55 protein-coding genes, 1 tRNA gene and 2 pseudogenes (1 of these 58 running past the window's edge) are annotated in these 57,671 nt (G+C 34.7%); 20 read left to right on the plus strand and 38 right to left on the minus strand.

The genetic code is table 11. From position 1 onward, the window contains the following. Window positions 1–134 (plus strand): annotated as a pseudogene (locus ACIDC4_RS19030) (IS110 family transposase); the annotation flags it as partial. A gap of 273 nt (window positions 135–407) precedes the next feature. On the opposite strand, the gene ACIDC4_RS19035 reads toward ACIDC4_RS19030, so the two are convergent. The 12 genes from ACIDC4_RS19035 to ACIDC4_RS19090 form a co-directional block, all read right to left on the minus strand. After that, a complete protein-coding gene (locus ACIDC4_RS19035; RefSeq protein WP_412043945.1) occupies window positions 408–1,631 on the minus strand; it encodes a sterol desaturase family protein in 1,224 nt (407 codons plus the stop codon). Window positions 1,632–1,777: 146 nt separating this feature from the next. After that, window positions 1,778–3,064 (minus strand): Glu/Leu/Phe/Val family dehydrogenase, encoded by a 1,287-nt coding sequence (locus ACIDC4_RS19040; RefSeq protein WP_412043946.1) that lies wholly within the window; start codon window positions 3,062–3,064, stop codon window positions 1,778–1,780. A 468-nt stretch (window positions 3,065–3,532) separates the two neighbouring features. After that, window positions 3,533–4,387: an EamA family transporter gene (locus ACIDC4_RS19045; RefSeq protein ID WP_412043947.1), complete on the minus strand. Its 855-nt coding sequence runs from the start codon at window positions 4,385–4,387 to the stop codon at window positions 3,533–3,535. 30 nt (window positions 4,388–4,417) lie between these two features. Then, on the minus strand, window positions 4,418–5,737 hold the full coding sequence (locus ACIDC4_RS19050) for a serine hydrolase (RefSeq protein ID WP_412043948.1): 1,320 nt from the start codon (window positions 5,735–5,737) through the stop codon (window positions 4,418–4,420). Between the two features lies 1 nt (window position 5,738). Continuing rightward, a complete protein-coding gene (locus ACIDC4_RS19055; RefSeq protein WP_412043949.1) occupies window positions 5,739–6,179 on the minus strand; it encodes a MarR family winged helix-turn-helix transcriptional regulator in 441 nt (146 codons plus the stop codon). Between the two features lie 440 nt (window positions 6,180–6,619). Then, on the minus strand, window positions 6,620–7,213 hold the full coding sequence (locus tag ACIDC4_RS19060) for a 2OG-Fe(II) oxygenase (protein WP_412043950.1): 594 nt from the start codon (window positions 7,211–7,213) through the stop codon (window positions 6,620–6,622). A 635-nt stretch (window positions 7,214–7,848) separates the two neighbouring features. Next, window positions 7,849–9,312 (minus strand): AAA family ATPase, encoded by a 1,464-nt coding sequence (locus ACIDC4_RS19065; protein ID WP_412043951.1) that lies wholly within the window; start codon window positions 9,310–9,312, stop codon window positions 7,849–7,851. A 164-nt stretch (window positions 9,313–9,476) separates the two neighbouring features. Continuing rightward, complete coding sequence (locus ACIDC4_RS19070; RefSeq protein ID WP_230039497.1) at window positions 9,477–10,595, minus strand: vWA domain-containing protein; 1,119 nt, start codon at window positions 10,593–10,595, stop codon at window positions 9,477–9,479. A 106-nt stretch (window positions 10,596–10,701) separates the two neighbouring features. Beyond that, window positions 10,702–11,079: a YchJ family protein gene (locus tag ACIDC4_RS19075; RefSeq protein WP_412043952.1), complete on the minus strand. Its 378-nt coding sequence runs from the start codon at window positions 11,077–11,079 to the stop codon at window positions 10,702–10,704. Then, window positions 11,069–11,296, minus strand: coding sequence for a hypothetical protein (locus tag ACIDC4_RS19080; protein ID WP_412043953.1), 228 nt, complete (start codon window positions 11,294–11,296; stop codon window positions 11,069–11,071). Before ACIDC4_RS19080 ends, ACIDC4_RS19075 begins: the two co-directional genes overlap by 11 nt. 92 nt (window positions 11,297–11,388) lie before the next feature. Next, window positions 11,389–11,535: a hypothetical protein gene (locus tag ACIDC4_RS19085; RefSeq protein ID WP_089069566.1), complete on the minus strand. Its 147-nt coding sequence runs from the start codon at window positions 11,533–11,535 to the stop codon at window positions 11,389–11,391. Beyond that, a complete protein-coding gene (locus ACIDC4_RS19090; RefSeq protein ID WP_412043954.1) occupies window positions 11,535–12,077 on the minus strand; it encodes a hypothetical protein in 543 nt (180 codons plus the stop codon). The genes ACIDC4_RS19085 and ACIDC4_RS19090 overlap by 1 nt, the downstream gene beginning before the upstream one ends. 87 nt (window positions 12,078–12,164) lie before the next feature. Here ACIDC4_RS19090 and ACIDC4_RS19095 point away from each other — a divergent pair, with 87 nt between their 5' ends. The 6 genes and pseudogenes from ACIDC4_RS19095 (at window position 12,165) to ACIDC4_RS19120 (ending at window position 16,920) form a co-directional block, all read left to right on the plus strand. Then, the gene (locus ACIDC4_RS19095; RefSeq protein WP_089480432.1) at window positions 12,165–12,416 is read left to right on the plus strand and encodes a hypothetical protein; all 252 of its coding nucleotides are present in this window, start codon (window positions 12,165–12,167) and stop codon (window positions 12,414–12,416) included. A 393-nt stretch (window positions 12,417–12,809) separates the two neighbouring features. After that, entirely contained in the window at window positions 12,810–13,250 is a 441-nt protein-coding gene (locus ACIDC4_RS19100) for a KTSC domain-containing protein (protein ID WP_412043955.1), read from the plus strand. 259 nt (window positions 13,251–13,509) lie between these two features. After that, window positions 13,510–14,271 (plus strand): DUF4369 domain-containing protein, encoded by a 762-nt coding sequence (locus ACIDC4_RS19105; RefSeq protein ID WP_194618277.1) that lies wholly within the window; start codon window positions 13,510–13,512, stop codon window positions 14,269–14,271. An 18-nt stretch (window positions 14,272–14,289) separates the two neighbouring features. After that, window positions 14,290–14,676: pseudogene (locus tag ACIDC4_RS19110) on the plus strand (peroxiredoxin family protein); the annotation flags it as partial. Between the two features lie 559 nt (window positions 14,677–15,235). Further along, a tRNA-Tyr gene (locus ACIDC4_RS19115) sits at window positions 15,236–15,316 on the plus strand. A 293-nt stretch (window positions 15,317–15,609) separates the two neighbouring features. Beyond that, window positions 15,610–16,920, plus strand: coding sequence for a site-specific integrase (locus tag ACIDC4_RS19120; protein ID WP_412043956.1), 1,311 nt, complete (start codon window positions 15,610–15,612; stop codon window positions 16,918–16,920). A 349-nt stretch (window positions 16,921–17,269) separates the two neighbouring features. Here ACIDC4_RS19120 and ACIDC4_RS19125 read toward each other — a convergent pair whose 3' ends face one another. From ACIDC4_RS19125 to ACIDC4_RS19215, 19 genes are all read right to left on the minus strand, one after another. Beyond that, window positions 17,270–17,548 (minus strand): DNA-binding protein, encoded by a 279-nt coding sequence (locus ACIDC4_RS19125; RefSeq protein WP_412043957.1) that lies wholly within the window; start codon window positions 17,546–17,548, stop codon window positions 17,270–17,272. Between the two features lie 10 nt (window positions 17,549–17,558). Then, entirely contained in the window at window positions 17,559–17,852 is a 294-nt protein-coding gene (locus ACIDC4_RS19130; RefSeq protein ID WP_412043958.1) for a hypothetical protein, read from the minus strand. Between the two features lie 176 nt (window positions 17,853–18,028). Beyond that, window positions 18,029–19,165 (minus strand): hypothetical protein, encoded by a 1,137-nt coding sequence (locus tag ACIDC4_RS19135; RefSeq protein ID WP_412043959.1) that lies wholly within the window; start codon window positions 19,163–19,165, stop codon window positions 18,029–18,031. A 25-nt stretch (window positions 19,166–19,190) separates the two neighbouring features. Beyond that, entirely contained in the window at window positions 19,191–20,045 is an 855-nt protein-coding gene (gene traN / locus ACIDC4_RS19140; protein ID WP_412043960.1) for a conjugative transposon protein TraN, read from the minus strand. A gap of 11 nt (window positions 20,046–20,056) precedes the next feature. Continuing rightward, window positions 20,057–21,352 (minus strand): conjugative transposon protein TraM, encoded by a 1,296-nt coding sequence (gene traM / locus ACIDC4_RS19145; RefSeq protein WP_412043961.1) that lies wholly within the window; start codon window positions 21,350–21,352, stop codon window positions 20,057–20,059. Window positions 21,353–21,356: 4 nt separating this feature from the next. Continuing rightward, window positions 21,357–21,812, minus strand: a complete 456-nt coding sequence (locus ACIDC4_RS19150) for a hypothetical protein (RefSeq protein ID WP_412043962.1) — start codon at window positions 21,810–21,812, stop codon at window positions 21,357–21,359. Window positions 21,813–21,818: 6 nt separating this feature from the next. Next, on the minus strand, window positions 21,819–22,427 hold the full coding sequence (gene traK / locus ACIDC4_RS19155; protein ID WP_412043963.1) for a conjugative transposon protein TraK: 609 nt from the start codon (window positions 22,425–22,427) through the stop codon (window positions 21,819–21,821). Between the two features lie 30 nt (window positions 22,428–22,457). Continuing rightward, window positions 22,458–23,660: a conjugative transposon protein TraJ gene (traJ, locus tag ACIDC4_RS19160; protein ID WP_412043964.1), complete on the minus strand. Its 1,203-nt coding sequence runs from the start codon at window positions 23,658–23,660 to the stop codon at window positions 22,458–22,460. 2 nt (window positions 23,661–23,662) lie between these two features. Beyond that, window positions 23,663–24,301, minus strand: a complete 639-nt coding sequence (locus ACIDC4_RS19165; protein ID WP_488381159.1) for a TerB family tellurite resistance protein — start codon at window positions 24,299–24,301, stop codon at window positions 23,663–23,665. Between the two features lie 12 nt (window positions 24,302–24,313). Further along, window positions 24,314–24,928: a hypothetical protein gene (locus ACIDC4_RS19170; protein WP_412043966.1), complete on the minus strand. Its 615-nt coding sequence runs from the start codon at window positions 24,926–24,928 to the stop codon at window positions 24,314–24,316. A gap of 14 nt (window positions 24,929–24,942) precedes the next feature. Beyond that, window positions 24,943–25,632, minus strand: coding sequence for a conjugal transfer protein TraI (locus ACIDC4_RS19175; RefSeq protein WP_412043967.1), 690 nt, complete (start codon window positions 25,630–25,632; stop codon window positions 24,943–24,945). A gap of 7 nt (window positions 25,633–25,639) precedes the next feature. After that, entirely contained in the window at window positions 25,640–28,111 is a 2,472-nt protein-coding gene (locus ACIDC4_RS19180; protein WP_412043968.1) for a TraG family conjugative transposon ATPase, read from the minus strand. Between the two features lie 36 nt (window positions 28,112–28,147). Further along, window positions 28,148–28,459, minus strand: a complete 312-nt coding sequence (locus ACIDC4_RS19185; protein WP_412043969.1) for a DUF4133 domain-containing protein — start codon at window positions 28,457–28,459, stop codon at window positions 28,148–28,150. Between the two features lie 27 nt (window positions 28,460–28,486). Next, a complete protein-coding gene (locus tag ACIDC4_RS19190; RefSeq protein ID WP_412043970.1) occupies window positions 28,487–28,825 on the minus strand; it encodes a DUF4134 domain-containing protein in 339 nt (112 codons plus the stop codon). A 131-nt stretch (window positions 28,826–28,956) separates the two neighbouring features. Beyond that, a complete protein-coding gene (locus ACIDC4_RS19195; RefSeq protein WP_412043971.1) occupies window positions 28,957–29,412 on the minus strand; it encodes a hypothetical protein in 456 nt (151 codons plus the stop codon). A gap of 218 nt (window positions 29,413–29,630) precedes the next feature. Next, on the minus strand, window positions 29,631–29,891 hold the full coding sequence (locus ACIDC4_RS19200; RefSeq protein WP_412043972.1) for a YqaE/Pmp3 family membrane protein: 261 nt from the start codon (window positions 29,889–29,891) through the stop codon (window positions 29,631–29,633). A 24-nt stretch (window positions 29,892–29,915) separates the two neighbouring features. After that, window positions 29,916–31,109, minus strand: coding sequence for a hypothetical protein (locus tag ACIDC4_RS19205; RefSeq protein ID WP_412043973.1), 1,194 nt, complete (start codon window positions 31,107–31,109; stop codon window positions 29,916–29,918). Window positions 31,110–31,142: 33 nt separating this feature from the next. Further along, window positions 31,143–32,033: a helix-turn-helix domain-containing protein gene (locus ACIDC4_RS19210; RefSeq protein WP_412043974.1), complete on the minus strand. Its 891-nt coding sequence runs from the start codon at window positions 32,031–32,033 to the stop codon at window positions 31,143–31,145. Between the two features lie 285 nt (window positions 32,034–32,318). Beyond that, window positions 32,319–33,005, minus strand: coding sequence for a hypothetical protein (locus ACIDC4_RS19215; protein ID WP_412043975.1), 687 nt, complete (start codon window positions 33,003–33,005; stop codon window positions 32,319–32,321). A 334-nt stretch (window positions 33,006–33,339) separates the two neighbouring features. Here ACIDC4_RS19215 and ACIDC4_RS19220 point away from each other — a divergent pair, with 334 nt between their 5' ends. Next, window positions 33,340–35,025 (plus strand): tetratricopeptide repeat protein, encoded by a 1,686-nt coding sequence (locus ACIDC4_RS19220; RefSeq protein ID WP_412043976.1) that lies wholly within the window; start codon window positions 33,340–33,342, stop codon window positions 35,023–35,025. A 113-nt stretch (window positions 35,026–35,138) separates the two neighbouring features. On the opposite strand, the gene ACIDC4_RS19225 is transcribed toward ACIDC4_RS19220, so the two are convergent. Continuing rightward, window positions 35,139–35,360 (minus strand): helix-turn-helix domain-containing protein, encoded by a 222-nt coding sequence (locus ACIDC4_RS19225; protein WP_412043977.1) that lies wholly within the window; start codon window positions 35,358–35,360, stop codon window positions 35,139–35,141. A gap of 490 nt (window positions 35,361–35,850) precedes the next feature. On the opposite strand from ACIDC4_RS19225, the gene ACIDC4_RS19230 reads away from it, so the two are divergent. The 3 genes from ACIDC4_RS19230 to ACIDC4_RS19240 are packed head-to-tail and all read left to right on the plus strand — an operon-like array spanning window position 35,851 to window position 42,932. Continuing rightward, complete coding sequence (locus tag ACIDC4_RS19230) at window positions 35,851–38,868, plus strand: SusC/RagA family TonB-linked outer membrane protein (RefSeq protein WP_412043978.1); 3,018 nt, start codon at window positions 35,851–35,853, stop codon at window positions 38,866–38,868. Window positions 38,869–38,880: 12 nt separating this feature from the next. Continuing rightward, complete coding sequence (locus ACIDC4_RS19235) at window positions 38,881–40,311, plus strand: RagB/SusD family nutrient uptake outer membrane protein (protein ID WP_412043979.1); 1,431 nt, start codon at window positions 38,881–38,883, stop codon at window positions 40,309–40,311. Beyond that, entirely contained in the window at window positions 40,311–42,932 is a 2,622-nt protein-coding gene (locus tag ACIDC4_RS19240) for an alpha/beta hydrolase family protein (protein ID WP_412043980.1), read from the plus strand. Before ACIDC4_RS19235 ends, ACIDC4_RS19240 begins: the two co-directional genes overlap by 1 nt. Window positions 42,933–42,986: 54 nt before the next feature. Here ACIDC4_RS19240 and ACIDC4_RS19245 read toward each other — a convergent pair whose 3' ends face one another. The 3 genes from ACIDC4_RS19245 to ACIDC4_RS19255 form a co-directional block, all read right to left on the minus strand. After that, on the minus strand, window positions 42,987–43,268 hold the full coding sequence (locus ACIDC4_RS19245) for a hypothetical protein (protein WP_412043981.1): 282 nt from the start codon (window positions 43,266–43,268) through the stop codon (window positions 42,987–42,989). Window positions 43,269–43,350: 82 nt separating this feature from the next. Beyond that, entirely contained in the window at window positions 43,351–44,883 is a 1,533-nt protein-coding gene (locus ACIDC4_RS19250; RefSeq protein ID WP_412043982.1) for a MauE/DoxX family redox-associated membrane protein, read from the minus strand. Between the two features lie 203 nt (window positions 44,884–45,086). Continuing rightward, window positions 45,087–45,377, minus strand: coding sequence for a hypothetical protein (locus ACIDC4_RS19255; protein WP_412043983.1), 291 nt, complete (start codon window positions 45,375–45,377; stop codon window positions 45,087–45,089). A gap of 290 nt (window positions 45,378–45,667) precedes the next feature. Between ACIDC4_RS19255 and ACIDC4_RS19260 the strand changes: the two genes are divergently transcribed. From ACIDC4_RS19260 to mobC, 3 genes are read left to right on the plus strand one after another with little or no spacing between them, the layout of a single operon-like run. Beyond that, entirely contained in the window at window positions 45,668–46,063 is a 396-nt protein-coding gene (locus ACIDC4_RS19260; protein WP_412044058.1) for a plasmid mobilization protein, read from the plus strand. Continuing rightward, complete coding sequence (locus ACIDC4_RS19265) at window positions 46,048–47,313, plus strand: relaxase/mobilization nuclease domain-containing protein (protein ID WP_412043984.1); 1,266 nt, start codon at window positions 46,048–46,050, stop codon at window positions 47,311–47,313. The genes ACIDC4_RS19260 and ACIDC4_RS19265 overlap by 16 nt, the downstream gene beginning before the upstream one ends. Window positions 47,314–47,326: 13 nt before the next feature. Then, window positions 47,327–49,315: a conjugal transfer protein MobC gene (mobC, locus tag ACIDC4_RS19270; RefSeq protein WP_412043985.1), complete on the plus strand. Its 1,989-nt coding sequence runs from the start codon at window positions 47,327–47,329 to the stop codon at window positions 49,313–49,315. Between the two features lie 49 nt (window positions 49,316–49,364). On the opposite strand, the gene ACIDC4_RS19275 is transcribed toward mobC, so the two are convergent. Continuing rightward, window positions 49,365–49,799: a DUF1810 domain-containing protein gene (locus ACIDC4_RS19275; RefSeq protein WP_412043986.1), complete on the minus strand. Its 435-nt coding sequence runs from the start codon at window positions 49,797–49,799 to the stop codon at window positions 49,365–49,367. A gap of 169 nt (window positions 49,800–49,968) precedes the next feature. Beyond that, entirely contained in the window at window positions 49,969–50,925 is a 957-nt protein-coding gene (locus ACIDC4_RS19280; protein ID WP_412043987.1) for a hypothetical protein, read from the minus strand. A 333-nt stretch (window positions 50,926–51,258) separates the two neighbouring features. Between ACIDC4_RS19280 and ACIDC4_RS19285 the strand changes: the two genes are divergently transcribed. The 6 genes from ACIDC4_RS19285 to ACIDC4_RS19310 all read left to right on the plus strand — a co-directional run bounded on the left by ACIDC4_RS19285 (window position 51,259) and on the right by ACIDC4_RS19310 (window position 56,668). After that, window positions 51,259–51,648, plus strand: coding sequence for a single-stranded DNA-binding protein (locus ACIDC4_RS19285; RefSeq protein ID WP_412043988.1), 390 nt, complete (start codon window positions 51,259–51,261; stop codon window positions 51,646–51,648). 37 nt (window positions 51,649–51,685) lie between these two features. Beyond that, a complete protein-coding gene (locus tag ACIDC4_RS19290) occupies window positions 51,686–52,045 on the plus strand; it encodes a DUF7222 domain-containing protein (protein ID WP_412043989.1) in 360 nt (119 codons plus the stop codon). Between the two features lie 27 nt (window positions 52,046–52,072). Beyond that, complete coding sequence (locus ACIDC4_RS19295; protein ID WP_412043990.1) at window positions 52,073–52,453, plus strand: Cas9 inhibitor AcrIIA9 family protein; 381 nt, start codon at window positions 52,073–52,075, stop codon at window positions 52,451–52,453. Then, window positions 52,450–53,766, plus strand: coding sequence for a PcfJ domain-containing protein (locus ACIDC4_RS19300; protein WP_412043991.1), 1,317 nt, complete (start codon window positions 52,450–52,452; stop codon window positions 53,764–53,766). Before ACIDC4_RS19295 ends, ACIDC4_RS19300 begins: the two co-directional genes overlap by 4 nt. A gap of 270 nt (window positions 53,767–54,036) precedes the next feature. After that, on the plus strand, window positions 54,037–54,507 hold the full coding sequence (locus tag ACIDC4_RS19305; RefSeq protein ID WP_412043992.1) for a JAB domain-containing protein: 471 nt from the start codon (window positions 54,037–54,039) through the stop codon (window positions 54,505–54,507). A 322-nt stretch (window positions 54,508–54,829) separates the two neighbouring features. Beyond that, complete coding sequence (locus tag ACIDC4_RS19310) at window positions 54,830–56,668, plus strand: DUF4365 domain-containing protein (protein ID WP_412043993.1); 1,839 nt, start codon at window positions 54,830–54,832, stop codon at window positions 56,666–56,668. 139 nt (window positions 56,669–56,807) lie between these two features. Here ACIDC4_RS19310 and ACIDC4_RS19315 read toward each other — a convergent pair whose 3' ends face one another. Further along, window positions 56,808–57,671: the 3' portion of a GAP1-N1 domain-containing protein gene (locus ACIDC4_RS19315; protein WP_412043994.1), read on the minus strand. The gene runs 1,215 nt beyond the window's last position; 864 of the gene's 2,079 nt are visible here — the last part of the coding sequence; its start codon lies off the right edge, out of view — the gene reads right to left on this strand; its stop codon occupies window positions 56,808–56,810.

A 57,671-nucleotide genomic window follows, 5' to 3' on the forward strand; every position in this document is an offset into this window, starting at 1 on the left:
GCAAAGAATTATATGATAGGTTAGTCGAAAAAGGAAAGGCTAAGAAAATAGCTTTAATCGCTGTAGCAAACAAACTGCTCAAACAAGCATTTGCCTTAGCATCAAAAAATGAATACTATTTACAAAATAATTAAAAATAAATTTGCTTTTAAACACAGTTCATTTCGACGAAGGAGAAATCTCCGCAAGTAACTCCGTAAAAATTGTCAAAATTTGTCGAGCTTCTAGCGGAGATTTCTCCTTCGTCGAAATTGATAAACTTATCCTAAAAAAAAAACGACATTAAAATGTCGCTCTTTTCTATTTTCTATTTTCTATATTCTTTATTCTATTTTCTTTACTCTATACTCTTTACTCTATACTCTTTACTCTATATTCTTTACTCTATATTCTTTACTCTATATTCTTTACTCTGATGTCTCCAATTGCAAAACAACATTCTGATATCGTGTACTTAACGAAAACAACTGCTCTGCAAAAATCATAATGGCAAGCGGAATAAAGAAAAACGAAATTAAATTTTCTACATATAAAAAGTACGTAGTAAACATAAAAATACGGGCATATTCAAGATAATACATCCATTTTCGCTGTTCTAGTAATGCTCCACAATTGACTAAAGTGATAAGGATAATCGAAAGCACAAAAACCTTATCAACGACATTCAAATATTCAAAATAATACGTAAAAACCGTTAGAAACAAAGTACACACCCCTAATTGAATATAAAGATAATTCTTAAATCGAAGCCTTTGATGCGGATTGGTTTTATCCTGCAGAAATCTCTTTTCTAATATAGGTCGAATATCCTGATCCATATGAGCCGGACTTCCAAAAACAGCTTTCCATTTGGCTTTAAAACCTTCAGAACGTTTCCATAATTCGTAGATTTCAAAGTAGTAATGAAAGTGCTGCCAAAGGAAACTATAACTTTTTAGCGGATGCGTTAAACCGTATTTTGGTTTTTCTTCTTCTTCCTGAAAAGTGCCAAAAAGACGGTCCCAAAAGGTAAACATATCGCCATAATTTTTATCTAAATATTTTTCATCAGATGCATGGTGAACTCCGTGAACCGATGGTGTTACAAAAACATATTCCAGCCATTTTATTCGGCCTATAAGCTGTGTGTGCGTGAAGAAAGAATAAGCGCCGTGAACAATAAGCATTGTAATTACCATTGACGGATGAAAACCAACCAACGGAAGTACGCACCAAAATCCGGTTCTTACTATGGCCTGAAAAGTGGTAATTCTGGCTGCTGCGGTAAAATTAAATTCTTCGCTATGATGATGCACAATATGCGCTGCCCAGAAAAAATTGACTTCATGACCTAATCTGTGGTACCAATACCAAACAAAATCGGTAGCAAGAATCAAGGCAAACCAAACGAAAACATTGCTTGGGATATCAAAAATCCTGTAATTGTCATATATCAAATAATACAACTGATAAAAGCTTGCGGCTATAAATAAATTAATCAGTCGCTCTGCAATACCAATGCTAATATTAGACACTGAACTTTCGTAATTAAAAATTTCCGGTCTCTTTTTGCGTTGCGCTAATTTATATTCTAAAAATAAGAACAGAAAAAAAGCAGGCATTGCAAAAGCTAGAAAATTAATATGTTTCATTTTAAAAATTCCTTTTTTGATTTAAAAAAAACTCAAATACATTTTACTAAAAACTTAAAACAAAGATATTTTCATCGATTAATACCTTCTCTTTTGAAAATAATAGTAATCAATGAAAACAGTCTTTATATGCTCAAACCTACTTTTTAGTTCTGCTTAAATTTTGGCTCAGCCAAAGCAACTTCTTTTACAGATTGTGTATCGGCTACTTTTTGCAAAGCAATAATATAAGCGGCAATACGAGGCGTTACATTGTGTTTGGCAGCGATTCTAAAAACAGTTTCAAAACCTTTTTCTAAAATATCCTCTAAGCGTGTATTAATCTGATGGATTCTCCAAGATTCTAAAAGCGAATTCTGAAGCCATTCAAAATAAGAAACAGTAACTCCGCCGGCATTTGCTAAAATATCCGGAACTACCAATACATTATTATGATGTAAAATTTGATCCGCATCAGACGAAACGGGTCCGTTTGCACCTTCTACAATAATTTTAGCGCGAATATCGTTGGCATTTTTTTGCGTGATTACATCTTCTTTAGCAGCTGGAATCAACACATCTACATCTAACAATAATAGATCTTCATGCTTTATGGCTACTGAATTTGGATATCCTTTGATGCTTTTATTATTGAGATTATAATACAAGATTAATTCCGGAATATTCAATCCTTCAGGATTATAAAAAGCCTCAGAAACATCACTAACAGCGACTACTTTAAGTCCTTTTTCGAACAAAAATAAAGCCGAATGCAAACCAACATTACCAAAACCCTGAATCGCCACAGTAGATCTTGCAGGTCTTAATTTTAGTTTTTGAAGTGCCAATAAGGTGATAATACTTACACCTCTTCCCGTTGCTTCTACCCTACCCAAAGATCCTCCTGAATGCAAATGTTTTCCGGTTACAACAGCATGAATTGTTTTGCCGTGAACCAATGAAAATTCATCCATCAACCAACCCATTTCGTCAGGACCCGTGCCCATGTCTGGTGCAGGAACATCTTTTTCCGGACCAAAAATATCCGCTAAAGCTTTCGTATACGCTCTTGTAATTTTCTCTAATTCACTTTTAGAAAGTGTTCTTGGGTCACAAATGATTCCGCCTTTTGCTCCTCCAAACGGAATTCCGGTTACAGCAGATTTCCAGGTCATCCAGGCAGCAAGTGCTTTTACTTCGTCAAGATTTACGGCATTATCATATCGAATCCCTCCTTTTGATGGCCCTAAAGCCGTATTATGGATTACACGATATCCTTCAAAATTTTGCTCTTTCCCGTTATCTAACGTAATCGAAAAATTAACAACAATTTGTTTTTCCGGTCGTTGCAGTTTCTGCCTGATTGATTCATCCAGATTTAAGATATCCGCAGCGATATTAAAGCGATCAATCATCGATTGAAAGGGATTCTGTTTTATTAATTGTGTACTCATGATATATATTTTTTTAATTTGGGTTTATTGGGTTTAGAAATTGATCCATTAAAAAAGTCCTTTTGATAGTTACAAAGAGCTTTTTATTATTTTAATAATTACTACAACTGCAACATGGAATTTTCATCAGACAACATTCCATCATACTATTTGTATTTCTATTTGATCTCATTTTATTCATTTTTTAATGGTTCTAAAAAAAAAGCCTTTCATGGTGCATGAAAGGCTAAAAAAAAAATAACTAACAAGTTTTTCTCTATTAACGCCATTTCATCGCATCGTTTGACATGCAACACATCGTGAAGCTGCACATAAACGGGATGATATATAGACTAAAGTTTTTCATTGTCATTGCAAATCTATAAATTATATTTATAAATTCTATAGAATTAGTCGAGTTTATTTTAACAATTATTAAAATCAGCCTAAAACAAGCTGTAAACTAACCAATTAAGAGTGAAAAATAAATTATTTAAATTGAGAAATAACGATAAAAACAATCGAAATCAGGGCTAAAAAGATCCCTATAAAATTAATTTTAGACAATTTTTCTTTGAAAAAAAGCAAGCCAACAAGACTTCCTAAAACAATAACTCCCATGTTCATTCCCGCAAAAACTGTCGAAGGATTTTCGGCGAAAGCCTTATGAGCTTTTAAATAAAATAGAATATTTCCGAAATTAAAGATTCCCACCAAAGCCCCAAAAAGGATGTTTTTAGGTTCTAATTTTACCTTTTTAATCCCTATTTCATAAATAGAAATTACTATCGCTACCGATAAAGCAACACAAAAAACAACAAATAAAGAGGTTGGATAAGGCAAACTCGTATAAAGCGCTACTTGTTTGAAAAGGATATCAATCACTCCAAACCCCAGTAAAACTGCAGCCGGGAAAAACCATTTGTTTTCTGTGTTTGAAGATTGTTTTCTTAGAATAAACAAAAGAGCCATAAAACCTATAATGATCCCGATGACTTTATAAGAATTAAATTCTTCCTTAAAAATAAGCCATGCTGCCAATATGGGTATAAATAGAGATAAACGTTGCGCCGCATCTGTTTTTACGATCCCCATATGTTTTATAGAAGCCACCAGAGAAAGCAATACAAAAGGCAATAAAACCCCAATAGCAATGTAAATATTCCACGGTGCACTTGCATCTACTTCGGCCAGATTTGGACTAAAAGTAAAGTAACAAAGCGCTAAAGCAATCGTATAATTGAAAGTCACAATTTGCGTTGGATTGCCTTTGTATTTTCGGGTTATTTTAAAAATCACGCCAACAATTACACTACACAAAATACTTAAAACAAGAAACAACATAGGATTATATTTTGAGCACAAAAATAGTGTTTAAACTCCTTTGGTTTTATTTTTTATTTCTTTTATTCCTGCCTTTTTTATTTCTAACTGTGTAATTTTTCTTTTTTTATTTGTAATAAATTCCACGGTAGTATTGTTATTGTCTGAGCGGAAAAATTTGGTTGCAGATTCCGGCAGCAATTCGATATTATAATCATTGTAATATAACTTGTTATCTTTCTTTAGAATTTTAATATCTCCATAATCACCAATATACTGATCATAAACTTTAGTGTCTATTGCTGTTTGAATATGTTTGTATGGATTTTCTACTTGCTTCCCAAAACATATTCCGGCAAGACCATAAGCAATGTAATATGACTTTGATTGGTTGTTGGATAACACCGTAATAAAAACTTTATCTTCAGTGTATTTATTAAACGAAGTCATCGCTCCAAAAAAACCTCCATCATGCGCAATTAACTCATGATTTTGATTATAAAACGGATTAATTACAACGCCAAAACCAAAATTCTGCTCATTATACGACGTAAACATTTTCTTTTTTGATTCCTCTGTCAATAAAGTTTGGCTATCAAAAAGTGCTTTATTCCATAAATTCAAATCTTCAACAGTAGAATAAATGCCATCGTGCCCCAGATTAAAGTTCCAGTTGATGTACGGATTTTTTACTAATTTATTATTGTTAAAATAATAGCGCTGAGTCATTTTATCTACTATTTCATCGTTATTCGAAACTCCTGAATTATACATTTTTGCTTTATCGAATATATTTTGTTTTAAATACGCTGCATACGATTGTCCGGATACCTTCTCTATAATTTGTGCCAATAAATAATAACCAATATTACTGTAAGCTGTGCTCGTTCCAGGCTCAAACAACAAAGGCTTTTTTGCCAGATACGTGTAAACCGAATCTTTATTAAGATCTGTTTTAGACAAATACAACTCATCATAATCCATATCCAGACCAGAATTGTGGCTTAACATCATCTTTAAAGTTATTTTGTCTCCTTTAGGAAAACCAGTAAAATATCTATTTAAAGGATCCTCTAACGAAAGTTTTTTATGTTCTGCCAACTGCAAAATAGCAACAGCTGTAAATTGCTTCGAAACCGAAGCTAAACTAAATTTTGAATCTTTCGTATTTTTCACTTTCCATTCGTAATCAGCAAAACCATAGGCTTTTTCTAACAATATCGAATCGTTTTTAGAAATCAGAACTGTACCGCTAAAATCATTAACAGCAAATTGCGCATCCATATATTGTTCTAGTTTAGTACTAAGTTCTTTTTGTGAATATCCAAAAGTAAATACCAACAATGCGATAAGAGTTAATCTTGATTTCATGCTACTTATTTTTACAATTAATGATTATTTTATTGAGAGTCTTATCCAGCTGTGCGATTTCTTCTAACGATAAACCGTCAAGTGCCGTTTCTCTGTTAGACTTAATAACAGGTTGTATCAGTTCAAGCGTTTTTAGTCCTTTATTGGTGATTTCGAGATTAAATTTTCTTCGATCATCCCGATGAATGGTTCGGTTTAAATATTCATTTTTAACCATCAGTTCGATCATTCTCGTAATTGATGCGTTATCCTTAAAAACAAGATTGGCCAATTCGTTCTGAGAAATATTCTGATTTTCATTTAGTATAATCAATACCAAACATTGGTCTACAGTAATGTCTTTTACTACTTTGCTAATGTTTTTCTGCGCCAGCTTTCGATATTCCTTTATTGCTTTTTCTATTGAATACAAAGCAGTTCCGGTTGGGTTTTCAAGTTTCATGTTTTTTTGTTTGATGCAAATATAATTGATATATCAATATAAATTAAAATAAATAGTCATTTTGTAAAAAAAATTTTTGCTGTAAGTTAAAAATGAGATTTTAACCGCAAAGAATTTTAACGCAATCCCGATAGCTATCGGGAGCAAAGTTTTTTATAAAGTAACTTTTAATAAAAGTAAAGTCCGCAAAGCTTTGTGCTGAACCTGCCTTGCTAACTTTGCTGTAAAATTCTCATTTCGTTTTAGAGTTACTTAATTTACCGCACATAAAGTTTAATCATGCAGCTTTTAATAAAACACAAAGTTCGCAAAGCTTTGTACTGAACTAGCTTTGCGAACTTTGCGTTTTCTAAACGAATATTAGGTAAAAATCTTAGCGCGCTTTGCGATAAAACTCTCATTTTTCTATTCTCTATTTTCTTTTTTCTTTTTTCTAAAAACTAATCACTTTTCAACCAGCCTGTAATACTCATTCTTGTATTTTGAGTCACCAAAACTTCATGAACCAGTTCGTTGCTTTTAAAGAAAACCGTTTTGCCCTGAGTAGGCGAAATTTTCTGATTGTTATTTTCCTGATGAATCAATAATTCTCCGCCGTCGCTTTCCTGCCAATTGCTGTTCAGGTAACTGATCATAGAATATTTACGGCTTGGATTATTCTTAAACTGATCTAAATGTTTCAGATAAAAATCTCCGGTTTCGTACAAAGAATAATGAAATTCGTAGCCCGTAATTCCGGCATAACAGCTTTCATTCAAATAAATAATAAAGGCATCGATTTGAGCAAAGAACTCGTTTTCGAACACGTTATTATGTTTTTTATCCAGCCAATAAATCGAATCACTTCTAATCGCGCCGTCATAAGACACTTTCTCCGAATTGCCAATTCCGGCAGCCATCAACAAACTTTTCTCGTTTAAGTCGAGTAAATTTTGTTTTAAATGATTCGCCAGTTCAGGACTTAAAAAATGTTCTGATATCCCCACTTTGTTTTCAATATAACTCGCAATCAGATCTTCGAAACCATTTTCCATTTTGTTTTTGGGAAAACTGCAAATACAGCTAACGGAGCAAGGTAGAGTAATTAAAAATGGTAACGGGTTTATTTTCAACAAATAAAAGAAGAGAAATACTTTGGGCGAGCCACCATCCCGATAAGAGGGCTAAATTTACCATGCGCGTATTCGCCCTCTTATCGGGATGCTGTCGGGCTATCCGCGCTACAAGGTAGCTAGCTTCTATCCCTCTCGCGAGCGAACGGGCGTAGTATCCAGTCTCAGTTTTCAGTCTCAGTTTTCAGTCTCAGTTTTCAGTCTCAGTTTTCAGTCTCAGTCTCAGTCTTTGTCGTTGTTTTTAGCCAGTATTATCATCCTTACCAAGAAAGGATCATACTAGAAACTCTGTAATAAAAATCGTCGTTTTTTATAGAATTATGTTTGTGAGTCACTTCTCGATAAAACTATGGCAATTTTTTTACGGATTGTTTTGTCAGGCTGAGCGAAGTCGAAGCCCATTTCAATTGGAGCGCCCTTCGACTCCGCTCAGGGTGACAAACTTAAAAATTAGCCAAAAAAACTAAAATAAAAAACCCGACAGGTTTTAAAACCTGTCGGGTTTGACTTGTAATACGCAATCTTAAATTAATAATTTATAACTTATAATTTATAACTTATAATTTACTAATATAACTTCCGTACATATCTTTAAACTGATGTCCTTGTGCAAAGCGATCTTTGCTTAATTTTTTATATTCTACCAATCCCCATAAAATAAATTCTTTAAAGAAATATTCGTCTTTTTTATCCAATTGTGGCTGATATTTTTTCAATAAAGTTTCTAACGGAGTAACTTCATCTAAAATAGCCTGATATTCCTTATCCGAAGCATCATCTAATAATTCGAAACCACTTTCGGCAAAAAACCATTCGATTAAGTCTGAATATGGTGTTTTTGCGTCTGGTTTTTCAAGCTTTTCTATCTTAGGTAAAAGTGTTGGAAATAACGTTCTGATAGCTGAACCTATTAAATTGTGCGCAACAAATGCCGCTCCCTCCTGCTCTCCTTCATAAACCAATTCGACTTTTCCGGTAATCGCAGGAATAATCCCGATGAAATCAGACAAACGTAAAGTCGTTTTATCTACTCCGGCTTTCAAGGCGCGACGTTCTGCCGTGCTCATTAAATTCTCGAAAGCAGTAATACTCATTCTAGCGCTTACTCCGCTTTTATTGTCGATGTATTCGCTGTCACGAGCTTCAAAACTTATTTGTTCTAAGATATCTTTGGCTAAACTTGGCACATAAACCAATTTATGTTGTGTTTCGTCCAGTTTTGCCTCCTGTTCAGTAATTGTTCTCGCAATAGCTACACTTTCAGGATAATGTGTCAGAATTTGAGATCCAATTCTATCTTTTAATGGTGTTACAATACTTCCACGGTTCGTGTAATCTTCGGGATTTGCTGTAAAAATAAATTGCATATCAAGTGGCATTCTCAGTTTAAATCCTCTAATCTGAATATCGCCTTCCTGCAAAATATTAAACAATGCAACCTGAATTCTGGCTTGTAAATCAGGTAACTCGTTGATTACAAAAATACAACGATTCGCTCTCGGGATCATACCGAAGTGAATTACGCGATCATCAGCATAAGATAATTTAAGATTTGCTGCTTTTATTGGGTCAACATCTCCAATTAAATCGGCTACGGTAACATCTGGAGTAGCTAATTTCTCGAAGAAACGTTCGTTTCTGTGCAACCACGAAATTGGAGCTTCATCGCCTTTTTCGTCAATTAAATCTTTTGCAAAACGAGAAATCGGATTCAACGGATCGTCATTGATTTCAGAACCTGCAACAAACGGAATGTATTCGTCTAATAATTCGACCATTTTACGCGCCAAACGCGTTTTTGCCTGACCGCGAAGTCCTAATAAATTGATGTTGTGACGAGATAAAATTGCACGCTCCAATTCTGGAATTACGGTATTTTCGAAACCGTGAACGCCTTCGAAAACCGGTTTCCCGGATTTGATTTTCTCACGAAGATTATTTCGCAATTCGTCTTTGATACTTATACTTTTATATCCTGAGGCTTTTAATTGTCCTAACGTGTTTATATTTTTTATTTCCATTTTTATTGAAATATGTTTTTGTTATTATTTTTTTTGAATGACAAATATTATGTCATTTCTTTGCGGGAGACGCACTGCTGTGCGCCTCTACGATATGCGTTGTGTGCAAAAGCGCTTCGGCTTCGCTCAGCGTGACAGCTGTAGACTGAGACTCAGACTGAAAACTACCTAACTCTCTTCTTCCTGTTCGTCTCATAATCTTCAAAAATCATTTCGCCCAAACCTTTAAGTCCGGTGTAAAATGCTTTTCCCTGATTGGCTTCTGTAAAATGATTGACAAAACGCTGCAAATAAGGGTCGTTTGCAATCATAAATGTTGTAATCGGAATATGTAATTTTCTGGCTTGTTGCGCCTGAGTGTAACATTTATCTACAATATATTCGTCGAGTCCGTTACTGTTCATATAATACGAACCGTCACGCTCGCGCACGCAGCTTGGTTTCCCATCGGTAATCATGAAAATTTGCTTGTTGGTATTTCGTTTTCTGCGCAAAATATCCATTGCCAACTGAAGTCCTGCAACCGTGTTTGTGTGATATGGACCTACTTGCAAATAAGGCAAATCTTTAATTGGGATTGTCCAGGCATCATTACCAAAAACCAAAATATCCAGCGTATCTTTTGGATAACGTGTCGTAATTAATTCGGCCAAGGCCATAGCCACTTTTTTGGCCGGCGTGATTCGGTCTTCACCGTATAAAATCATACTGTGGCTGATGTCGATCATCAAAACCGTACTCATTTGGGCTTTGTACTGGGTTTCTTCGACAACCAAATCATTTTCGGTCAGCATGAAACTTTCTACACCATTATTGATTTGGGCATTTCGAAGACTTTCGGTCAACGAAATACGTTCTAAACCATCTCCAAAATTAAATTCTCGGAATTCTCCGGTATGTTCATCGCCATTTCCGGCATGTTTGGTTTTGTGATTTCCTGTTCCGGAACGTTTTAAATTCCCGAAAATCTGATCTAAAGCTTGTTGACGAATGGCGCGTTCTGTTTTAGCAGTGATTCCAAAACCGCCCGTTCCATCTTCTTTGACCTCGTCTTTTATGTAACCTTTCTTTTTTAAATCTTCGATAAAATCATCGATTGTGTAGTTTTCGTCGGTCAGTTTATATTCTTTGTCCAACTCCCGAAGCCAGTCTATAGCTTCATCAAAATCCCCCGAAGTATGGGTTATTAGCTCTTTGAAAATGCCAAAAAGTTTTTCAAACGGAGACTGAAATGGGGCTTCGTACGTCTTAAAATAAAAACCTTTTTTAAATTCGTTTTTCATAATTCTAAAATTACGCTATTTTAGAATTATGAAAAAAGAAACGTTTATTAATTTTTAGTTAAAGTATTTCAATAAAATTAGCCCAAATTGGCAAGAAGTCTACTAATTATTCAAACTTTCCGTCAACATAATACCAGGCATTATTTTCGAATCTGAAGGTCGAAAATTCGTAATGCACCTGAGGCTGATGGTTTGAATCGAAGAAATATGCTTTAAATTCTACTGTGTTTTCAGTAGAACTTAAAATCTCCAGTTTCTGCCATTTATTGCTTGTTGCCCATTTTAGGATTTCTTCTTTCGAATAATATTTTCGTTCAGAAACATAGGTAGTTTCCATAAGATAATCGGCATTATGAGTGGCATACGCCGAATATCTTGAACGCATCAAAGCCAAAGCTGTTGGTGCTTTTTGATTGTTTTCGAGATACAATCCGCAGCAATCTGTAAACAATAATCCGGTATCACAAAAGCATTTATTCTCCATCAACCTGCTCTTCGCCGTTAATTTTTACGTGTAACTGATTCAGCAAAACCTGATATCTGCTGATTTCTCTTAGATCTTCATCTTCTTCTGCATGATCCAGCATTTCGTCTAAAGTTTCGTTTACTTCAAGCAATTTGTTATTGGCGTCTCTATTGTTTTTTGCAGCAATTAAATCTATAATTTCCTGTACGCTTACTTTTAAATCTTCGAATTTCATATCTATTATTTTGTTATTTTTTGTTTCAGGTTTCAGGTTTCAAGTTGCTGAGCATAACTTGAAACCTGAAACAAAGAAAACTTGAAACCTTTTTATTCCTGCGCTTTGTCTTCGTTGAACTTTTTGATAATTTCTTTTAGTTTTTCTTTACGTGCAATTTCAGCCTGTTTTACTTTGTTTTGGGCTTTGTGCAATTTGTCGTTGTGCTTTTTGATATTCCTTTCGTTGTTGCGTCCCATTATATTTCTCTTTTAATTTCTTCTAAAGTTTTCTCGGTGTAAATCAATTCAGTGATAATTTGCTTTCGTAAATCATCGATATCATCATAATCAAAATGTTTTGCCCATGATGTTAGTTGCTGCAAATTCCGGATTTGTTTGATTCTTTTTGTGGTTTCAAAACTGGTTCTTAAAATTGGTTTTCCATCATATTCAGGATTCTTCTTGTGCTGATAAGTTACCGTATTTTTATCAAAGTCGGCTTCAATATAATAGAGTTTCTCTTCGGCATTATCAGGATAAAACTCATTCCAGTTGGCAAAACCTATTTTTGTTTTCGATTCGGTTTCCGGTTCACGTGCCACCAAACGCCATTTACTGTTGGCAAGTCTTCCCCAATGATTCGAAACGCGATACATTCCGGCTTCGGTATAATAATAGGTGCTTCCGGCTTTGCTTTCAAACTGTTTCTTTAAACCTTCAATTTCAGTTGAAAGTACTTCATGAAAAACACAAAATGTATTTTTGAACGAATTAGGATGTGGCTTGAAGTTTTTTTGCATGTGCAAATATACTGAGATTGTAAAGAACTCCCTAAAACAAACATAAATTGATTAACTTTGTACCTTTAATTTTAAAATAAAAAAGTCATGTCTAAAGATTCACAAGAAAAAATGTTGCAAAAAGGGGTTTATACAGGCATCATGGAGAAAGATGAAAACAACAATTATTTTTGTGGTGAATATCTTTTAGATTATAAAATCGCTCATGCTAATCATACTTTAGGGGAATTGATTACTATAAAATCTGTTATCGAAAATCCGAGCGATATTAGCTATGATAAGTATCCTAAGAAATCGAAAAATTTTCATAAAGCGAATCAGAAACCTGAGGATAAATAAGGTTTTGTTTCAGGTTTGAAATGAGAGTTTAACCGCTAAGAGCGCTAAGAATTTTCGCAAAGTTCGCAAAGCTTATTAACACAAAGCTTTGCGAATTTTGCGTTTTATATCAACTACTTAATTAAAAAACTTTGCGCGCTTTGCGGTTAAGAAACTTTTAGCAACTAAATATCTCACGAAAACTAAAGCCCTAGTCACGATAGAAGCTCCCTATTACTATTAATCAAACAAGAAACCTTCGTCTGGATATTCAGAATCAATATTTTAGATATTTTTCGAATATTTTTTGGTTCAAAAGTAAAAAGTTAAAAAAAAGTGTACCTTTGCAAAAAATTTGTCTTTTTGAACAATTAATTTCAATTTCAAACTAATAGACAAGTAGTTACCTTATTTATGAAAAAAATAGTTGAATACCGCAAGTTACTAAACGTAGACAAAACTGCAGAGTTAAAAGATTTAAAAACAATCTATCGTAATGCGATGAAAGAAGCTCATCCTGATAAATTTCAAGGTGATGATGCAGGTTTGAAAGATGCTGAAGAAAAAAGTAAGGCTATTATTGAGGCTTATCACTTTTTGGTAAGTATTAATCCTGAGACGATTAAAGCAAATTTACCTGAATACACAGAGACTATCGCAACTTCATCAATTACTGATTATAAATTTGTTGATGGTCGTTTGATTATCGATTTTTCTAACGGAAGTGTTTATGAATACATTAGTGTTCCTAAAGCAACTTACGTGAAAATGGTAAATGCTGATTCTCCTGGAAGATTCGCAAAAAGACACATTTTGAACTCTTTTACCTGGAGAAAGAAAACAAATCAAGAATAGATTTATACTTAAATATTTACAAAAGCACTCCCTTATAAGAGTGCTTTTTTTATGTCTAAAAATTAAAAAATTATCTATTTAGATTCATAATAATAATATAATTAAGAGTTTTGAATCAAATCAAGCCAACAAACACGCTGATTACATGAGAATTACGCTAAAAAAAACTATAACAAAATTTTAGGTTACAAAATTCTTTAAGTTTTAGATTTTTAGATACTTTTGTTGCACAAATCAATTAACTAATTAATTTTTTATAATGAAAAAAATACTTTTTTTACTAACCGCTTCTGTAGCGATTATTTCATGCAGTAAAGTTAAAGACGGAGAATACCTAATTACAGGAACTGCAACAGGTATTGAAAACGGAAAAACAATCATTCTTCAAGGTCAGGACCCAACTACTAAAATGGCAGTGGCTCTTGATACAGTAAAAGTTGAAAACGGAAAATTCGAAATAAAAGGAAAAGTAACTGAACCAGCTTTTCATACTTTAATTCTTCAAGGTGCTAATGGTCCAATTCCATTTATATTAGAAACAGGAGAAATTACTATTGCAATTGATAAAGATAGTATTCATAAATCTAAAATTTCAGGAACTTATAACAATGATGAGTATGTGAAATTTAATGAGGATTTAACTAAAACTCAAAAAAGTTTAATTGATTTTCAGAAAAAGAATACTCAAAAAATGCAACAAGCTCAACAAGCTCAGGATACAGCAACTATCAACGGTTTGATGAAACAATACATGACTTTACAAACTGAAGTTCAGGCTAACTCTAAAAAGAAATATTTAGCTTACGCTGAAAGCCACCCAAAAGCTTACATCTCGGCTTTGATTATTCAAAGTATGGTGTCTGACCCAAGTGCTGATATTAAAAAGACAGAAAGCTTATTTAATGCTTTGGATGAGTCTTTGAAAAACAGTACTACAGGAAAAGAAATTAAAACAAAACTAGGTCAAGCGCAATTACCTGCAGTTGGTGCATCAGCAGCTCCTGTTGGTAGCCCTAACTGAAGAGCAGATTTTTCAGCTCCTAATCCGGAAGGAAAAGTTGTTTCGCTTAAAGAAAGTTTAGGCAAAGTAACAATTGTAGATTTCTGGGCTTCATGGTGTGGACCATGCAGAAAGGAAAACCCTAATGTTGTAGCGATCTATAAAGAACTACACTCAAAAGGATTAAATATTATTGGTGTATCATTAGATAAAGAAAAAAGCAAGTGGACAGAAGCTATCGCAAAAGATGGTTTAACCTGGACGCATGTTTCTAACCTTAAATTTTGGGAAGAGCCAATTGCTAAACAATACGGAGTAGAATCTATCCCGGCGACTTTTATTCTTGATGCATCAGGAAAAGTGGTTGCTCAAGACTTAAGAGGTCCTGAATTGAAAGCAAAAATATTAGAGCTTTTAGCTAAATAAGACCAATTTCAGAATAAAACAAAAAATCTCCCTAGTGGAGATTTTTTTTGCTTTGTACTATAATTGAAAATAACCCGGAATTGAATGTAATTCTGACTCCGTACATATTTAGAGGTTTTATAGTAACAATAAAGATTTTTACAACAAATTGTGGTATGTGCTAAAAATAATGTGTTAGACGGCTTAAAAAATATTCATCAAGAAGCAATGACAATTAAAGTTTGTATCTTATTTTTTGAAAAACTAATTGTACGTCATAACATGAAGAATCTATTTTTAATTTTTATTCTTGATTTTATCAGGAAAATTAGTTGTTTGGGAATTAAGTTTCCTAAAATTAAAAGCAAAAAAGAATAATTAACACTTAAGAATAATCTTATATTTTAAAATAAACTAAAAAAATACACTTATTCGAGGTTTTTTATTTTATTCAATTCCAACGAATTAAAAAATAACTTTAAAATAACTTAAAATTAAGTTCATTTTTTGTTTGTAAACATGAAAAACGTTCCTATATTTGCAACCGCTTAGAACAACAAAGCGCACTAACGCTGAGATCGGGGAGATACTCAAGCGGCCAACGAGGGCAGACTGTAAATCTGCTGTGAAAACTTCGCAGGTTCGAATCCTGCTCTCCCCACAAAAAGGGTAAAAGAAGTAAAAAGGTCACTTTTTCAATCTTTTCAAAAACCCATAAAAAACGTGGTAAAACCTGCAAATCCTAGGATTCGCAGGTTTTTTGCATTTAAGGCAGTTTTCAAACTTTATAAAAATGCCCGAAATTTCTATGGCAGAATCGTGGCACTTTTGTCTGTCAAGAAAAACTGCCACAGAATTTGAATTAAACCCTTATATACACAGGGGTTAAGGAGGTTAACGACTTGTTTTTTTGATGCTATAATTCTACATTTATTAATCTAAAAAAGTTGAATTATGTTAGAGAACAGCTTTGGGTTAGTTTTCTTTATGAAAATTACCAGCAATGACAGAAAAATTAGAACCGTCTACTTTAGAATTACCGTAGACGGAATTACAAAGGAAGCATCCACCAAACGCAAATGGGAATATTTAAGGTGGGATCAAAAAACAGAAAGAGCAGTCGGATCCAAAGAAGATGCAAAATCTTTAAACTTCTTCTTTGATGCACTGACTTTAAAAATCAATGAAATCAAAACAAAAATGATGTACAGCGGTAAACCCATAACCGCTGAAAAAATCATGGATCATGTTTTAGGCAAAGTACAACCAAGAGTTAAAGTAATGGAAGAATTTCAAAAGCACAATGATGAAATGAAAGCCCTACTTGGAAAAGGATATGCTAAAGGAACTCTCGACAGATTTACTATTACTAAAAACCATTTAACCGCCTTTATTAAATTCAAATTTAATAAGACAGACCTTGAATTTACAGATTTGAATCTCGAATTCATAAAGGACTTTGAGTTTTACCTTAGAACAGTTCGAAATTGCAGTAACAATACAACCCTAAAATACATTGCCAATTTCAAAAAGATTGTCATTCGAGCAATCGATAAGGAGATAATTCTAAAAGATCCTTTTAAAAACTTTAAAGGAAGAAAAACTAAGTTGGCAAAAAAGCCTCTTTCAACTCAGGAATTATATGAATTAGAAAAGCATTATTTTACCACAGACAGGCTCAATGTAGTGAGAGATGTATTTGTGTTCCAATGTTACACCGGACTGGCTTACATTGACGCTTATCAGTTGAGAAGGGTAGATATTAAAGACGGGATAGACGGTAACTTATGGATCATGTCTGAGAGACAAAAAACAAATTCTACCACAAATGTCCCGCTGCTTCCTCAGGCACTTAAAATAATTGAGAAGTATAAAGATCACCCGCTTTGTTTGCAGCGCGGTACAGTGTTACCTGTTTCTTCCAACCAGAAAATGAACGAGTATCTTAAAGAGATTGCAATTCTTTGCGGTTTTCCATTTACACTTAACACTCATATGGCACGCCGTACTTTTGGAAGTACAGTTACATTAAACAACAATGTCCCTATCAATGTTGTTAAAGAAATGCTTGGCCATTCGTCTGTCAAACAGACCGAAGCATATGCTATAACTGAACAAGCAACAATAGGACGCGAGATGTCTCTTCTGAACAAAAAACTAAATAAAGTCATACCGAAAATCTCAAAATCAGATTTAGCGGTTCTCAGCAGATTAGAGAAAGAAATTGAAGCAATTAAAAAGAAATATAATGTAACTTCATCTTAAAGTTGAATTCAACTTATAATTAAGTGTAAAAAAAAATAGGTTATCTCATAATTCTTGAGATAACCTATTTTCATGTAGTTCAATTTCACTTTTATAACCTGGATGATAGGAAGGTCGGTAAACAATATATCCAAATATTTGAAGTTGTTTAAAATATTTATGATATGTAGGTATTGTGTTTATATGGGCCAATGCCATAATTTTACTGCGACTAACTTTGATGGACTTCTCCTCCCCTTGCCTATACCCTAAACTTAGAATTGCCATTAAAATGGCCAGATGCCAGACGCTTAATCGTGAGTCATCCATATAAATCGATAAGTAATTCATAATTTGACCTTCACTGGGCTCATGGGTTCGATTCATCACTAAAAAGTTTTTTAAGGTCTTCCCTATTATAATAATACGAGCCCAGGACTTTTTTATATCGTACTTTTTGTGTCACTCTGAGGTTCTGTATTGAACCTGCCGATATATCCAGCATCTTTCTGACTACCTTAGTTTTGATCCATTCAGGATGCGTAGATTCTGCATGAGTAAAATTGATCTCTTGAATTATTATCTTTATTTTATCAAATAAAAGAAGGCCGAACTGCCTTAAATCATCTTTTGTTACAATTTCTTCCATAGCACTTTTTTTACTGATGATCCAAATGAAAATATATACTGCTTCGTTTATTCTTGTTTTTTGTAGGCACATAAATAAGATAACCGTAATTGTCCAATTCACGCATACATTTATGATAGGTCTTCGGCGATACTATTTTAGCGATCTTTTGAATTTCGATGCTGTAAGCCTGAATTGGATTTATCATTCCTCTTTGCTTCCAAAACTCAACAAGTGCTGCAAACACTGCAATATGGGTGCTGCCAATTCTAAAATCCTTTTCGATTGACTTAAAAAAAACCGATAAAAGTTTTAAGTTTTCCATTACTTACCTATTAAAGACTTTTAGTTTTAACCTGACGTTTGGAGATTTTTATCGTTTGCGGTTCAACTTTTTTTGTTTGCATTTTCACAGTTTCATTCTTTCTGCTATTTTGCACATTACTCAGACGGCGTATGAGGTATTAAGAGTACCTATCTCATCTGGGTATCTAACCATAACTAAATAGACTTACTGATCTTTTTTTTTCGGTTATTCGAATTCTTCTCACTTTGGGAAGGTTCATCATCACTGTCTTGTTTTTGGCTTTTATCTTTCTCTTTTGCAACACCTTGCTTCTCCTCTTTGCTTTCTCGATGATTAATCCTTTGCAAGTTGGCATCATAGACGTTCACAGTTTTAAATTGCGGATTTGCCTCTATATACATTTTACTTTCCACGCCGGCGACAACAAAAGTTACCGATTGTAGATTTCCTTTTTTCAGCGAACTTAAAAGATCATCTTTATATTTAGGAGTTTCCAGTTCTTTAATGGAATATTTGGCAAGGCTTGCTTCCAAATCATAACCATAATTTTGATGGTAATGATTGAGCTTAAAATTTCCATTGTTGTCATCGACTTCCTTGAAGTCCATTTTAATCCAAGAATTATAAACTTCTCCTTCTTTTGTCTTAAGATCTTTATTTATGGAACGCCCTTCCATTAGATTATAAGCTTCTTTAAGTGTAATACTGCTGCTGTTGCTATTAATGTAAAAGGTCTGTTCCAGTGCTTCTTCGGAATCTTCTTTTTTAAGATTCACGTGATAGGAATTAAAAAAGTATAAATCACTCTGATCTGATTTTTTAAAATTCAACACTGCACTCATGGAATCTGTTCCATAAACTCCTTCTTTCATAAGTTTAAATTCTGTTTCACCTTTAAGCATTTTCTCCTTCAAGTCCTGATCGAACGTTTCGCCAAATCCAGTATATTTTAACTGGTCTTTCAGGTATTCTAAATTTTTCTGATTCATAATATTTATATTTAAGTTATTTTCTAAAAATTCCCTTTTTTCTCTTTCCAATCTCCCAAATGCAGTAAGATCAAACGCCTCATTGTCGGAAGTACATATTCCGCTCTCCCTCAACATATTTAAATCTCTTATAATTGAGTTAGTCGGCAGATATTTAAAATAATCCATATCATTAGATTTCTCGAAGCAACACTCTTTTGCTTCCCATGCAGTTTTAAAGAACTCGAGGGTAGCAGAATCTGATATTTGATCCACTGGAACAACTGCATAATGATAACCAAGAGACTGAATTTGCTCTGTTAATTCTGATAAAATTTCTATATCACTAATATTTATGATCATGTTGTATTTTTAAAATTAAAAAGTCCTAATAGCTGATCTCCCCTATATGAATTACCTTTTCAATCAAATAATTTTTAATACTAACCTCCAATTGCCGACCTCTGTTCTTTTCGATGAGTTGAAGTGTAAGAAACTTATTCTCAGGAATAGTAAATTTCTCTAATGCATAGACTTTTACCACTTCGGACTTATAAGGAATTACCACAGACGACGATGTGGTATACAGCGGTAGAATTTCTATTTCCTGTGATGCAGTTCGTTTTGATTTTCTCTGATCTCTTATAAAAAAACGCAGCTGGTCGATATCATAATTAATTTTGGAATTGTTTTCAAATACGACTCTTAAATACAAAATATCCTCATGGACAAAAATGCCGTTTACCTCAAGAGTAATCTGAAACTTTGACTTTTTCAAACCGCGGGTCTTTTTCTTTTTCGATAAGGCAAGTGAAGCAAACTGTTCTATTTTCTTTTGATTATCGTTCTCCATTGAAAACAAAATATTTCCATTTACCGCAGCTGAATTATCAGCTTTAATATTCAAATCTGGACACCCTTCGTCATAGCTAAGAATAAATACATACAGCCTGTTGTCAGCTGTCACAACAGTGAGGTTGGTCTGATTGAAATTCTCCTTTGCCGCTTTGACAAGTAAAATATTCTCAACCCCTTTTGCTTTCTGCATTAAAACATCCGGACTTCCTTTATCGATACTTTTAATAGCATATGGAAAAACAATACTGGTAGTTTTTGAATATCCTATGTGAAGATTTTTAAACTCTTGTTGATTCAAATCAATTTTTTCATTAATAAATTGCGCATAGCCTGATAGCATTGTCATCAAACAGCATAAGATTAAAGTCCAATTTCTAATTTTCATATTTTATTTTTTTAATTATTCAAATTCTTTTGTTTCTCACCATACAGCAATACCTGATAGCCAGCTTTAACAACCACCTTAATTAACTTTACCTTTTTACTCATAAGGCTCTTTGCTGCTTCAATTCCCATTCCTGCAGCCTGCGAGCCCCACGAATCCTGAAGTCCCGTAAGTCCTAAAGTTTGAATGGAGCGGTCTGCAGACGCCTTTGCTACATCTCTGTTAATTGCATCGGGAATATAAATTCCATCTATACCATCCATATCATAAACCGCTAACTCGACAGGAAAAATCGAATTCCGATATTGGATATTATCAATCTTAACTTCCAGCCTTTCTCCTTTTAAAGCAGCAATGCCGAACAAAAAAGTGTTTTTCGGAATTTGGATTCCCTGGATCAGAATTTCATTGCTTAATCTGAGTTTTATCGTTGAGCCGTTTACAATGGTCTGGGTTTCGTGAATTACGGCTTCAATAGCATTTTGCTGCTCATCTGAAGCATCGACCTCGTCCAGGGTATAAAAAGAATTGGATTTTGATACAATTTCCTGATTGCTTAAAGAAGCATTCAAAGAGGTGACATTATTTTCTTTTTTCTTTCGGACAACTTGTAATGACTTTCCTTTTTTACTTTCTGTAGATTGCCTTAACTTTTCCTGCATTCGGGCAGGATGCTGAATGTCTAGTATATTTTCTAGCATTCCTCCTAACTGTTTGAGTTCTGGATCCGGTTCCTGCGGTTCATTCATAACAGACATCATCTGCTCCAGTTTTTTCATATCTGCGGATTGGGGATCTGAATAACCATAATTTTCAAACTCGCGCATGTCATGATCTTGGTAATTTCCTACACTCGGTTGACTTATAGCTTTTTGAAGTGCTTGTAATTTTTGATATACCTTTTGCTCATTCTGATCTTTATAGGATGTCGTATTTAACCCGACCTTATTCTTCCTAAAACCGCTAGGTACAAATTCTTCTTCCCAACTGTTTATCGAGTCATCAACAAGAAGAGTATTTGAATAATTAGGATCCTTTTTAATTTGTTCCTGCAGTTTTATTGAATCCATGGCTGCCTGATTATAATAACTCAGTTTGTCCAAAGAGATATCTTCCTTAAATTTTGGATTGGGTAGAATACTATTAAATCCTTTTTTTTCTCCTATATCAGCACTTGCATTTGTTGTGCCTTTCCCTCCGCCTAAACTCCAAAATAACATTGTTATAAATGGCAAAACCAGAACTGGTAACATTATAAGCATTTTTCGTTTTTTTAGTTCTTTAAGTGAAATTGTTTTTTTCTCCATGACATTATTCTTTTACATTAGACTTATAATAATTTTCAATAAAAACAAGGCTATCCATAAGATTTGGATGGCATAACATAATACTATCATATGTTTTTTTATCTAAAGGACTTCCCGTAAGCCCATCCAGATAAGATCTCCAGTGTATAATCTTCTTATATTCCTGAGGTAAAATTGAAAAGGGTTTTGGATTGTCTTTCAGTTTCGCATTTACTTGAACTGGTTTGGTAGCAGGTTCAATGTTAATGACAGAAGAACTGTCTAAGACTAGTGCCTTATAGACAATAGAAAAACTTATACTGCCAGTAAAAACAATAAATACAATCAGAAGTAAAACCAAACTTTTTTTTGATAAACCTGAAGTGATACTGCTCATTTTCTTTGCCCAGGTATCTTTTACCGTCTCGTAGTACTTATTACTTACGTGTAGGTCTTTCTGTTTTTTAAACCAAAATCTCATCACTTTTTATTTTCGATTTTCAATACTTAAATCTTTATTCTCCAGAGTATTCCAGCGCTCTATCAAAAAACCATGTGGATTATTATCACTTCTGGAAACATTTCTCAAGTTACCCTGGGTAGTAAGACTTCTATTTACAATACTGGTGCTGCGAATAATCTTCTGCTTGGCAAAACATTTAAAACGGTATGGATACTCACTCACATCAATTTGAATACTGTCAATACTGATATTCTGACTTATGTTCCCGGAAATAATTCCTGAGTAATAGCCGTTTTCTTTTAAGTCATTATAAATGCGTTTTGCACTATCATCTGCCAGGTACAGTGCCTTGGTAACATTTGCTTTGATTACTTTATCATCCGGATCGAGTGTAAAGAAATAACTGTGAAATGTTTTTACATGATCCTTGGCTTCTACCGGAACATTATCTTTTCTATCTGAAGAGTAAGCTTCCAGGGCCTTATCGTTTGCTAAGATGTACACCCTGTCCTGCATGAGCGTTACAGTTGTAAAGCTTTTATATAATGTATAACAGCAAATCATAATACAGCCCACAATTACCAGCATTGTAAAACCACGTACATACCGAAAAGCGGTATCTATATTTTTCATTTTAGTAAACATCAGTGCTATGTTTTAAATTTATTTAGAATTCCCTTTTAGCCTGTCGTTTATATGGCTATCTTTTCCCCAAGAATATGGAGAAGGCCCCGCCGTCCTAGCCAATAGCCTATTCACATCATCCGAAGCTTTTCCCATTGCATTCATTACTGTTCCGCTACCTTGTGACGCTCTGCTTACCAACGAATTGGTTGAATTTCCTAAAATACTGGTTACTTTCTGACCGAGTGCTCCACCTCCACCGGCATGAACAATATAATTAGCAACGGAAGGAACTGTGAAGTAACCTATTATGCCTATGATCATAAATATTAAATACGCCATATCAGTCCTGCTGAAAAAAGTATCTCCACTCTGGTTTACATTTGCTATATCGAGCTTTAGCATTTGCTCCTGAATCTTGCCAATAATACTTCCGAAAATATTGGCAACGGGAAGCCATAAATAAATGTTGATATACCTGGACATCCAAACTGTAAGTGTATGCTGAAAGCCATCAAACACTGCAATTCCAAACACAAGAGGGCCTAATATCGATAATACGACTAACTGAAAGGTTCTTAATGTATCGATACAGAGCGCTGCAGCTTCAAAAAGAACTCTTAGCACCTCGCTCATCCATTCCTTTACTGAATTTCTAAAGTTATAGGAGGCTTTTTCCATGGCAAATTTGACATCGTTCCCAATCCCTGCTATCACTCCTTCATCAGCGGGGTCTTGACCATGGGTATACTTGTACCACTCATCCCGATTTCCCGTGCCTGTCTCTCCCACATACATTTTCCAGGGATTAGTTTCCTTGATGGCTTTCTCTTTTTCTTTAAGCAGAACTTCAATGGCTTTATTAGAACCTTCAACCATCGCAGCTGTGGCTATTACTGTCGGCTTCATCACACCGTTAATAAGGGACAGTACAGAGGGAAAAATCATAATAGAAAAACCAATAACAAACGGACGGAAAAGTGGATAAAAATCTATGGGCTCTGCATTGGCTATATGCCTCCAAACACGCGATGCTATATACCATATCGCCGCAAAACCAGCTATCCCCTGCCCTGTTGCTATTAGATTACTACATAAAGGCATCATCTCTTCATAGAGCTGTTCCAATATTTGATGAAGTCCTTTTGAATCTGTACCTGAAGCCTGCGCTTGTAAGGTAAAAGGCAAAAGCACCGCTCCGAGCATAAAGCAAGCTGTTTTATTAAATTTTAAAATGCTCATGATTACTTATTTTTTAAGCCGCGCATTCCCTTCGCGGTATTTACATCATTGGATTCCCTGGCTCTTTGCAGCGCCAGAACATTTGAAGAAGTATTAAAATTTCTTAGAAACAAAAGTTTATCCTCCATGTCTACATAAATTTTATCGATTGCCTGCAATCTCTCATCATCTGACATTCTGAGTTTATTGGCTGTTACAATTGTCAAAAGTTCATCAAGATTTCTAAGACTTTGATTCAATAGATTACCGTACACTTTTTCAAAATAAGTAATCTCCTGCAGAGTAAAATTTTGGCTTTTTGAAAAACGGTTCAAAGCGGTTTTACTCTCCTTAGCCAGCAGGATCTGATAATTGATGATATCTCCTACCCGCTTATAATTCTTTACCACCGGACTTACTTGCAAGAGCGCATCTAAAAAAGTCTTATGCAATGTAAAATTACCCTGAGACATATCCTTAACAGCACTATATCCGCCAGATAAAACCTCATAGCCCTTTTTCATATCCTTAAGAATTTGTTTGAACTGGGAGAGTTTTTCAATATTGAGGATCAGTTGCTGGATTTCCTGTGATTGGGCTTTACTTTTGATTGGTAATAACAGCACTAAGGCCATACTAATTAGTATAATTATTCTTTTCATCATACATCTGTTTTATAATCCATTTAAAGTTCTGATCAGCTCAACATTATTCTTTTCGCTCACTTTTGAAAGGGAAAGTATCTTAGCTTCATTGCTAAAAGTCAGACAGAATTCATAATCACTGATCATTGTTTTGTATAAATTATCAATGCGCTCTATTCTTTCATCATCTTTCATTTCAAGCTTCGCATCCATTGCAACCATTAAGAGATCATCCAATGTTCTGTTGCAGTTCTCAAAAAGGCGGTCAAATGATCTTTCGATATAATCTAGTTCATCCCCATGAAAAAGATCATCTTGTTTTAACTGCCTGAAAGTATTATTTGAGATCCTGATAATTTTAAGCTGAAGTAAAACGATCTCTCCAACTCTTGAGTACTTTTTTATCTTAGGGTTTATTTTCTTTAGGGCCCCCAGGTAATCACTATGTAGATTCACTTCCCCTTTTTTAACATCACCTATAAAATTGAGTCCTTTTTTCACAAGATTATATCCTTTTTTTGCATAATCAATGTAGACCTGAAGAGCGGCAATTTGTAAAAGTAGCTCCTTACGCCACTTTGCCTGAGCTTGCAAATTTTGGATAGACAAGCCTGATAGTACCAATAGTAAAATAACTTTTTTCATAATTTTTTCTCCGATTATGGAATTCCGTAAAATTGCTTCACTTTATTTACATCATTAGCCGTTTTGGCTCTTTGAAGGCTCAGTAGTACATTCTGCTTATTGAAAAGAATCAGGTCATCATAATTGGCATCAATTTGATCTGCTGCATTATTTATAATTTCCAGTCTTTTAAGATCGCTCATCTGGGTGGCAAAAGAATCCAATACCAAAAAAATCTGATCAATATTTTTAATGCTTTGCTCTAAAATACCCGAATACACCTTTTCCATATAATCCAGTTCAGAACTATTGAAATGATCATCCTGTTTAAACAGGTTCCAGGCTCTCTCATATTCAGAAATCAACCTTGCTTGTTTACTCGTAATCTCTTTTATACGCTTATAGTATGTAATTATTGACTTTACTTTCATGAGTTCTTCATAATAATCTTTATAGAGATCACGCTGTTTTTTGGTCCATTCTGATATCTCATCGAGTTTTAATTTCGACAGGACATTTTCGATTTGTTTTTGCGCATTCTGAAGCCAGATGGTTTTGTTCTGTAATCGCTGTATCCTCAAATCGATTGCCTTAATTACTTTTTTGGTAACGGCTTTTACTATTTCCAAAATGGGCAGAGCCACCATAGTGTTTGCAGGTCTTGCCGGAGTGCTAATTAGAAGCAGACACAACAGACAAATAATCATTCTTGACTTTGCTTTCATACTCTTTTCATTTGTTTTCATTTCTCATGTCAAATGCCAGTGCCGCAATTCCTTTTTTGATATCCCCGCCAAACCTTTTAGCATACTGCTGAACTTTAACTTTTTCAGGTTCTTCAGTGGTATAGGCTAAATATTCTTCGAGTGAAACTTCTGTTCTAAATACCTTTGATACAATTCCGGCCAGTGATATAAATACTTCCTTATACTTTTTATCGGGATCATTGGATTTGTTTACAGACAGTGCCAATGCCTTCGCTTTTTCAGTAAGCCCTAGTAGTTCCTGAATCTGTTCAAATTTGTTTTGATACTTACTTTGATCCAGCAGAATAATGCAGTCACTGCTGTTGATAATGGCCTGCTTTACTATCGGAGAAGAAATAATATCTTCCACTTCCTGGGTCACTACAATTGCTTCTCCAAAGAATTTACGCACAGTCTTAAAAAGGTACCGTATATATTCTGCCATTCCTTCCTTCGCAATAGCTTTCCACGCCTCCTCAATCAAAATCATTTTACGGATTCCTTTGAGTTTTCTCATCTTACTGATGAATACTTCCATAATGATGATCGTAACTACCGGAAAAAGAATCGGATGATCCTTGATATTATCAAGTTCAAAGACAATGAGTCTTTTATTTAAAAGATCAAGGTTTTCAGTAGCGTTCAACAGATAATCAAACTCACCACCTTTGTAATAAGGTCGAAGCACATACAGGAAATTATTCACATCAAAATCTTTCTCTTTTACTTTATCATTTTCCAAAATTGGAACGAAATCATCTTTTAAAAATTCGTAAAAACTGTTGAAGCTTGGAAATATAGCTGCGTTTTTCTCCAATTTCTCATAGTACAATTGAAGGGAATTGGATAACGCTACATACTCACTTCTGTTGAAAGTCTCATCGTCCTTTTTCCAAAGTGCCAGCAAAAGTGTTTTAATGCTTTCCTTTTTTTCGGTATCCAGGCTATCACCTTCGCCAATATAAAACGGATTAAAACGGATGGGATTCTTTTCATCGTAAGTAAAATAATACCCATTAACCATATCGCACAATCCTTTATAGCTGTGCCCTACATCTACCAAAACAATATGTGTTCCTTGCTCGTAATAGCTCCTGACCATATGATTGGTAAAAAAGGATTTGCCACTTCCCGATGGCCCCAGTATGAACTTATTTCTGTTAGTACAAATCCCCATTTTCATAGGCTCATCACTAATATCGACATGTACTGGTTTTCCGGTAAGGCGATCCCCCAGACGAATGCCAACAGGACTGAGCGATGAGCGATAACCTGTTTCCATATTCAAAAAGCAGACAGCCTGTTCGGTGAACGTATCGAAAGTGTCATTCATTGGAAAGTCCGCTTCATTTCCGGGCATTCCCGCCCAATAGATCTGAGGTGCCCCGACTGTTTCCAGTTTTGCAGCGGAATCCATCTGGGCCAGGGCAGATGAAATCTTATTTTTAACTTCTTTGAGCTCCTCCTTATCAGTGGACCAGGCTAGCACATTGAAATGTGCTTTTACCGGAAGTCTTTGCTGCGAAATAGCTTCGTTTAAAAAATCATTTGTGGCATCACGAGCAATCATATTTTCACGACTGTAGGCAGAAAGAGATTGCAGTCTCAGTCTTTTGCTTTCGAGTTTCTGAATTGTTTTCTGTGCATCTTCTATAAATATGTACTGATTGTAGATATGGTTGCACGATAAAAGCTGACCTAACGTAGAAGCAAAACCAACACTAAATTTTGTTTTATCTGTAGAATACCGGTCATAATTAATTCTCGATCCACACAAGGCTGGCAGATCTGCAGCATCTCCTAATGTAAATAGCTGGCAATGCTTGTCGCCTACCTCTAATCCCTTGTCAAATTTTACATCCTGATATACAAACGAATCTTTTTGTCCTGCTAAAAAGCAATACCGTTCTACAAGTCCCACTTTTCTGCTCTGGCTCCTCAGCGCATCATTATCCAAACGGGCTAGCTTTACAAATCCGCTATCCTCCATTATTCGTTTGAACTGCCCGGTACAATCAATAAAATCCTGTAGCAATTGAGGTTTTAAAGTTTCTTCAGGTACTATTGAATTTCGTATCAGATTCGAAAACAATGAACTGGAACTTTTTCTGCCCACTGGTTTCTTAGTCAGCATAATGTAGCAGGAATGATCCAAAAAAGGTCTTCCATTAAAAAAACGCTCACTGCTTCTGGTGAGAAAACTACTGTCTTCTTTTGTAAAATCAGCTTTATAGGAACTCTCTAAAAACCAGTCCTGCTTATGAAACACGCAAAACTTCGGAAGCACTTTCATAGCTTTAATCCAAGATTGATGAAAAGCTTCATATTCCTGATCTGACAAAGTAAAAATCTCCGGAAGTTCAGCCTTAAATACAATTGTCACATCTCCTTGTTTTGATAAAATACAATCATGTTCCACAGCCATAATCGGCAGCAAATCTTCCATCCTCTTCTTCATCTCTCTTCATTTTTCATTACTAACATCTTACAGCTATCACACCGTAAAAACTTTCCTGCTATATACCTTTATCACTTTAGGAATTTGCTTTCTGGCGAGTGCCTTCATCATCCCATACTCACCGTATTGATTGCTCATTCGATAAATTTTAAAGACTAGAAAACCTCCGGAAATTCCAATAAAGCCAACACAGAAAATGGATGGCAACCCAATAATATACAAGACTGAAAAAAGTATCATTAGACCTACTACACCTCCACCGAGATACCAGATATACTGCGCCTTTAGCCCCTTAAATTCTATTGATTGGTTAATCCCTTTATTGATTTGATATACACTGCTGCTCATCTTTGTTTTGCTTAATCGAGGTTCATATTAAACTCCGAAGAATGATTTAATGACCGTAGCCACTACCACCAGAAACACACAGCTTCCAAACCAGGCGGCTGCTACCTTTCCTGTATCAGGATCTCCGGCATTCCATTTCTGGTAAACCTTTACTGCCCCGATAAGTCCCAGCAATGCCCCGACAGCGTACATCAGTTCTGTACCAGCATCAAAATAACTTCTTACCTTTTGATTTGCTTCATTAATGCCTGCCACCCCATCTTGTCCATAGACCTTAGATTCATAAACTAATAACAGTATCAGGATACCATAGGACAACACCTTTTCTTCATCCAGATTCTTTAATTTCCAATCACTCTTTCTCATCACACATCATTTTTAAAGATTCAATTCGTAGTAATTATAAAGCAGAGGAACACCGCCGTTGCAAACTCTATTTCCTGTCACACAAAGCCATACCGCACCAGAGAGAACAGGGATTATTCCTCTACTTTTTATTAAATAGTCTCTTCCCACAAACTGTCAACCTGCTCATAAGTTAAAGGCAGCTGTGGGTGTTTTTCACATTCAGAGACTATAAAATTGTTTATGTTTTCACGTAAAGAAGAAATCTTTACATAGGGATATTCCTCAAGGACCAATCGTAGATAATTTTGAAACTCTGTCGGCGATAAGTTTCTTTCAGTACTTTCTTCAATTACCTGCAGTACACGATCAGATAATTCTTCAGCATCCTCCAAAGTATCAAAAGATTCTGAAAATGAAGAAGAAATCGGTTTGCTTAAATTTCTCTTGGACCTGTTTCCAAAACTTAGAATTTTAATCTTCTTTTCTCCTGAAATAATTTGCTTTAATTCTGCATAATAAAATTTAAATACCAAAATCAAATACCAGATAACCAGTAACACGCTAACGGCAATAATATAATTGCTCCATGAAATATTTGTAAACATAGTCTTTTCATTAATCGTTCAACATCTTCTTTCTCTCTATATAGATCATAATAAAGTGATATGATCCATTCTACAAGTCAAAGGAACGATTAAGATCCAACTGCTACAAGTACAACTTTTGTTGTACCCTTTTTGTACCTCAAAAAAATCCAATAAAAAAGACTTATTAAACAATTAAAATATTGTTTAATAAGCCTAAGATTCTAATTTAAAAAATATTATTTATTTCTTATAGCTTTTATCAGCCTTGTATTGCGCCTGTCTGCTCTCGAATTTTGCAGGGATACTACTGCCCATATTGCTGCAGGAATCCATCCAATCAATGTAATTTGCAAAATCAAGCAAATGACTGCTGTAAAAATCTTTCCTCTTAAAAGAAAAGATACACACGGAAAGAATATTGCAAGTAATGTCATAATTTTATCTAGTTTAGTAATGTGTCGTAAATAATAGAATTTGTTACTCAGGTAATTTTTCATTTTATATAAGAAAGTTTTACAATATCAATAGGATTGAATTTTAGTTATAATTTTCTCAAGGATTTTGATTGCTATTTCTTTATCTCTATCCTCTGGACTATATGATTTGCTTCTAACCGACTGATAGGACAGATCTTTCTTAAATGGCGTAGATAAATGAGGTATTATCATTCTAAAAAAGTGGTTCATTGATCTTGCCTTTATCACCCTTGCCTCATCTGTTGCTCTTAGTATTAATGCCATTTGATCAATAGATAAATCGCATTCAATTTTACTGCTTATAGCTGTAGAATTAGCTCCTGAATTTAAATTATCTGAATTTGTTTTATTGTTAAGTTCCATTGTCTTTTCCAGATAGATTATTTCCTGAGTTAACCAATTTTCTAAAATAGGTTTTATGTTATTTCTGCATGGATCAAATGATACCTTCTCGTTAGAATAAATCCTATCAACTTCTTTCTTATAAAAAAGAAGTTTAGCAATACGATATGGAGTTGATTCATCAAGATTAATCTCTTCATTGATGTGATCAATAATGTGATCTATATACTCGACACTATTAAAATTCTTTTCTATTAATAACTTATCAATTTCTGAAAAGAAATTTGTCGGTGCCAAAGTATTAACAGATTTTAAACTTCTTAATAAATCCTTTGGATAAAGTAATTGACGATAGGTTATTTTGTTTGTTGAGAATGTTTCAATAAACTGAGAAATACTATGAATTATAATTTTATAAGCTACCCCCATAAAACTTTCATCTACTTTTTTCGATAGCTTTTCCAATTTAAACTGCAGTTCATTTCTTGACAGCATAAGATATGTAATTGGAACTCTTTCGTCAAGACTTAAAAATATTGAAAATCTATTTTCAACAATGGAAAGTAATTCTTCAAGTTTATCTCTCAGTAATTCTAATAGTACTGATAATTCAGAAGATTCAAATAACCCTGTCTTTTGATATTCTATAACATTATCCAAAAGGAAAACCAAATTTGAATGATATTTTCGCACCTGCAGTCGTACTTCCCTTTTTTTACGAAGCAAAAAAATCTCTTTTTTCAGGGAATTTTGGATATTTTTTGACTCTTTTTCAATATGATTTGAAATAACAAAAATATCTTGTTTTGAAAGCTTTGTAATATTTGTCTTTTTTGGATTTAAAGTATGTGATATCAATGCATCAAACCACTCTAAAGGATATATATTATTCATCATACTATTGTTTAATTACAATTTAGACAACGAAGACTAACGACTTTTGAATCTCTCGATAGAATTCGAACGATACTCAGTAGGCGAATATGATGTATGCTTTTTAAAAAAGATACCGAATATAGAAGCATTTACAAATTCCATTTCTTCAGCTATTTCCGCTATTGTGAACTGCGAGTCTTCTAGCAAAATCTTACATTCGCTTATTAAAGCTTCAATAATCAATGCTTTTATGTTTTTGCCTGTAACTTCTTTTACCGTCTTATTTAGGTAACCAGCCGTAACAAATAATGCCCCTGCGTAAAACTTGACATGATGCTGTTTTTTATAGTGAATGGACAAAATTGTAAGAAACTGAATAACCAGATCTTCTTTTCTGCTGAAATTAACCAATGCATTTGCCGTATATCTCGTATAAATTAATTTTAGTTCATAAAGAAATAAATTCAAACTTATACGGTGCAGTTGGCCATCATAACCGACCCTTTTTGCCTCTAGATTTACAAAATAAACAAGCTTGTAAATAAGTGACAGAACCATATACTCCTTTTCTGCCAGAGATGTTTTCAAGGGCTCTTTTCTGATAAAAAAATAAAATGAATCTACTAATTCTTTTTTTAGACAGTTCTGAATAGCAAATTCTGAAGAGAAATTTATTAAATAAAACTGCAAATGCTCACTAACTTCAAATAGTGTGCAAAAAGAATCTTTTGGAATAATTATTAGATCCTTCGGACTTAAAGCCTGAGTTATTTCATTAAGTTTAATTTTAAAACCTCCTGATCTTACAAGTAAAACTGTTAAATTGTTAGTAGTAAATGATTCATGTTCTGAAGTAAGAATCTCATATTTTTTAATAATATGAATATCCAATCCCTCTATTGGAAGATCCTTTAATTCGATATTAATTAAATCTTTAATCATCATTTTGCAGTCAAATTTTTATAACATTGTACTGAGTTTAATCTCTAAATTTCTTACTGATTACTAAAAAACATAAAAAATATAGATTGATTAATGAGGTGATATACAGAATGTATTTAAATGTCCTAAATGAAATAGTTAGATTTACTTCCGACTCCAGATAATCTCTTGCTCCATCATAACCAAATAAGGTTATGATGAAATAGAGATTTATCAGATTTATTAAAATCAATAAAAAATATAAAACGGTGTGTAGCTTCATTTTAGGGATTTTAATTACAAACCTTTTTATTGCAGATGATTAAAAAGCACTGCAAGAGTGGCTATTGTAAATTGATTATCAGCTTTGAAATTCTTTATACATCTATTTGTCACACCCGTTTCCCAATCCCGATCTCTTTTTCTGGCCTCTTCATATAAAGAGTATCTCGATATTGAAGAAACTTTTAAAATAGTGTCTTTTTCATCTTCCTGTAATGCAAGGCTTTGAACAATTCCTTGTTCGTATGACACTATAAAGTCATGGATATTATCGTAATCTTCATCTTGCTTATCTGCCAATTCCGTAACAAATCCCGTGAGATTGATCTTCACTCCTGCACTGAGTTCTGAATTATTGATCAAATCAAAAAGGGTGTTTTCAGGATCAGCCAGGATGATTGATATCATTTCAGACGTAATTGTAATAATACTTTTATTAGTGCTATTAGATATTTTTCTATTAGCCATAAACAACAATTGGTCTATAATCTCAGCGTTTGATTTTGGGTAGCCATTTTTAGTAATATACTCTGTAAGATTTTTATAAAAATCAGCACCAGTCTGGTCATAAGGATTTTCAGGATTTCGTGCCGCTAAAGTTTGATCGGCAATGATTTCTGCTAATGGTTTATTGGCTTCTGGATTTATATACTCATCATCTGAACAAGAAGTTAAAAAAAATAATGTGCTAAAAGTTATCAGTAAATTTTTCATGATTAAAAAGTTTGAAAGTAAATGAGACTTGGTTCTCAGTTCATTTCATCCGGACTAGCAGAACTTTTATCCAGCGCCTTGCTGAACATTTTTGCTTTGAATTCATCGCAAATCTATCTCGGGAAAAATCTTTCTGCAAGCTAAGTGGTAGGGCTTTCTAGGAATCTATAGTATTGAATTCCGTGAATTCAACACCCTTTTTAACATGAACAAACATCTACATTTCAATAGTTTACACTATTTTTGAGCCACCCTTAAGAATAAATCCTGTACAGCGCCAACTATTTTTTTTCAGGATCTATTCTTTCAAAAGATAATCTCAAAAAAGTAACCTATGAAACAGTATTTAATTCTGCTCCTGATTTTGTACGCACCTATTTTAGGAAATGCCCAGCTCCAAAAAAAAATTAAAATTCATGATTCTCTTAAATCTAGGAGTTATAATTATTTAGATGATAAAATATATGAATACAAAAAAGACAGCTCAAAAGCAGCTGTCTACATGTTCGCATACCTTATCAAAGCAAGAAATGAGCATAATTATAAAGAAATGGTGTATGCTTATCAAAACATTTTACATCAGTCACCTCAATATTTAAGGATAGTTTATGCTGACAGTATGATTTATACAGCTAAAAAATCTAACAATAATACATTGATAGGCTCTGCATTTCTTTCCAAAGGAATTGTGTATTATGGACAGAAACAATATGAAAAGGCATATAATAATTATATTACTGCCAATAATTATATTTCTAAATCTAATGATAAGTATCAATACTATAAAGTCAAGTATTACATGGCTCAGATAAAATATTATCTGGGCTTTTATGACGAGGCAATATCGCTTTTTAATGACTGTTTACAGTATTTTAAAGATGAAAAGGACAAGAGAGCATATTTAAACACACTCCATTCATTGGCAGTCTGTTACAATAGAATTGGTAATTATGGAGATTGTAACGAAATGAACCTATTGGGACTGGCAGAAAGCAAACGGTTGAAGAATACAGAAATGAATGCTTACTTCATTCATTCGCAAGGAATTAATGAATACTTTAAAAAAAATTATGCACTTGCAATTTCAATGATAAAATCTTCATTTTATGATATTGCTGAAAACAAAGATTTTGCAAATAAGTCAGTGGGAAACTTTTATATTGGAAAAAGCTTTTGGGAATTAAAAAGAAGAGACAGCGCGGTTTCTTATTTTTTTAAAGTAGACAACACTTTTAATGAAAAAAATTATATCCGTCCCGACCTTCGTGAAGTATATGAATTATTAATAGACTATTACAAAAGCAAAAAAAAATTAAAATCCCAGTTACATTACATTGACCAGCTTCTGAAGGCCGATAGTATTCTAATAAACACACACAAATATTTAATAGGCAAAATTCATAAAGAATACGACACAAAAGAACTAATAAGAGAAAAAGAAAAAATTAGTGAGCAACTGATTCGCGAAAAATATTACGATGCAGCTGCTATAGGTATAATAACAGTCTTGTTTTTACTGTCATTATTCCTAACAAATCGCCATTATAAAAACCAAAGAAATTACAAAAAGAAATATGACGAGCTGATGAAAACGTCCCAAGCTGATGAGATTAAAATTGTACACAAGAAAAATGATAAACCGCATCTCCTTGACATACCACAGGAAACAATTGATGCTGTATTGATCGAACTTGAAAAATTCAAATTAGAAAGAAAGTTTTTAGCAAAAGATTTACGGCTCTCGTCTGTCGCTGCTACCCTAGGTACCAATTCTAAATACCTTTCAAAAATTCTATCCATCTATAAAAATAAAAGATTTATTGAATATTTCAACGATTTAAAGATTGACTATATAATTGAACAATTAAAAGAAAACAAAATGATGAGAAAATATACAAATGCAGCACTTGCCTCAGAAGCAGGTTTCAGCAGCACGCAGCCTTTTGTATTTGCCTTTAAAGCTAAAACGGGAATGCCTGTCCATTTTTTTATAGAACAAATTAACAAAGGCTCATCCTAGGAAAAAGAATTGGCTTGCAGCCTATTGATTTTGATAATAACTTTACTAACCTATAAATACCTGTTTAAAACTTTTATAAAATAAAAAAAGATGCTTTAGCATCTTTTCATTCTTTAAAACAAGTCTTTTATATTAACTTTTAAAATTTCAGCTATTTTTAATAAACTTTTTACAGTAGGATTTGTTTGCCCTTTTTCAATTCGTCTAATTTGATTCTCAGATAAATCAACTTCTAAACCCAGCTTTTCTTGTGAAAATGAAGTAGTTTCTTCTCTTAACTTTCGAATAGTTAACCCTAGTTTAATTAATGCTTCACCGTAATCCTTATTTTCCATAGTATAAATTTCCTATTTTACCAAAAAATAAAAGCACACATATATGGTTGCTTTAGTTTTTTTTGTTATATTTGCAACAGATTATATATATTTGCGTTTCTTCATATGAAAATATTTGAAGCATTCGCTTTGAATCTCGCTTTTGAAAACTGGTAATTTTTAACGGGGACGAGATGATAAGTAAGATGCTCACGTCTATATTGGCGTGGGCTCACTTATTGTTCCCCGGTATACCAGTACCTCAAAGGCAGTAAGATGAGTTCCATGCCATTTTTATTTCAACTCTATTACAAATTATATTCTTAGCAATCTTTGTTTCATTCGACAGTTTCGCACTTTAATGTTTAACCGTGAAATATTAATGCCTGTGAATTAAAATTTAATGCATCCTTAAATTAAATGCATAAAAATAGCCCTCTATCTCGTCGCCAAACTAACATAGAGAGCCGTAGCTAATCAAAATCTTATTTAACTAACCAATCCCAATATTATGGATAATTTTTCATTTTACAAGGATGGGAAAGCTCTTTATTGCCTTATTTCTGCTGCAATATTGTCTTTTTCATCTTTATCTGCCAGAAACTCCATTCGGCATTCCTTATTTTTGCAGAAACATGAGGTTCATGGAACTATCACTGACGGAAATGCTCCACTTCCCGGAGTTACAATTGCGATCAAGGGTAGTAAAACTACTGCTTCCATTTCGGACTACACAGGGCAGTATTCACTGGCAGTTGCTCCCAATGATACTCTTACAATTTCCTTTATAGGTTTTAAAACTATAGTTGTACCCGTGGCAGGCCGGAGTATAATCAATATTGTTCTTCAATATGACAGTACAACACTGCAGGAAGTAAAAGTCAATGCCGGATATTATTCGGTAAAAGAGAGTGAGCGTACAGGGAGTATAGCCCGCATTACATCCAAAGACATCGAAACACAACCCGTTACCAACGTACTCGCCACTATGCAAGGACGTATGGCAGGGGTTTTCATTACACAGACAACAGGTGTCCCGGGTGGCGGATTTGATATTAAGATAAGAGGGCAGAACAGCTTTAGGATCGGAGCTAATAATCCGCTTTATATAGTAGATGGGGTACCTTACACTGCGGATGCTATTGGTTCCGGCTCTCCCTCTGGTGTACTTCCTACATCTCCAAGCCCGTTAAACAGCATCAATCCTGAACAAATTGAGAGTGTTGAAGTCCTTAAAGATGCGGACGCTACTGCTATATATGGCTCTAGGGGAGCAAACGGTGTGATACTGATCACTACTAAAAAAGGAAAAGTAGGCAAAACAACTTTCTCTGCAAAAATAAGTACAGGTGCTGGTGTTGTGACACGATTTATGAACCTGATGAAGACCCCGGAGTATCTCGAAATGAGAAAACAAGCATACTTAAATGATGGCATAAAAACCTATCCATCGTCCGCGTATGATATCAATGGTACATGGGATCAAAACAGATATACAGATTGGCAGAAAGAATTGCTTGGAAACACTGCATCTATAAGTGATTACCAAGTATCCTTGAATGCGGGTTCACAACAGACACAATTTTTAATTACTGGAAATTATAATCATCAGGGGACTGTTTTTATTGGTGACTTCAGATATAAAAAAGCAGGAGTTCGTATAAATGTCATACATGAATCAGAAAATAAAAAATTTAAAATTAATACTTCCGTTGGCTACACCTTACAGGATAATAACCAACCACAGGTTGATCTGATGAGAGAAACCTTAAAAATTGCTCCGAATGCTCCTGCACTTTTTCAATCGAATGGTGAATTGAACTGGGAAAAAAACACTTTTAATAATCCTTTAAGAAACTTAACAGGAAAGTATAAAGCTCTTACCAATGATCTGCTTACTAGTATGAGCATCTCCTATACTATAATGAAAGATCTTCAATTGCAAGCAAATTTAGGATACACCTCTTTAAGCAACAATGAACTTAATACAAATCCATCAACTAGGTTTAATCCTTCTCTTGGACGGGGACCTGAAAATTCAGCACTCACTAAAGGAAATATAGACAGGAATTCGTGGATTATAGAACCTCAGGTTAGCTGGACTAAAAATTTCAAGCATGACAATTTGAGTTTTCTTGTAGGCTGTACCTTTCAGTCTCAGAATTCAGATCAAATTGTTCAGTATGGCTATGGATTTACAAGTAATGGACTAATATCAAATATTGCCTCTGCCTCCTCTGTTACAACTCTTTTGAATGAGGAAATAGTCTATCGCTATCAAGCATTTTTTGCACGATTAAATTATAACCTAAGAGACAAATATATCCTAAATATAACAGGCAGAAGGGATGGTTCCAGCAGATTTGGCCCCGGAAAGCAATTTGCAAATTTTGGTGCAGGTGGACTGGCATGGATATTTTCAAAAGAAAATCTACTTAAAGACAATATTGTGCTTAGTTTCGGAAAAATACGAACCAGTTATGGTATTACGGGAAGTGACCAAATTGGCGATTATCAGTATTTAAATACTTACACTGTTACTGGAACACAGTATGGCGGAGTGAGTGGTCTTCAGCCCAGTCGCCTATTTAATCCTGATTTTGGGTGGGAAAGTAATAAAAAATTCGAAGTTGCAATTGATCTCGGTTTTAAAAATGACAAAATTTTTATAACGGGTAGTTATTACGATAACAGATCATCCAATCAATTAGCAGGAATATCGCTTCCCGGAACTACAGGCTTCAATTCCGTACAATCAAATCTGGACGCAACTGTGCAAAATAAAGGATTGGAATTTACCTTGCGAACGGTTAATTTACAGAAAAAAGATTGGCAGTGGACTACCAGCCTTAACTTAACATTTGCAAGAACCAAATTACTTGAATTTCCAAATTTAGCTTCCTCTACCTTTGCTAATTCATTAGTAATAGGAGAATCACTTAACATCAGGAAAGTCTATCATTTTACAGGTGTCGATGTCCAGACTGGACTTTATACATTTGAAGATGTTAACAATGACGGGGTAATATCACCAGTTGAAGATAAGAAAACTGTACTAGATCTCAATCCTGAATATTTTGGTGGCCTACAGAATTCATTAAAATACAAAAATTGGCAGATTGATTTTCTTTTTCAGTTTGCGAAACAGAAGAATTATAATGCATCTTCTTTTTTCTCTGTGCCAGGGACAATGGGCAATCAGTTGCTGTCTTCTACAAATAGTTGGAAACAGCCTGGAGACATTAGTCAATATCAAAGGTATACCACTGGTTCAAATAATAACGCAGTTCTTAGAAATGCTAATTATTATGATAGTGATGGAGCTATAAGCGATGCTTCTTACATAAGACTTAAAAATATATCACTCTCATACGATATACCTGTAAAGGACTTTAAATGCAAGTTATTCTTTGAGGGTCAGAATCTTTTGACTTTTACTAAATATAATGGTGCAGATCCAGAATTTACAACACTTGGTTTTCTACCACCATTAAAAATATTTTCAGCAGGACTCCAATTTAACTTTTAAATATAAACAGCTATGAAAATTTCAAAATCAGTTTACAATAATTATTTGGTTGCCTATATAAAAGTATACCAAAATGCGGTCTTATATCTTCTAGCAACATTATTTAGTGGTGTCTATATAAGCTGTGACAGTTTTGTTGAAGTCGAACTCCCCAATTCACAGTTAACTTCAACCAGCGTTTATGAAGAAAAAGCAACAGCAAATGCAGCTATGACTCACGTCTATGCTAAAATGAGGGACGATGGGATATTTACTGGACTTAGCAACGGGGTGTCCAACTTATTAGGCAATTATAGTGATGAATTAACCTATTACGGAAGTTTTTCCGAGGGCCCAGGCAATTTTTACAACAATATAGTAATGCCTTCCAATGCAAATATTAAATCGCTTTGGAACAAAAGCTATGAACAAATTTATGGGGCTAATTCTGTTCTTGAAGGCTGTTCTGCCTCTACAGCTCTATCTGTTGAAACCCGTAACCAATTAAAGGGAGAAGCACTTTTTGTACGGGCATTACTTCATTTTTATCTGGCAAATCTATTCGGCAACATACCCTATGTGAAATCAACAAATTACCAAGTAAATGCAAAAATAGCAAAGGAAACACCGGACGCGATTTATAAATATTGCATTGAAGATTTAAATAAAGCAGTGGAATTACTGCCTTCCTCCTATTTGACCTCAGACCGTATAAGACCAAATAAATTTGCTGCAAAATCAATACTATCCAGAGTTTACCTTTATAATTCCCAATGGAATGAAGCAGCAAATGAAGCCTCTGCTGTAATTAATAACACATCATTGTTCCAACTTGAAAATGAGCTTTCAAAGGTATTTTTAAAAGCAAGTCCAGAAACAATTTGGCAATTTGCTCCCAATACAGGGTCGGGAAACACTCTTGAAGCACAAAATTTTATTTTCACCTCTGGTCCACCTACAGGATCAGCCGTATCGAACTCTCTTCTCAGTGCATTCACTGCAGAGGATCAGCGTAAGGTAAAATGGATCAATACAGTACAAACAGGAAATTCAACCTGGTATAGCGTCGCAAAGTATAAAAACAAAGGAACAGGAACATCAACTGAATATTCAATTATAATTCGCTTAAGCGAAATATTTTTAATACGAGCTGAAGCACGTGTACAGGCAGGTGACATCATAGGAAGTAAAGAAGATTTAAACCTTATTCGAAAAAGGGCAGGATTACAAAACACAGTTTCAACGTCGCAAAACGAAATTCTTCAGGAAATTTTACAGGAAAGAAAACTTGAATTTTTTTCAGAACTGGGCCAAAGATTCTTTGATCTGAAACGCTGTAATAAACTAGATGAAGTGCTTGCTTCCCTTAAACCGGAATGGAATTCGTACAAGACAGTCTTACCGCTACCAGAATCTGAATTACTCCTTAACGAAAACCTCAATCCACAAAATAACGGTTACTAATGATATTCTTAATTAACATAAGCAGATTATTTCGAATTAGTATTCTTTTGCTTTTTACTGTTTGCCCCATTATGGGGCAGACTATAAAGCACGAATCTCTGTCACCTGAGCAATATAATAAGTGGTCTACATTATCAATAGACAATGTATCTGAAAATGCACAATGGGTCAGCTATTTGGTTTCTTATGAATCGGCTATAGATACCTTATTTATTAAAAATACTAAAAATCTCAAATGTATAGCATTTCCTAAAGTCAAAACAGGAATTTTCATCAGGGAAACCTCTTTTATTTCTAAACTTCCTGAACAACGTTTCGAACTTTTTAACCTGACAACTAATAACAAAATTTACTTTGAAAATATTTCAGATCTTCAGATTGCAAATGATAACATAATCCTGAAAGAAAATTTGAATGGCAAAGGCACTGCAATTTTGATTTGTGATTACCAAGGAAGCGTATTGACTCGCATCGAAGATATAAACTCCTATAGTCTCAATCCTGAACGCAATAAGTTAGCATATCTTTCTACTGTGAACAAAAATCAAATTATTATACTTGATCTTCCAAAAAACAAAAACACACGTGTATCTTATCAAAAAGGAGTGAAGTATGAGAAAATTAAATGGAGCAATAAAGGAGAATCATTGCTGTTCATTGGTCATCCTTCTGAAAGCCAAAATTTAAATTTTACTTCTCTGCTATTTTATCATACTGTTTCTAAAAAAACCTTTTTTTATGATATTAGATCAGACAAAAATTGCCCTCCAGACATGTTAATTGAAGGACAATTTCACAATTCATGTTCGATTACAGATGATCAGAAAAGAGTTGTTTTCAAAAGAGTAAAAAGACAAGATCAAACTATTTCTAATCTTCAAGAGGTCCAAATTTGGAATGCCAGTGATAAAAATTTATTTCCGCTCAGGCAAAGATATCCAGTTAATCGAAATGATCGACAAGTAATCTTATGGACACCTGCACTTGGAACAGTAATTAGAATTGGTGACAAAAAAAATCCAAATGTCATCTTTAATAGCAATCATAATTTTGCACTTTTGTTTGACCCTGAAAAAAATAAACCATCACATCACAATACACCTCTGATAGATTTTTCCATTTTAAATATTAAAACCGGAGAAACCAGTGAGTTCCTTACAAAACAATCGGGAGTTGAATCTGCTAAAACAATCTCATTTTCTCCTGCTGGACGATTTGCTGTTTATTTTAAAAATAATCATTGGTGGCTTTACGATTTTCAACGCAAAAAAAATCTAAATATTACTCAAAAACTGCCATTTGACTTTTCAAATAAAACTTCAAATTATGGAGACTCTTCCCTTCCTTTCGGATATGCTGGATGGACTGCAAATGACAGTACTGTAATATTGTATGATGAATTTGATCTTTGGGAATTTGACACCAAAAAATTAGGGCTTAAAAAACTGACTTTCGGAAGAAATGAAAAAAAGATTTACAGGCTTGCGGATTCTAAAACAGTAGATTACTACTCATTGGATTATAAAGTACAAATTTTACGTCCTGGCCAAAATATTATTCTAAGCGTAAGATCGCTCAACAATGAATACTCCGGATATGCCTTTATTGATAAACAACGGAAGCTTAAGGTTATAGATTATGAAGCTAAATATATTTCAGGAATAAAGAAAAGTAGCCTTGGTAATCAATTTGTTTATCTTCAGGAGAATTTTAACTCCCCGAGAGATCTTGTTTTAAAAAAAGAAAATTCAGAGAAAGAGATATTGTTCCAAAGCAATTCACACCATAAAAAGTTCGCATGGGGCCATTCTGAATTAATTGATTATAAAACCTCTAAAGCAACAGCACTTAATGGCGTACTCTTTTTTCCAGCTAATTACAATGCAAATTACTTATATCCAATGATTGTAAGCATATATGAAAAGCAGACATCTAATTTGCACAAATACATAAATCCCAGTCTTTTAAATGGATCCCTCCTTAATATTTCAAACTTTACCACTAATGGTTATTTTGTTCTTCTTCCTGATATTGAACATGAGCTGGGAAATCCCGGATTTTCGGCATTAGATTGTGTAGTTTCATCAGTAAAAAAAGTATTAGCACATTTTCCAGTAAATGCAAAAAAAATTGGTCTTGCAGGTCATTCATTCGGCGGATACGAAACCGACTTTATAATTACGCAAACAGACCTATTTGCTGCCGCTGCAGCCGGAGCTGCTCCTACTGATTTTAATAGTAGCTATTTGACGTATAACAAACTGGATTACAAACCTGAATTCTGGCGCTTTGAAGATTTTCAAATGAGGATGGGAACAACAATTTTTGATGATTATGACCGTTATCAAAACAACAGTCCGGTTCGTCATGCTGCAAAGATTACAACACCTCTTTTGGCCTACACCGGAGATAGTGACAGTGCGGTAGAACACACTCAAAGTAAAGAATTTTATCTTGCTTTAAGAAGGCTCAACAAAGAACATATTTTATTAATATATCCCGACGAAGAACATATTATAGTTAAGGATAAAAATCAAATTGACCTTACTAAAAAAATGCAAGACTGGTTTAATTATTATTTAAAAGAGTTCCCAAAACCAAATTGGATGAATGCACAATAAAAAACAAAGCTGTTTTCTAAGAAAACAGCTTTGTAAAAATAAAAGATAACGTTCTTAAAGGACCTTACGCAATGGCAGCATACAATTGTCCGGACTTTCCTCATTTATTTTTCCATATAATTGATCACCATTGTATGTGCATATTACACCAGTCTGATCGGTTGTACATCTTTCATTCTCAAGTTGACATGGATTCTCCTCATTAACAAAATGATAGCCAGGCTTATCAACTAATGCTTCTGTTGTGCCCATCGAGGTAGTTACAAAGGCTCCTGCCCCTCCTAGGATCATGACAGCCACCGGAGCCACAAATCCTTTTGAAAAAATTGTTTTCATAATAAAAAAGTTTATATAGTTATGATCTACTCTATTTCAGGTTTTCGATCTGCTCCCTGACATCGGCCGATATATTTTATCTTTATTTCTTCGATTTCTTAACTGTACGGTTTTGAGTAAGATGGCTTCGCAGTTTATAGCAAATCAAATTTTCATCAACTAAAACATAAAGAAATTGTCCGTTAACAATCATACTTCTTATTTTTTTACCATCTACATTATAAACAGGAAAGCTGGACCTGTATGATTTATTCGTAACATCATATACATCAATGATGCTTGAAATACGCCATAGTTTATCACTTTCATATTGTCCTGGAAGTGTAGAGTTAATGAATAGTAAATTTCCATATGAAGCACTGATTCTATTAACAATTAGTGGAGGTTTAGCTAAAGTTATCATCCCCGTATTTTTATTTTTAACCAACTTAACTTGTGCTTTAGTAACGGTATCTATTGTCTTTCCGTAAGATAGAAACTGAAGTTTTGGATTTATAAGCAGATATTGGTTTCGATAGTAATAGACATATATAATTTTTTTAAGCTGCTCATTATACAGTAAAGAACCGTCTGTATCAATAATCCCGTCAAATTGCTTCTCAAGTAAAGCATTATTAAAAATTCCTTCTAAACTATCCTTTGTGTTTATAATTGCAAGACCTATTTGCCCATTTTTTTTCCCCGGATAACGCATAACGAAATTGGCGGAATCAATAATTTCTGCATTTAGAAATTTAGTAGCGTTACGTATTTTTAAATTAACAGACCAATTGGATGTCTTGCCTTGGAAGACATATGGAATTTCACCTTCAAAGACATAAAAATTATCATTTAACACTTTGATTTTAGGAGCTTTGAATGAAAGGTTTTTCTCTTTTAAGTTTATTTGAAATTTCTTTAATACCCTTTTTGAAGTATCGAGTGCATATATTTTAAGAGGTGTGGTAATATTACCTAAATATAATGTTCCTTTATCCGTTCCTGCAAAATAATAGGAATTGTACTTTAAATCAATTTTATATATTTCCTGAGCAGTATGTTGAGGAAACCTTCGGACAAATTTGTTTTTATAATGAATTGTTTTTTCTGAAAAACGAAATAGTATAGTCATCAAAGTAATTCCAGCAAAAATGCATGTTGTCAATAAAAATATTTTAAAATTAATTGTGCGCTGGTCACAGCTTTTCCTTGACGATGCAACTGGTAATAAAAACATACAAATTCCGGCTCCAACTGTAATTATAATATTAAAAACAAGATGTTGTTTCCATGTCATATTTTCCAAAATGCCACCACAAGAACATGGAATAAATGAACTGTATTTCAATATGATATAAATATAAATTGTAAACAAAAACATTAACAAAAATGAGCTTATAATTGCCCAAAATCTAAATCTTGGAATAGCCAGAGACACCGCAATAGCTAATTCTAAAAATGGAACGAGGATTGCCATAATTTCCGCAAATGGACCTAAAACTGGTGATTGGCCTAATTGAATTCTGAAGTTTTCAAAATCCATTAATTTACTTACGGCAGCGTAAACAAAAAGTAATATATATGAAAGACAAATTATTTCTACTATCGTATTTTTTATATGGCTTCTTAATATCATAATTGAAATTATTAATTACTATAATAAACTATCTCATGTTTGCTAAACAGAACAAATTTATATCGTTTATTTTCAACAATATACATCAAAAACAAGCCAAAAATCATCAAAATCAAGCTAATTTTCTTTTTAGCATTCAGTCAAAAAAAATGCTATACGGATCTGCATCCATATAGCATTTTCAATTGTATAATTCTCTTTTATTAGGAGCTGCTATCCTGGCTGAAGGACAAAAGTTTCTGATTAAGCTCTATTAGTCCGGCCTTCTGGAGACATTCTTGTGAAAGGTTTTTCAGGTCCGAAAGCCCTTCTTCTGATATACTCCCCATAAGGCTTCCCTCATCTTTTTCCATAAGCACTCCTATCTCGATAAAATGAGATAGCAACAGTACATTCTTGCGCGAAATCTTTAAATCTATTCTCACCATCTCACTCATGCCCGGGATACTTAAAACTGTATCAAACACTTTGGCAGCATAATTCTTTTCACTCATAATTTCACCATTTTTAAGTTAATAAATCAAAAAACAAAGGTAGTAATGACTTTTAAAAGCATCATAAGCATAATTTGCCCATGATAGGATGTATTGGTATTACTTACCTAAATTCGTCTAACTACTTCAAGGAATTCTGAGATCTTTTTTCAGATTCAGTAAGATTGCAACGTTTCTGCAATCGGCCAGATGTCCGGTTGTATCACAACCGATATCTGGCTGCCCTTTTACTCGGAACTCGTGGGCAGTGAAAATTGAAGGATTTTTGTAGATTTTAAATGAAAAAGATGATGATAGAGAAAGAAAACAAAAACCGGACAAAATGGTTGCATCTTAGGCTTGCACCAGATGAATACCTTTTATTGCACAAAAGATTTGAGAAATCGACATGCCTAAAACTAAGTGATTTTGCACGAAAAAATCTTTTGCAAAAACCTGTTATAATGAAATATCGAAATGAATCGCTGGACGAAATAATCCAGGAATTAATCCGCTTGCGTACGGATTTAAATGGTATTGGAAATAACTACAATCAGGCAGTAAAAAAGCTACATACACTCCATCAGGTTTCTGATTTCAGGCAGTGGATTTTGGAATATGAACTCGATAAAAAAATCCTATTGAACAACATCGGAAACATTCAGAAACACATTCAAAATCTTTCTGTAAAATGGTTGCAATCATAAAAACAGGACACTCCATCCGTCGCACTTTTGCTTACAATGAAAACAAAGTTTCAAATGGCGTTGCCGTGTGTATCGGGGAAGGAAATTACCCGATGGATGTCGATCAGATGAGTAGCTCTTTCAAGCTAAATTTTCTTTTAAAACAATTGGAACTTAATGAGAATGTGACCCGAAACAGCGTGCACATTTCCCTGAATTTTGATCCCTCTGAAAAGGACTTGTCTCAGATAAAACTAATGGAAATTGCAAATTGTTACATGACTAAAATTGGTTTTGGTTCGCAGCCTTATCTAGTATATCAGCACCATGATGCAGGACATCCGCACATACACATCGTCTCCATTAAAGTTCGGCCTGATGGAAAGCGTATTGACATGCAGAATATCGGAAAAAATGAATCCGAAACTGCCCGTAAGGAAATCGAAAAGATATTCGATTTAATTGTAGCAGAAAGCAGGAAAGAAAAAGTGAATTTTGAACTCTCCCCTATTAGTGTCGGTAAAATAAACTATGGAAAAATACAATCCAAAAAAGCAATTAATGAAGTATTAAGCCATGTTCTTCGTACTTATAAATATTCCAGTTTGGCTGAGCTCAATGCAGTGCTTAGTGTATATAATGTTCTGGCCGACCGTGGAAGTGAAAATTCGAGGGTCTTTAAAGCGAACGGACTCGTCTATCGAATAGTAGATCATAATGGTAAACCTACCGGGGTTCCTATTAAAGCAAGTGACTTTTATAAAAAGCCGACTTTAAAGTTCCTGGAAGAAAAATTCATTGAAAATAAATCTAAAAAAGCAACTCATACCAGACGAATAAAAAACCTCATCGACCTTGCCTTTGTAAAAGATAAACCAAGATTTTCCGAGTTAAGAAATATATTGAAAAAAGAAGGAATTAATTCTGTTTTGAGAACCAGCGATAAAGGTCTTCTCTATGGTATTACTTATGTGGACCATATAACAAAATGTGTCTTTAATGGCAGTGCTTTAGGTAAAGATTATTCTGCAAAAGCAATACTTGAGAGATGCGAAAAACCTTTTGAGCAAAAGAGGGAAATGAATACTCAAATCATAAATAGCAATGTAATACCAACTGAAGAACATACATCAGGTTTTATTTCCAACAATGAACTTCAGAAAATTATCGACAGCGTATTACAGCCCGAGTATACCGGGGACTATATTCCAAACCAATTAAAAGGCAAACGAAAAAAAAGAAGAAAAAAAGGACAATCTAATAATCAATAAAAAAGCCATGACGATGCAGACGGGAGAAAATGAACAGGCGCTTAGAAAAATTTTGGATATGACAAGGCTCATCAGCATTACGCTTTTGGGTATTCATTTCTATTTTTACGGATATACTATTTTTAAACAGTGGCACTTGGTAACTCAGTTTACCGACAGGATTTTACAGAACATTTATAACACGGGACTCTTTGACAATTTCCATAGATCCAAACTCTTTGCCCTTTGTTTTTTGCTCATTTCCTTACTTGGCGCAAAAGGAAAAAAAAATGAAAATTTACAGTTTAAAACAGCTTTCCATTTTTTGTTGTCAGGGCTTCTATCTTACTTCTGTTCTTATTTTTTACTATTGATGGTGTTAGAGGATCAAATCAGGATAATTTCTTATTTGGCTGTTACTTCCCTGGGATATCTCTTGATACTTTCCGGCGGTACTTTATTCTCACGGATCATCCAAAGAAAATTAAGCAGCAAGGACATCTTCAACAAGGAAAATGAAACCTTTCCACAGGAAGAAAGATTGCTGGAGAATGAATATTCCATTAATCTGCCGGCAGAGTACCCGTTAAAAGATAAAATCAGAAAAAGTTGGATCAATATCATTAATCCTTTTCGGGGAATCTTGGTTGCAGGAACCCCGGGCTCTGGAAAATCCTATTTTGTAATCCGTCATATTATAACGCAACACATACGTAAAGGTTTCTCAATGTTTGTATATGATTTTAAGTTTGACGACCTCAGCATAATAGCCTATAACACCTGGCTTCACAATAAGCATTTATACAAGGTTGAACCGAAATTCTATGTCATTAATTTTGATGACCTGAGCCGTACTCACAGATGCAATCCCCTCGATCCAAAATCAATGGACGACATAACGGATGCAGCTGAATCGGCACGCACCATTCTGCTGGGATTAAACAGGGAATGGATAAAAAAGCAGGGAGACTTTTTCGTCGAATCGCCAATCAATTTCCTTTCTGCTATTATATGGTATCTGCGTAAATACAATAACGGTGAATTCTGCACCCTGCCTCACGTAATTGAACTGATGCAGGTTGAATATAACAGTCTTTTTACGCTGCTTAGAACTGAAAAAGAAATAGAGATTTTGATAGATCCATTTGTCAGTGCCTATCTTCAAAACGTCATGGAGCAGCTTGAGGGGCAGATTGCCTCGGCTAAGATATCCGTGGCAAGGCTTTCCAGTCCGCAGCTTTACTATGTGCTCTCTGGAAATGACTTTACTCTTGACATTAATAATCCTGAAGACCCTAAGATAGTCTGCATGGGAAACAACCCGCTTAAAATCCAGACCTATGGCGCCGTTCTATCGCTTTATGTCAGCAGGCTCATCAAACAGGTGAACCAGAAAGACAGGCTTAAAAGCAGTCTCATATTTGATGAATTCCCAACCATATATCTCAATAATATGGATAGCCTGATAGCTACAGCCAGAAGCAATAAGGTAAGCACCTGTCTAGGCATTCAGGACTTCAGCCAGCTGCGTAAAGACTACGGCCGTGAGCAGGCGGACGTCATACTCAATATCACTGGAAATATCATCAGTGGACAGGTAAACGGTGATACAGCAAAACAGCTTTCCGAACGTTTTGGAAAAATAATGCAGGACCGCGAAAGTATTTCCATAAACAGCTCAGACACCTCCATCAGCAGATCAAAACAACTGGAAGCTGCCGTGCCTGCTTCTAAAATTTCATGTTTGAGCTCTGGTGAATTTGTCGGCATTACAGCCGATAATCCCGACTGTAAAATAGAACTCAAAACATTTCATTCGGAAATAATCAATAATCATGAGCAGCTTAGAAAAGAAGAAAACTCATATCAGGGAATCAGCCCGGTGCGTATTATAAATAATACAATGATTGAACGCAATTATAGGCAGATAAAAGAAGACATATCCGAAATCGTAAATTCAGAAATGGAGCGTCTTCTACATGACCCTGCATTGTCTCATTTAGTGATCAAAAAAAAGAAATAATCACTCGAAACTTTAATTGTTTTCCTGAAGCATATTAAAGAAAAAAAAATTAGCGGCTGGATTCTTTTATAATCTGCAGTGTTTTTTCATCCTGCTCTCCATTGTAATATTTTTCAAGCACCAGCCTGAAACATTCAGGCGCATCAGCAAGCAGGCTGAAAAGGGTCATGCAGGACTGCAGTTTTCTTTCATCTGGCCTTCCCAGAATTTCCAGTGCCGTTTTATTTTCAACTTTTAATATGGCTTTTGTAATTGTAGTCAGTCGTTTTCCAAGTACAGGATGATTAAAATACTGTGCAGCTTCCTGTATATTTTCAATGCCGTAAAAAATATTATAATCAGTAAAGCCGAGTCCTTTTAACTGCGGAAAAATAAACCACATCCAGTGCGTCTGCTTTTTACCCTCTCTGATCTCGCGCAGTGCGGTGTCGTATGTTTCCTGCTGTGCTTCTAAAAAACGATCAAGATCAAATTCTTTTTCCATTGCAGAAGATTTTTATTGTTCCGTAAAGATAAACACCTGTAATTCCAAAATCAATTTTATAAAAAACAGCTTTTTCCAATTACCAAATTTTATTGAATACTCATCTATTTTTTTGTAAGATCTACCTACTGTTTTATACTTGAATAAAATTACTTCAGGATGGCTCATTTTAATCCATATCACTTAGCGATCTATGATACGAACATATTTCACCTTCGTAAGCTTCGTCCACATCAAGGCCAGTACCGCAGACAGCGCAGGTTTTGCTCTCCTGTTCATAACCGCAGACAATACAGCATTCTTCAGAAAAAACAAAAGTATCTTTTCCACAATCCGGGCATTCCGTATACGGATCATTTCCGCCGTCTGTGACCGCTAAATATGATTCGCCTGCGAGTTCATCAGCTACACACTCTTCAATTACATCTGCCAGATCAAATTCAAAATTACATTTTCTGCATGATAATAACAGATCTTCATTTGGTTCATATTTGTTCACATCCGTTACTTGGATAAGTTCTGATTGACATTTGGGACACCTCATGTTCTTCACCGCTTCAGTTAGTATATCATATCTCCAGTCCACTTTCGCAAAAGATTCTTCACTTTCTTTCTTTTCCTTTTCATATACCTCGTCAGTCTCTAGGAAGATATCCCACGCCTGCTGTCCAAAAAGCGCCACTGGTTCCTCATTTAGATACTTGACACAAAAATCTCTGATAATTCCAAAAGATTTCGAAACAATTTCATTTATAACTGATGGAGCCATTTCTGTATAATAATGTTCTATGGCATTGCGCAGTTTATTTATGTCTTCTACTGCTTTCCAGTCAACTGCAATTCCAAATCCTTTAAATCTTTCTCTGATTTGGTAGACATCAACTGTTTTATCTCCTTTCCCTTTAAATGACAGCTCATCATTCACATCTAAAAAAGGTTCTATTCTCTGTTTTATCAAAACTTCATCACTGTCCTCTGGAGAAAGACGTCGCAATTTTTCTTTAAACAACAATAGCATTCCTGCAAAAATATTACGAACTGCTGATTGCGCTCTTCTCGGATCTTCACTTTTAAAATCTTCAAGACCAATTTGAATTGCCTCGACCCCATTTTTTAAAATCTTCATCTTTATTCATAACTGATTAGGTTCATACTCTAAAGTAAATTTATTAAAAATAATCCATCATCCGATAAAACATTATTTACTTCTTCTTGAGAAACTGACTGAAAATTATCAATTCTGATTTTCATTGTAAAAACGGATTAAAAGAGCCGCGAAAATAGCACCCGCAGTATCCTGCATGCGCATAACGGCCTTGCCGCCCTTCGGGACTTATAGCACTCCGGATCCTTTATCGGGCGCTTGATTTTGTGCTTTCTTTTTTCCCGTTTTTCTTTTAAAAAATTTCATGCGGGCTTGAAAAAAAACAGAAAAAATACTCACTTAAAATGTTGCATCATGGAAATCTCAGGACGAATTACAAAAGATGCCGTAACGGCAAAAATTTCAAAAGACAGGGAGGTGGTAAATTTCTCCATTGCCATAAACGACAGCTACAGACCAAAAGGATCTGACGAGCTTAAAAAGATAGTAACCTACATCGACTGCTCTTATTGGATGGGTTACAAAATGGCGCAGTGGCTTAAAAAAGGCACTGTGGTCGAACTCTTCGGGCGTATAGGTCTGAATGTCTACAATAATGCCGAGGGCAAAGCGCTCGGTTCGCTGACCTTTCACACCAGTAATATTAAAATACTTGTTTTCCCGAAAACAGAAAGCGATTCCAATGCTCCCGCAGTTCCAAAGAAAAACACGCCAAAAGACGAACCCGACAACCTGCCATTCTGATTGGATAAAAGCCGTTTCACATCAAAATTTATACGCCATGAAAGCCTCTGAAAAATCAGTTTACATAGAATATCCCGTATCCGCCCAGTTCAAAAAAATAGTCCTCTCCAATATGGAATCTTATGACGGAACAAAAAAAGAGCAGTTAAAATCTTTCTTGGAAGACCTGCAGAAAAATGGATGCATCTGCGGGATGATTTCAGAGTTTGTCTACAACTCGGACTGCAGGAAATTCTATATCCAGCATTTGGATGATTTGGAAAATATCCGATATGAAATTGAAGATTCCCTTGGGGAATCTGTCAAAAACCGCCACCGACTGCCCCATTACACCTTTGTATGCTGGCTCTGCTTTGAAGAATACTGTTTTGACATCTACAGAAACAGTTTTGAATAACGCTTTTCAATCTTAAAATCTTCCTTTATGAAAGCATCAGAAAAATTTAAAACCGCCATAGAAAGCTACCTGAGCAAAAAAGCGCAGAATGATGCCCTGTTTTCAGCGGACTATAAAAAAGAGAGCAAAAACCTTGAAAGCTGTTTCCATTACATTTTCGGCGAGGTCAAAAAAACAGGGGAATGCGCCTTTGACAATCAGGAAATCTTTGACATGGCTGTGAAGTACTACACAGACGACACGATTGAAACGCCTGCCCCTGTACAATGCATAGTTTCATTAAGCCCGCCTGTCAAACCTGATTTGTTCTCGACTGCTCCCGCAGTATCTCAAAGCACAGTTCAAAAAATAGAAAAAGTGCAACCCGTGAAGCATGTACAGAAAACCCTAACACTCTTTGACTTATGATACCCAAAACAGTTATAGAAAAAGAAATCAGAGCCTTAAGTACCTCCCTAGCCCCAATAACATCTCAGATGCACCATTGGGCGGAAAAAAATATTTTTCTGAAATGGGCGGTGCTCTCACGAGGAAAATTCCATTGTCTGGAATGCACCCATTCGTGGAAACCCGACAGCCAAAGCCAGTCCTGCAAAAATTATATTAACTGCACCGCCTGTCAGGGGAAACTTAAAATGCATCAGCACAATCAGGTGCATTTTAGGGAAATTGAATACTTCGCCCTCACCGATACCTGCTCTGGGTATCAGGTGGTGCGCATCATCTGCTCGCACAAGAACATGAAAAAGAATTTTCTTCCCGCCTATTCCCATACCGAAGTTATGCAGCATTGGATAAATCCAAAAGGGGAAGTGCGCACCATCTCAAGAAGTACCAATGTTTTTTCCAATGCCTATGATGCATGGCAGTACTATTCCCCTTTGGAAATCCGTCCAAAAGATTTTCAGAACTCGCCAAAATACCGCATCAGTCCCTACAAGGTTTATCCGCACATGAAAGTGATTCCGCTTTTGAAAAGAAACGGTTTTAAAACTTACACGTATGGCATTGCACCGCAGATACTCTTTACTGCTCTTTTAAAAGACCCCGTTGCAGAAACCCTTTTAAAAAGTTCGCAGACTTCTCTGCTCAAGCATTACCTCACTTCCCATGAACAGCACCTGCGCGAAAACTGGCAGGCAGTAAAAACCTGCCTCAGACAGCGTTATCAGATTCAGGACGTAAAAATTTGGGAAGATTATATTGCCCTGCTCCGATGGTTTAATAAAGACCTCAGCTCCACTGCGCTTGTCTGCCCCGAAAATTTAGACCAGGCGCATGACAGGCTTGTTGCCAAAAAAAGGGACATACAGCGCAGAAAGCATCTTGCGCAGATGCGTGCAGAAATACAGAAAGCAGAGCCGATTTATGAAAATGATAAAAAACAGTTCTTAGGACTTTCTTTTACCGATAATGACCTTACCGTAAAAGTCCTTGACCGTGTGCAGGATTTTCTCTATGAGGGCGACACGCTCCACCACTGCGTATTTACCAATGAGTATTATAAAAAAAAGGATTCCTTAATCCTTTCGGCGCAGATTGAAAACAGACCCGTGGAAACCATTGAAGTATCCCTTTCGAGAATGGAAATTATCCAGTGCAGGGGACATCGCAATAAAGCCACTAAATATCACGGCAGGATTCTTAGGATTATAAATAAAAACCTGCTTGAGATTGCCGGGCGGTTGAAAAAACAGAAAAAGCAGACTGCTCCCGCTTAACCCATTTTACTATTGATACCGCAGATTTTTAACTGCGGTATTTTTTTTGGCGCGCAGACACTTTAAGGTTCACGGAGCAGTCCCGGCTTAGGGGCTATTGTGGAATGTTAAGTCAATTTCATCACAAAGTTCGGGCACGTCCTTCGGTTCTCCGCAAAAAATTCCCCCATAAATGCAGGGCTGCAATCCTGCTTTATTGCGTTGCTTTCTGCGTTCGCTCGTCCCTGCCCGCACAGCGGTGCTGTAATTAATCTTAAAACTACAGCAATTATGAAAAATCAACATCAAAACACAGAATGGCAGAAAGTATCAGAAATCGAACTGATCTATAAAACCAAAGTAAAAAGCACTGAAAGACCGTGTATCACTTCTTCCAGAGATGCTTACCGCATACTGCTTGACAGTTGGGATCCAGGCAAAATAGAATTCTTTGAGCAGTTCAAAGTACTGCTGCTCAGCCAGTCCAACAGGGTTCTGGGAATCTACGAGGTTTCCTCAGGAGGCATCTCGGGAACTGTGGTGGATATGCGCCTGCTTTTCGCGGCAGCCCTGAAAGCCGCCGCCGTCGGGATCATTATCACCCACAACCATCCCTCAGGAAAGACAGTACCTTCCGAGGCCGATAGAAATATGACCCGAAAAATCCGGGAAGCAGGAAAACTGCTGGATATCCCGCTGCTCGACCATCTGATCGTAACACCCGAAACCTATTACTCTTTTGCAGATGAAGGCGCCCTTTAGGAGCGTTTTCATCTTTCATGCTATTGTGCCCGTAAAAGATGTTGGGTACAAGTCCTGCTTTATAGTTCGCATAGTGATCCAGTGAACACTTCTGATTCTCGAGGTACTTTTCAAAAGTTTGAATTCGGTATATATAATCCACTTCAAAAATATTAGAATCTTGGTAATCAATATTAATGCGATACTTCATTTAGAGTCATCTATAAAAATAGCTAAATTTTCCATTGTATTTTAATTTAACTTAATGTCCTCAGAAATTTCCCATACAGCTTCAGAAATCTCCTGCCATTTTATTTAACTTTACTGCTTAAACCTATTTATTATGGTGTACAGCAGTTTTGAAGATGCAGATCTTCCCAAAGTAAACCCTAACGAGAACCTTGAAACAATTTCTGAATATCATTTACTGTCTCTGTTCCCTGTTGAAAAATTTCAAATCAGGGCTGAAAAAGACAGGGATAAGGGAATTGATTTTCATATAGAGCTTAAAAAAGAGATTAGCTGTGGTAAATTGGCATACACCAACTATCATTGCGCTATTCAGCTAAAGGCAACCAATACAATTCAGCAGTCAGAAGATGGTAGCTATGGCTTGCAGCTAACCACTTCAAATATCAATTACCTGCTCAATAATCCAATGCCTGCCTACTATATCTTTTACCATCATCCCACAAAGACTTTTTTCTACGAAAATGTAAAGAACTTCGCTTTGCAGCTCCAGAACAAGAATCCTAAATGGCATAAGCAGCAGACGCACAAAATTTATTTCAATAAAAGACTTGATAAGAAAGCCGTTCAGCACATTTATGATGAAACATATGCACATGGTATTACTCTAAAGCACATCAATCAATTTATTAACCCGCTTGAAAACCGGAATAATTCAGATCGATTGATTATTGATGCAGATTTTGAGGTATACAGCGTTGCACAAAACATCGAATTTATTGATCAGTTTGGCGCCGATCTGGTAAATAAAAATCATTTCAATACAGTAATAGAAGTAGAGAAAAGAAGCTGGCCGAGGGATACCGCAACGCCTCGGTTTTATCTTTTTTGCGGAATTGCATATTATCAGAGGGGAAATCTTTACAAAGCGCTTGAACTTCTTAATGATGCAAAAAAGCTTTCTGACGAATTTGATCGCCAAGGTCAGGCAATAATTGAACACACCATTCTAAGTGCGAGATATTTGCTTGATATGATAACCAAAGATGACTTTGATTTTCAGATGGAAAAGATAAACAGTCTAGTTGATGCCGGCTCATTTTTTCAGATCGAAAAGGCTAATGAAACTCTCTCATTAAATAGGGCACAACCAGCTACAGCTATAATAAAGTACTATAATTCAATGAAGAAAATTATTGAAAATGAAAAAAGCGCCATTGTGCGCATTGTCGCTTATAATAAGATTATGGAAGCCGAGTCTTCAATTCTTTTGCATGATCTGGCGGTGAATTTTTCGTTTTTTATAGGACGTGCAGAAAAGCCTTTTCAAAGCAGGGCATTTATAGAATGGCAGCAGCTTGAACGGAAATTCTTGGATCGTCTAAAAGCAATTGCAGAATATGCCAATAAATGCGGTTATCATATGGGAAGTGCATATCTGACATTGGTATCTATAAAATGGAACTATGAAAAGGCGATTCATATTCATTATCTAGGTTGCTGGAACAAAAGAAATTTCGACTTGCATCAGCCGGTTAATGCCTTAATTGTCCAGATGTTTGAAAAACTATGCAATTCGCTTGATCAGCTGTCCCAGTTATATCAAACAAATGACTACATCGAAAATATGATTTCTAGCATGATTCTAAAATTCCAGATACAGCACTTTTCAGGAAAACATGAAGAAGCCAATGGAACAAAGACTAAAATTTTGCATGCCATTGATGAACACGGATTTAACGGTTTGAATAAAGAATATGAATCGATCTTTAACATGGGCACTGCACATGAAAGTTTTGTTGAAAAATATACCAAGCTTATGAACAGCCTTCAAGACTCTGCATCTGAAAAAGGTTTTGATCCGTACCGCATGCTTGGCGAGAGAGAAATGAATTATAAAACTGTTTGGTCGATAAAAGACTTTATTGAACTTGACTTTTCCATACTACCCGCTGGAAACGACATAGAGAATCAAAGAAGCGGAGATGGGTAAATTTAAAAAGTAACTGCTGCATCTTCAAATGCATTGTTTTACATATCTTTAAAACATTTCATTTCTATTTTTGGCTAATAATGGATGATACAACCATCGCAATATATGCACTTTATCCTGCCTTATTAACATTTTCTTTTTATAATTCTTCCTTTAAAAATTTAATAAGTTCAATTTGACAACTTCTAAATTTTAATTTTCCTTTGTCACCATTTATTATAATTTCCTTCAAAAACCTTCGTCCTTTTTTAAAACCCAATGCATAACTAAATGCGCTTTGAGTTGTTTCAAATGTTTTTAGACTATCCAAAAAAAACTGTAACGGCCATCGAAATTTAATAAATTTATTTACCAATGTTCGTATTATCAACTCACAATAATCCCAACTAGGAACATCGGCCTTTTTGGGAGAAAAGAAAAAACTAAAAAATGCATAGAAAGCATCATCATCATCTTGTTCTACAGCATCAATAGGTAAAATCTGCCAAGTTTCATAGTGGATTTTGGAATTTTTTGCAAAATTATAGACATCATCGAAACACTCAGCCGCTAGTGGTGCTGGTGTTAAAATTTTTCTATTAAAAGCAAAGGATAATAATGCACATGATGCAAAAACTTTTATTTGCTCATCATTGATCTTATTATAAATAACTTTCCACTGCGAAAAATCTAAACCAATCGAATATAAATGATAATAATTTAGATTCTGAAATATTTTATTGCAAAATTTCCCGCTCAGTGAATTGCAATTCTTCCTTATAAAATCTTTTAAAACTGTTTTATTATTAAATATTAATGCAACTATTTCATCAGATACGTTTCTAAAATCACTTTTATTACAAGTCTGAATTAAAAAATAAATTCGTTGATCGTTATTTCTTAATAAATGGAACAAAATTGAACTTTTAGATTCCAAAATTGCTTGAATTATCGATTCCCAATTAACATCATTAGATTTTTCTAACTCTCCAAACAAAATTAATTGAGTTTCAAAGGGTAGTTC

The organism is Flavobacterium sp. C3NV (assembly GCF_046825355.2).
Lineage (GTDB): Bacteria > Bacteroidota > Bacteroidia > Flavobacteriales > Flavobacteriaceae > Flavobacterium.

Coding starts and splice junctions, on each gene's coding strand:
- ACIDC4_RS19085 (WP_089069566.1), bottom strand. CDS start 11,535: ATGGGACGCAACAACGAAAGGAATATCAAAAAGCACAACGACAAATTG.
- traK (WP_412043963.1), bottom strand. CDS start 22,427: ATGAAAAATATAGATACCGCTTTTCGGTATGTACGTGGTTTTACAATG.
- ACIDC4_RS19260 (WP_412044058.1), top strand. CDS start 45,668: ATGATAGAGAAAGAAAACAAAAACCGGACAAAATGGTTGCATCTTAGG.
- ACIDC4_RS19265 (WP_412043984.1), top strand. CDS start 46,048: ATGGTTGCAATCATAAAAACAGGACACTCCATCCGTCGCACTTTTGCT.
- ACIDC4_RS19205 (WP_412043973.1), bottom strand. CDS start 31,109: ATGATGAATAATATATATCCTTTAGAGTGGTTTGATGCATTGATATCA.
- ACIDC4_RS19255 (WP_412043983.1), bottom strand. CDS start 45,377: ATGAGTGAAAAGAATTATGCTGCCAAAGTGTTTGATACAGTTTTAAGT.
- ACIDC4_RS19210 (WP_412043974.1), bottom strand. CDS start 32,033: ATGATGATTAAAGATTTAATTAATATCGAATTAAAGGATCTTCCAATA.
- ACIDC4_RS19235 (WP_412043979.1), top strand. CDS start 38,881: ATGAAAATTTCAAAATCAGTTTACAATAATTATTTGGTTGCCTATATA.
- ACIDC4_RS19305 (WP_412043992.1), top strand. CDS start 54,037: ATGAAAAATCAACATCAAAACACAGAATGGCAGAAAGTATCAGAAATC.
- ACIDC4_RS19190 (WP_412043970.1), bottom strand. CDS start 28,825: ATGAGAAAGAGTGATTGGAAATTAAAGAATCTGGATGAAGAAAAGGTG.
- ACIDC4_RS19185 (WP_412043969.1), bottom strand. CDS start 28,459: ATGAGCAGCAGTGTATATCAAATCAATAAAGGGATTAACCAATCAATA.
- ACIDC4_RS19280 (WP_412043987.1), bottom strand. CDS start 50,925: ATGAAGATTTTAAAAAATGGGGTCGAGGCAATTCAAATTGGTCTTGAA.
- ACIDC4_RS19095 (WP_089480432.1), top strand. CDS start 12,165: ATGTCTAAAGATTCACAAGAAAAAATGTTGCAAAAAGGGGTTTATACA.
- ACIDC4_RS19130 (WP_412043958.1), bottom strand. CDS start 17,852: ATGGAAAACTTAAAACTTTTATCGGTTTTTTTTAAGTCAATCGAAAAG.
- ACIDC4_RS19070 (WP_230039497.1), bottom strand. CDS start 10,595: ATGAAAAACGAATTTAAAAAAGGTTTTTATTTTAAGACGTACGAAGCC.
- traJ (WP_412043964.1), bottom strand. CDS start 23,660: ATGAGCATTTTAAAATTTAATAAAACAGCTTGCTTTATGCTCGGAGCG.
- ACIDC4_RS19120 (WP_412043956.1), top strand. CDS start 15,610: ATGTTAGAGAACAGCTTTGGGTTAGTTTTCTTTATGAAAATTACCAGC.
- ACIDC4_RS19195 (WP_412043971.1), bottom strand. CDS start 29,412: ATGTTTACAAATATTTCATGGAGCAATTATATTATTGCCGTTAGCGTG.
- ACIDC4_RS19075 (WP_412043952.1), bottom strand. CDS start 11,079: ATGGAGAATAAATGCTTTTGTGATACCGGATTATTGTTTACAGATTGC.
- ACIDC4_RS19165 (WP_488381159.1), bottom strand. CDS start 24,301: ATGAAAAGAATAATTATACTAATTAGTATGGCCTTAGTGCTGTTATTA.
- ACIDC4_RS19080 (WP_412043953.1), bottom strand. CDS start 11,296: ATGAAATTCGAAGATTTAAAAGTAAGCGTACAGGAAATTATAGATTTA.
- ACIDC4_RS19215 (WP_412043975.1), bottom strand. CDS start 33,005: ATGAAAAATTTACTGATAACTTTTAGCACATTATTTTTTTTAACTTCT.
- ACIDC4_RS19040 (WP_412043946.1), bottom strand. CDS start 3,064: ATGAGTACACAATTAATAAAACAGAATCCCTTTCAATCGATGATTGAT.
- ACIDC4_RS19055 (WP_412043949.1), bottom strand. CDS start 6,179: ATGAAACTTGAAAACCCAACCGGAACTGCTTTGTATTCAATAGAAAAA.
- ACIDC4_RS19245 (WP_412043981.1), bottom strand. CDS start 43,268: ATGAAAACAATTTTTTCAAAAGGATTTGTGGCTCCGGTGGCTGTCATG.
- ACIDC4_RS19300 (WP_412043991.1), top strand. CDS start 52,450: ATGATACCCAAAACAGTTATAGAAAAAGAAATCAGAGCCTTAAGTACC.
- ACIDC4_RS19100 (WP_412043955.1), top strand. CDS start 12,810: ATGAAAAAAATAGTTGAATACCGCAAGTTACTAAACGTAGACAAAACT.
- ACIDC4_RS19135 (WP_412043959.1), bottom strand. CDS start 19,165: ATGATCATAAATATTAGTGATATAGAAATTTTATCAGAATTAACAGAG.
- ACIDC4_RS19150 (WP_412043962.1), bottom strand. CDS start 21,812: ATGAGATTTTGGTTTAAAAAACAGAAAGACCTACACGTAAGTAATAAG.
- traM (WP_412043961.1), bottom strand. CDS start 21,352: ATGGAGAAAAAAACAATTTCACTTAAAGAACTAAAAAAACGAAAAATG.
- ACIDC4_RS19225 (WP_412043977.1), bottom strand. CDS start 35,360: ATGGAAAATAAGGATTACGGTGAAGCATTAATTAAACTAGGGTTAACT.
- ACIDC4_RS19065 (WP_412043951.1), bottom strand. CDS start 9,312: ATGGAAATAAAAAATATAAACACGTTAGGACAATTAAAAGCCTCAGGA.
- ACIDC4_RS19180 (WP_412043968.1), bottom strand. CDS start 28,111: ATGAAGAAGAGGATGGAAGATTTGCTGCCGATTATGGCTGTGGAACAT.
- ACIDC4_RS19220 (WP_412043976.1), top strand. CDS start 33,340: ATGAAACAGTATTTAATTCTGCTCCTGATTTTGTACGCACCTATTTTA.
- ACIDC4_RS19200 (WP_412043972.1), bottom strand. CDS start 29,891: ATGAAAAATTACCTGAGTAACAAATTCTATTATTTACGACACATTACT.
- ACIDC4_RS19170 (WP_412043966.1), bottom strand. CDS start 24,928: ATGAAAAAAGTTATTTTACTATTGGTACTATCAGGCTTGTCTATCCAA.
- mobC (WP_412043985.1), top strand. CDS start 47,327: ATGCAGACGGGAGAAAATGAACAGGCGCTTAGAAAAATTTTGGATATG.
- ACIDC4_RS19295 (WP_412043990.1), top strand. CDS start 52,073: ATGAAAGCATCAGAAAAATTTAAAACCGCCATAGAAAGCTACCTGAGC.
- ACIDC4_RS19125 (WP_412043957.1), bottom strand. CDS start 17,548: ATGGAAGAAATTGTAACAAAAGATGATTTAAGGCAGTTCGGCCTTCTT.
- ACIDC4_RS19230 (WP_412043978.1), top strand. CDS start 35,851: ATGGATAATTTTTCATTTTACAAGGATGGGAAAGCTCTTTATTGCCTT.
- ACIDC4_RS19050 (WP_412043948.1), bottom strand. CDS start 5,737: ATGAAATCAAGATTAACTCTTATCGCATTGTTGGTATTTACTTTTGGA.
- ACIDC4_RS19035 (WP_412043945.1), bottom strand. CDS start 1,631: ATGAAACATATTAATTTTCTAGCTTTTGCAATGCCTGCTTTTTTTCTG.
- traN (WP_412043960.1), bottom strand. CDS start 20,045: ATGAAAATTAGAAATTGGACTTTAATCTTATGCTGTTTGATGACAATG.
- ACIDC4_RS19105 (WP_194618277.1), top strand. CDS start 13,510: ATGAAAAAAATACTTTTTTTACTAACCGCTTCTGTAGCGATTATTTCA.
- ACIDC4_RS19090 (WP_412043954.1), bottom strand. CDS start 12,077: ATGCAAAAAAACTTCAAGCCACATCCTAATTCGTTCAAAAATACATTT.
- ACIDC4_RS19250 (WP_412043982.1), bottom strand. CDS start 44,883: ATGATATTAAGAAGCCATATAAAAAATACGATAGTAGAAATAATTTGT.
- ACIDC4_RS19285 (WP_412043988.1), top strand. CDS start 51,259: ATGGAAATCTCAGGACGAATTACAAAAGATGCCGTAACGGCAAAAATT.
- ACIDC4_RS19060 (WP_412043950.1), bottom strand. CDS start 7,213: ATGGAAAATGGTTTCGAAGATCTGATTGCGAGTTATATTGAAAACAAA.
- ACIDC4_RS19175 (WP_412043967.1), bottom strand. CDS start 25,632: ATGAAAGCAAAGTCAAGAATGATTATTTGTCTGTTGTGTCTGCTTCTA.
- ACIDC4_RS19310 (WP_412043993.1), top strand. CDS start 54,830: ATGGTGTACAGCAGTTTTGAAGATGCAGATCTTCCCAAAGTAAACCCT.
- ACIDC4_RS19290 (WP_412043989.1), top strand. CDS start 51,686: ATGAAAGCCTCTGAAAAATCAGTTTACATAGAATATCCCGTATCCGCC.
- ACIDC4_RS19275 (WP_412043986.1), bottom strand. CDS start 49,799: ATGGAAAAAGAATTTGATCTTGATCGTTTTTTAGAAGCACAGCAGGAA.
- ACIDC4_RS19240 (WP_412043980.1), top strand. CDS start 40,311: ATGATATTCTTAATTAACATAAGCAGATTATTTCGAATTAGTATTCTT.
- ACIDC4_RS19045 (WP_412043947.1), bottom strand. CDS start 4,387: ATGTTGTTTCTTGTTTTAAGTATTTTGTGTAGTGTAATTGTTGGCGTG.